We start from the raw sequence: 57671 nt of genomic DNA, 5'->3' as shown, positions 1-57671 counted from the left end.
AAGCGACATTGAACAGCTGCAGAACTTCTACCTGCGCTTGTTCGCTCCTCCTGTTGTATTTGCGTTGACAGTTGTGTTTGCCGTTGTCTTTATGAGCCTGCAGCATCCGGTATTGGGAATAGCTTTGCTTATATTATTGCTTTGCGCTGGACTTGGCTTGCCGTATGGCAGCTATCGGGTAAGCAAACAAAGTGGCGACCGTCTCGTTCGTGCAAGAACGAGGTTGTATGAAGAAACGCTAGATATGCTGCGCGGGCTCGCTACCCTGCAGCAATACGGAAAATTGAAGCATCAGCAGGCCGTGCTGGAGCAGGTGCAGCATCAGCTTAATCAGCATCAGCTGAAGGAGCATCGACGGCTTGCTATTAGCAGCGGGCTTATGACGCTCCTGACACAGCTTGGCATGTGGGTTTTGCTGCTACTCGCTATTCCGCTGGTGGCAAATGGCACCATCGCCCCGTATATGCTGCCTGCTATTTTACTAATTGCACTTGCCAGCTTTGAGGCGGCGGCGCCACTGCCACAAGCCTTTGCGATGAGCTCATCTGTTACAGCTTCTGCCAATCGTTTATTTCGCTTGGCAGAGGGGAATGAAGCAGTCAAAGGGCAGCAGCAGGCAACTGCTAGCTTGGACGTTCAAGCTCAAGCGCAAGCTAATTCAGTAGAAACAGCGAACATGAACGAGCAGGAGCAAGAGCAGCAAGCTTGGCACTGTGAGCTGCGGCAGGTTGATTTTCAATATGAATCATCTGAACCGCTAGCCCTGCAAAATATTAGTTTGTCGCTTGCAGCAGGCAAGCAAGTCGCGATAGTTGGCGAAAGCGGAGCAGGAAAAAGCAGCCTGCTGCATCTGCTGTTAAAGCTGCGCCCACAGCAAAGCGGAACGATTACGATCAATAGTCAAAGCTATGAAGCGCTTGATGAGGAGCTGGTTCGGAGCCATTTTGCAGTCGTTACACAGCAGGTTCAGCTGTTTAATGCGACGATTGCGGAAAATCTCCGGCTTGGCAATCGAGAAGCGAGCATTGAGCAGCTGCGTGAAGCAGCGCGTCTTGCCGAAATCGACGATTTTATTATGTCGCTGCCACAGGGCTACGACACGATGATAGGCGAATACGGAGCGAAGCTGTCAGGCGGAGAGCGCCAGCGGCTGGCGTTAGCCAGAGCGCTGCTCAAGCCCAGCTCTGCATTGCTATTCGACGAGCCTGCAACAGGACTGGATCAATTAACACAGAAAGCATTTCGCAGCAACCTGCAGCAAGCGCTGAAGGATCGCGCGCTGCTCTGGATTACACATCATCTTGCAGATACAGTTGAGATGGATGAAATTATTGTGCTGCATCAAGGGCGAATTGTGGAGCGAGGCAGGCATGAGGGGTTATTAGGGTTAGGGGGCTACTACTCTAAGCTCTGGGAGAGGAGGTTCAAAATGCAGGGCTTTGATGACGATGTGACTTCTCTGTAGCGTAGTCGACGGCGAATCTTGAACGCTAGCGAGAGTCTATGCTTCCGAAGTATGTTTCCTGCGGAAACATTTTAGGTGCTCACGTAGCTATTGCCTACGCTGCGCTCCTCGTTTTCTAGTATCGTGCCATCTTCTTGGCCCTGCACTCAAAAAAAAGACACCAGCGGAGGAGCAAAGCATCCGAAAAACGGAGTGAGTCGCCTTTAACATCGTAATGCAACCTTTAAAAATTAAATAGAGAAGCATTGCGATTTAAAAAGCGATTGTAGGATGCATTGCTCCGTAGCGTTGAAAGAACTTCGAGGTTTATTCGACATCGAAGCTTAACAATCAAGAAAAAACGCTACAGCGGAGGAGCAATGCATCCGAAAAACGAAGTGAGTCGCCTTTAGCATCGTAATGCACCCATAAGACTCCTCGCTCGGCGAGGTTACAGTGAAGGCTTTTAAAGAATCTAGGCAACGTTAAATGATCAGATGGAGTCGATAGGAAATCTAATGAATATGTATAACGTTACGGGCGGAAAACTGCTTCTATTACAATAAAAACCGCCTAATTAGACGCTCTATATTCATTAGAATGGAAAACAGTTTTATTTATAACAAATAACGTTACCCAGTTTCTTTAGCAACTAACGGAGGAACGCTTTGCTCCACGACGCAAGAAGGGATGCCAGAAAGGTCAGGTTTGGTCCTGACCTTCTGAGCATCCCTCTTAACCAACTAGCATTTTAACTGATAAAGCTCGCTGCTAAGCTTAATGTCCATGCGGTGCACGCTCATGCTGTGGCGCTTGAGCTTTTTTGGTTTGGCGAATGAACAGCGACAGAATAAGTGCCAATGCGCCAAACACGAGACCAAGCTGGAACGCAGACTGATAGCCGTCAATTTGGGCCGGCAGCAGCTGCAGTGGATCGGTTGGGTCTGCAAGCTTGCTTACATTTTCTTCAACCTTGTTGCTCATGCGCGAAATAAACAGCGATGTGCCGATTGCGCCTGCAACCTGCGACAGTGTACTGAAGATTGCAGTACCGTGCGGATATAGATCTGGCGTCAGCTGATTAAGGCCATGTGTTTGGGTTGGCATCATCGCCAAGGATACGCCGATCATAAGCAGCACATGATAGAAAATAATTTGACCTGTTGATGTCGTTGCATCAATTCCTGTAAACAGCCAAATGGCAAGTACGATAATGGCAATACCAGGCACGATTATAATGCGTGGCCCGAAGCGGTCGAACAGTCTGCCGGTAATTGGCGCCATAAAACCATTGAGAATCGAGGCTGGCAGCATAATAAGTCCTGATTTGAATGCAGTAACGAGCAGAACGGTTTGTAAAAATAGCGGCAGCAGCACCATCGTTGAAAACATCGACATCATGACAATGAACATAAGCACGATCATCAATGAAAACATAGGAAAACGGAACGCGCGCATATTAAGAATCGGATTTTTAACCTTTAACTGACGAATAACAAATAAAAGCAGCGAAATTGAGCCGGCAATCAAGCTGCCGTAAACAATCGGATTATTCCAGCCTACTTCTGACTCGCCCGATACGCTAAAGCCGTATACGATACCACCAAAGCCGATTGTTGACAATATAATCGACAAGAAATCAATTTTTGGCTTTGTTACGACGGTTACGTTTCTCATATAGATCGCGCCGCAAATAATTGAAATGATTGCTAGCGGAATAACCATAATAAACAGCCAGCGCCAATGCATATGATCGACAATAACGCCAGAAAGTGTAGGCCCGATTGCCGGAGCAAACATAATGACCAGACCCATTAGTCCCATTGCACCGCCGCGTTTTTCTGGCGGGAAGATAATAAGAATGGTATTCATCATTAGCGGCATTACTAAACCTGTTCCTAATGCTTGCACGATACGACCGATCAGCAGCAATGCAAAATTAGGTGAGGCAGCAGCGATAATCGTTCCTACTAAAAATGTAATCATGGCAATCAAAAACATTTGACGCGAGGTCCACCACTGCTGCAAAACTGCTGTAATCGGCACGAGAACACCAATGACGAGCAAATAAGCGGTTGTCAGCCACTGAATTTGCGCGTATGTAACATTCAAATCCTGCATAAGTACAGGCATAGCGTTACCGAGAAGCGTTTCGTTAAGAAAAGAAACGAATGCTCCGATTATAAGCGCAATGACAATAGGTACGACTTTAATGTTGCGAAGATCAGGCTGTTCCCCCTGATTGGTATGTGTTGTTGTTGCGTTCATATTCTTCTCCTTTTCTATCCAGATGTTCTTTTTTTCTACACTCATTACTATACTCAATGAACGCAAAAATAACTAGAAAAATTTTAGTTCTAAACGAAAAATTTAAAAAGCTCCTGCTTATATGAATAAGCAAGAGCTTGAATGAAATTTAAAGCTAGCAGCATGAAAGACTACTAAAAATAAACATGGGTAATTTCCAACGCCCGTTCTGTCGTCAAATCGATGAATTCTGAATTGATTTGCACAAGCGGACTAAAAAATTCAGTAGGATGCGTCATTATAATTGTACCAGTACGACCATCGCTCAATGTAACGCGCTTGCCAATAAAGTTTGGAATCATATGCGATATAAATGAGTGCGTAATAATTGGGTCAAGCTCTGTAAAGCTTAGTCGATAAAGCTCCTTCAGTACAAAAAGCAGGTCGCGCTCCTTCTGATAAACGCGCGAGGAAATCATTGCACTATAGATATCCGCCACCGCAATAATTCTGCCGTAAAGAGAAATATCTTCACCCCTTAGACCATGCGGATAGCCTGATCCGTTGATTCGCTCATGGTGATGAAGTGCTCCGAGCGCAATGTTTTGATCAGGAGTGGAATTCTTTATAATTTCATAGCCGTAAATCGTATGACGCTTCACTTCAGCGTACTCCTCGGCTGACAGCTTGCCAGGCTTATTTAAAATGTCCGGCTCGATTTTGCATTTGCCGATATCATGCAAAAATCCAGCATTGCCTACGCGAACCGACTCCTCGTTGGAAAGACCAATCCAGTTGGCAATATAGTAGGATAGCATGCCTACCTGTACGGAATGCTGGTACGTATAGCTGTCAGCATTGTTCAGCAGCAATAGAAGAGAGACAACATCGCGCTCCAGCAGCAGGTTTTGCATTAAAGGATCGAAGGCAGCTGTTGCTTGCTCGGTATCAATTTTGTTTTCCTTGCGAGCAGTATCGAACAGCCCCTTAATGTCTTGCACGACGGAATCATAGATTGGTTTCATATGCGGAACCCATTTCGGAGAGGCCGTTGATTCTAGTGTACGTTCTAATTGATCGAATTCTTCAACACTGTTATTAATGATGGTGCTGCGATCCAATATTTCTATATATTCGATAGAATGCTGAATCAGCTTGCTGATTTCCTTGCTGTGCAGAACAGTGTTCTTCGACAAAATATGTAATCCATAGCTATTAAATACATCACTTTTTAAAACGTCGCTTTCAATAACATCCGTAATATGAATACGCATATTCCACCTCGTTTGGAATGATATGACGGTCAGAAAGGCATAGAAAACACTTACATTCGACATAGACAATATTAGCAAAATTGTATAGTTCTATCAACCTAGCTTGCTAATAACTGCCAAACTTCTACTAAATTTGCACTAATTTATTGGCGATTATGCTCGCATAATGCAGATCCTCTGTGCCTTGAATCATAAGACGTTGGTCCGGGAAAAAGACAACGGTAATCTGTTCGGAATATTTCAGCTTTAACAGATAGCGATTCCGCTTGACTTCATAGGAAGCGGCATATCGTTCTGCAAGCTCGTCCAAAGAGTAGGGAAGCGGAGCAGCCAGTGTAAGCTGAATCGTTTGCCGTCCGCACAGGCTGGTGGTGGCGGCAGCTTCCTGCTGCTGCAGCCAGGTCAGCTCCAGCTTGCCGCAGCAAGGACATTGCTCATTGCGGGCATGGGCAATATCGAGCTTATACAGCTGCAGGCTCCAGCAATCGAGCTGCAGCAGCTTGCGGTTAAGTTGTTCGCTTTGCCCGCTTGCCAGCTTAATTGCCTCCGTCGCCTGTATCGAGGCAATCATCGTAACGATTGGGCCCAGCACGCCTGCCGTATCGCATGTATCAATAGCGCCGAGCTCAGGCGGCTCAGGGAAAAGGCAGCGAAAGCACGGTGTTTGCTGTGGGGTGAAGGTGGTGGTTGACCCGCTGGTGCCTGTTACTGCTCCATACACCCATGTTTTTCCATGCGCGACGCAATAATCATTGATCAAATAGCGAATTGTAAAATTATCGCTGCCATCAACGATGAAGTCGACTCCATCAAGCAGCTGTTCAATGTTTGCAGCCTGTACATCTGCAATGACGGCATCTATTGCAACATTAGAATTGATTCGTTTGAGCGCATTTGTCGCGGCAATAGCTTTAGGCATAAATTGCTCGGCATCCTGCTCCGTGTAGAGCGTCTGCCGATGCAGATTGCCCAGCTCGACAAAATCGCGATCAATAATGCGCAAATAGCCGATGCCAGCTCGGACAAGCTGCTCGGCTACTGCGGAGCCCAATGCTCCGGCACCAATGATTGCACAGGAGGCGTTAGCCAGCTGCTGCTGTCCCTGCGCGCCTATGGCATGCACTTTTATTTGCTTGGCATAGCGGTTTGTCCGCTCATCATTCTTGTTCACCATATGTACTACCTCGACTCTTGCTGTAATTTTTATAATAGCAGCCGCTTGCTAGCTTTCGCCCTATTCAGCAGGAGCAGTAGGGTCCCACGGGCCAAGCTGATGACCCTTCCATTCCGAGCCGTCCTCCCAAATTTCCTTTTTCCAGATGGGCACGATTTGCTTTAGTCGTTCTATTGCATATCTGCTCGCTTCATAGCAGTCTGCTCGACGTGCAGTTGCGACAGCAATGACCACACTAATTTCAGCCAAATCAACCTTGCCTACGCGATGCGTGATCGCAACCTCTGCATCCTGCCAGCGCTCAGCGATTTCGTCGCCGATTTGCTGCATCGTTTTGACCGCCATCGGCTCATAAGCTTCATAATGCAGAGAAACCGTACGCAAGCCCTCGGTAAACTCGCGCGTCGTCCCGACAAACAGCAGCGTTGCGCCACAGGCAGGTGTAATGACCTTATTCATTACAGCCTCAACGTTGATCGGCTGATCGGTTATTACAAATTTCGGCTCATGTGTCAGTGCAGCTGCAGGTTCATTAGATGTCTGCCCACCGGATACTGGTGGCAGCAGCGCCAGCTCATCCGCAGCGGCAATAAGCTGATCATCCTTGCAATAGGCTTGATTGGCAGCCACGTAGCAGCTTTTAAGCAGTAAAGCGTGCTCGGGATAACGTTCCTGCAACGCTTGCTTCAGCTCGCCGCAGGTCAACTGCTGCTCGTCGAGCTCTACCTTCAATTGTTCACTGTTAAAGCGCTGGGCAAGCCCAGCAAATAATTGCAGCTTCCATGTATATGTCATGTTATACCCACTTGCTTTCGTAATGTTAAAGTAGTATAAGCATACCATATTTAAATGAAAAATGTTATGCTATTGAGTAGCAAATCGCAGTTTGGCAGGGAGTTTGTGAGGTGAAAAGATGGAGCATAAGCAACATGAAAGCAGACAAAGCAAGCGCGAAGTGATTATATATCACAGCAATGATCTGCACAGCAAGCTGGAGCAGGCAGCCAAAATCGCAACTATTATAAAGGAAGGCCGTTCCAGCTTTGGCGATGAGCAGGTGATTGCAGTTGATCTTGGCGATCATATGGATCGGGCACGAATGGAAACAGAAGGAACAGACGGCTTCATTCATCGGGCACTTTTGGAGGCTACAGGCTATGATGTTGTTACGCTAGGCAACAATGAAGGGCTGACCTTTACAAGTGAGCAGCTTGATCATGTCTATAGCGGCGACCATGCTTTTCAAGTCATTTGCTGCAATATACAGAAGCTGGATGGACAATTGCCGAGCTGGCTTGCTCGCTCAACGATTATTGAACGGGCAGGCATTCGGATCGGATTCGTAGCCGCGACAGCTAATTTCGCGGCTTTTTACAAATTGATGGGCTGGGAAACATTAGAGCCTGTTGCGGAAATTCAGAAGGAAGTAGAGCATATTCGTGAACATTGTGATGTCATTGTGCTGCTGTCGCATCTTGGCATAAGGCTTGATGAGCGAATTGCAGATGAATGTCAGCATATTGATGTAATTCTTGGCGCGCATACACATCATTTATTTGATCCGCCACAGCTTCGCAACGGCGTGTTGCTATGTGCTGCTGAGAAGTTCGGCTCTTATGTTGGCAAGGTCGTTATACGCTACGATGAGAAACAGCGCAGGTATGTTGTTGCTGGCGAGGTCATCGCAACAGCCGCTTATTCGGAGGATCAAGCGATCCGCTCCATTATTGAGCAAGGAAAGCAGCAGGCGATGCAAAGGCTGTCGCGCGTTATTACTGTGCTGCAGGAGCCGCTGGAGGCAAGCGATTATTACGAATCTGCGCTGCCGAATTTGCTGGCGATTGGCTTAAAGGAATGGTGTCAGGCTGAAATTGGCATCGTCAATTCAGGACAGCTGCTAGGCGGTCTTGCAGTAGGTCCGGTAACAGCGGGAGAGCTGCATGCAATATGTCCGTCCCCGATCAACCCTTGCTTAATGCTGCTTAAGGGAGAGCAGCTGCTTGAGGCGCTGGAGCAGTCGCTGCTGCAGGAATTTCAGGAGTTCAAGCCGCGCGGCTTCGGATTTAGAGGAGAGCAGCTCGGCATGCTGGCAGTGGACGGTCTGCAGATTACATATTCGCTGGAGCAGCCGCCTATGCAAAGGATTACTGCAGTCCTTGTTAACGATGAGGCGTTAGACCTACAACGCAGCTACCGCGTCGCGAGCATTGACATGTTTACGTTTAATATTGGCTACAAAAGCTTGTCCAAATTTAGCGAGGTCAGCTTCTATCTTCCTGAGTTTATCCGCAATATTATTGAGGAAGAGCTGAAAAACAGGCTGCATATCGAGCAATGCAAAATTAACCGCTGGAAGCGAAGCGGAAATATATAAAAAGTTTTCATAAACCTGTTGCTAAATACCTACATTTACTTTAAGTTATTTAGTAGGGTTGTGACACCATTCGATCACAGAGTAAAATGTAGTTACAGTTAACAACAGAAGGGATCGGAAGTATGCGTCTGCTTACAATAAAGCAATGTAAGCCAGGAATGAGGCTGGCGAAAAAAATTTTCAGTGAAGATGGCATCGTACTTCTTGGCGAAAACATGGAGCTGACAGAGCGCTTGATTGCTAGACTTGAGGCCTGCAATGTGCAATACGTGTATATTTACGATCCTCGTACGGATGATATTAATAGCGATACCTTGATTAGCGAAGAAACATTCCTGTTCGCGGTTAAGGAAATTCGCAAAAATTTTTCTGTAATGATGGAGCCGGTGCAGAAGCAAAAAGGGGTAACCAGACCGTTTATCGCCAAGCCTTTGAAGGATATGATGGGGCTCATTATCGATGATTTGTCCAATCATAAGGATGCGATGATTATGCTGATGAATATGGGCATTGTCGACCATTATTTGTATCAGCATTCCTTGAATGTTTGTGTATACACTACGTTGCTTGGCATGAGCTATGGCTATTCTCGTGAGGAAACGATTAATTTGGGGCTGGGAGCGCTGCTTCATGATATTGGCAAAACGAAGGTTTCAGTCGATATTTTGAAAAAGCCTGATTCGTTAACGCAGGAAGAGTATGAGGAGATGAAGCTTCATACGGTTAGAGGCTTCGAAATTTTGAAAAATGAGCCGAATCTTCCTCTAACTGTTGCGCACTGCGCCTTGCAGCACCATGAGCGGCTGGATGGCAGCGGCTATCCGAGAGCGCTGAAGGGCCCTGAAATTATGGAGCACGCCAAATGGATCGGCATTGTCGATTCCTATGATGCGATGACAACGAGCCGGGTATATAGCTCGCCGATGCTGCCGCATTTGGCAATGGAGCGTCTATATGCTGGTTCGGATACGTTGTACGAGCAGTGGATGCTGGCGCATTTTCGAGACAAGGTTGTTATTTATCCAATCGGCATTACCGTAACATTGAGCACTGGCGAGACGGGAGTCGTGAAGGATTATAATCCGAGCTATCCGCATCGTCCGATCGTACGCGTGTTAATGAATGAACACGGTGAAAATATTCAGGTGCCGTATGAGATTGATATGTCTCAGGAGCTAAGCATAATGATTGTCAAAGTTAATGATACGAATAACTCATTAGCAAATTAGCCGCCTAGCAAGGCGGTTTTTCTTGCTTGTCAGTTTTTTGTTGAGATTCCTGTACGGTTTGCTTCTATTACGCATGACCTATACAATATATATGTAACAATAGAAAATAAGGTGCGATTATAATCATGACGAAAACTTTAATTCCTTTATCTCCAAGCAACGATCCTTGGGAAGCGATCCATTCGCTTAAGCAGTACGGAAGCCATCGCTTGACCAGCGTGGAAATGACGGTATCCAATCTATGCAATATGCGCTGCGAGCATTGCGCGGTCGGCGACACATTGGTGCTGAGGGAGCCGGACAAAATTCCACTGCAGCTGATGATCCAGCGTTTGGATGAGGTGGAAGAGCTGCAAACGATCAGTATTACGGGCGGCGAGCCTACCTTTATGCAAAAAACGGTTGATGAATATATCGTACCGCTGCTGCAATATGCTAGAAGCAGAGGACTAAGATCGCAAATCAATTCCAACGTTACGCTTCCTTATGAGCGCTATGAGAAAATTGCCAAATATCTTGATGTGATGCATATTTCCTTTAATTATACGGAAGCGAAGGATTTTCATGAGGTTGGCTTTGCCAAATCCGGTCATGCTGTGCCGTATGAGACGGCAGAAAAGCTCTATCACCGCATGATCGACAATGCGAAACGGTTAAGCGACGCGGGGGTGCTCGTATCCGCTGAATCGATGATCAACTATCGAACAAGCTCAAAAATCGCTCGCATTCACGAGCTGATCGTCGAAATGGGCTGCCAGCGCCATGAGGTTCATCCGATGTATCCAAGCTCATTTGCCAAGGATTTGCCTATGCTGTCCAAGGAAGAGATGCGCCAAGCGATTGAAACACTGCTGGATGCAAGAGATCAGAACGTTTGGATGCTGTTTGGCACGCTGCCGTTTTATCATTGCAGCAGCGACCCTGCTGAGCGCAAGCTGCTTGCTCGTCTTGGCAAGGAAAAAAATGTTACGGTGCGCAATGATCCTGATGGACGCAATCGCCTCAACGTTAATTTGTTTACGGGAGAGGTGTTTGTTACAGATTTCTCTGATGTGCCGTCGTTCGGAAGCATATATGAGTCCAGGCTGGATCATATTTTCCAGCAGTGGCTGCAGCACCCGCTCGCGCAAAGTGTAAACTGCCATTGTCCTGCTGTTTCGTGCTGCGGACCTAATTTGCTGGTGAAGGATATGTATTACAAGGACATAGATTTTCATACGCGAGAAGCAATAGTAGATTAATTTAGCGGGGAAGTGATGGTTTGTCTGTTCGCGCAATGCTCTCGATTGCTGTCGCATTAGGTCTGCTGTATTTGGCCTTTACTGCAGGTGCGCCATTTCTGCTGGCCATCGTCGTGGCAATCTTTTTAGAGCCATTAAATGTATTTTTTATGAAAAAGCTTCGCCTGAACCGACTTGTCTCAGCTATTATCTCCTGCACGTTGTTTACGATCGGACTGCTGGGGCTGATGGTTTTAATCGGCTTGAAGGTATTGAATGAGGTCGTTGCCTTCGTGGAAAAGCTGCCGCGGTATTTTACCGAGCTGAGCAATATCGCCAACATTTGGCTGGATCAGCTTCGCAAATCGTATGAAAATTTGCCTCCGGAGACAGTAGAGTCGATTGAGCAGTATACGATGACCTTTTTCGAGTGGCTAACCAAGCAAGCAATCGGACTGTCGAGCAAGCTTGGCGGTGCGATCTCCAGCGTACCCAGCATGTTTATCTTCTTTATCGTCTTTATCGTTGCGGTCTATATGTTCAGCTTCAGCTTGAATACGTTGAAAAACTCGGTGCTAGGCTTTTTCCACGAGGATTCGCGCGACAAAGTGAGCACCGTGCTGGACAGCTTGAAAAAATCCATCTTTGGCTTTTTGCGCTCGCAAATTATATTGAGTGCAATGACCTATGTCATTTCGCTTGTCGGCTTGCTGATTCTCGACGTTAAATATCCGCTGGCAATTGCGCTGCTCATTATTATTGTAGATATTTTGCCGATTTTGGGTACAGGCTCGGTGCTTGTGCCGTGGGCCGCATACTGTTTATTCGTCGGCGACTTCTTTACGGCGATCGGGTTAGTGCTGCTGTTTCTTGTCATTACGGTGTTTCGCAGAATTGTTGAGCCGAAGGTGCTTGGCGATTCGGTTGGAATCAGCGCGCTGTCAGTCTTGATCAGCCTTTATGTCGGGCTGCAGCTTGTCGGTGTAATCGGAGTGTTCATTGGACCGCTGGTCGTGATCATCTACACCGCCTGCAAGCAGGCCGGCATCATCCCAACCTCGATCAAATTGTAATATGTCATCAAAGTCCGGCATATTGACCTACATTCAATCAAGTTCAATCAAGTTCAATATGCTGGGCTTTCAGGACCAAGAAGATGGCACGATACTAGAAAGCGAGGAGCGCAGCGTAGAGCAGAGCTACGTGAGCACCGCAGCTTTCGGTAGCGTGCCATATTCGCCGTCGGATAGACTACAACGCACAACATCGTCATCAAAGTCCAGTATATTGAACTACCGAATACAATCAAGTTCAATATGTTGGGCTTTCAGGACCAAGAAGATGGCACGATACTAGAAAGCGAGGAGCGCAGCGTAGAGCAGAGCTACGTGAGTACCGCAGCTTTCGGTAGCGTGACATATTCGCTGTCGAATACACTTTGAAGCATCCACATCGTCATCAAAGTCCAGCATATTGAACGACCTTTTAGGCGTGGAAGTGTGGGGGTTATACCCCACCCCACGCCTTTTGTTATTCAAGAGCAAACGCAGGTGCAGAAAAATTTTTCCACGGACGAAGGATTGTTCATTCTTTTTTCAAATACATGTTATATTATTAAAAGGTTGCTCTAGTACATGTAAAAGGAGTTAATTGAATGAAAGAATCAATCGTATCATTCTTGTCTCATAAAATGACGAGGGCGCTGACAGCATCCTTGCTGCTGCTTGTGCTGCTGTTTACTGCATTTCCGGCATATGCAGAAGAGGGAGCGGCTGATCCTCATATTTCTATTATGATTCCGCTTTTTTCCACTGCCTTGTTTATTATGCTTGTCATGTATATTCATCAAGCCTGGTTTCGCGATCAGCAGCTTTATGCGCATAAGCTGGGTTCGCGTCAACCTTTGTTGCTTGGAGCAGCGCTGAGCATCGGGTTTTTACTCCGCTTGTACTTGGCTGCGACGAATGAAGGATATGTTAATGATCTTGCACTCTTTCATTATTGGGGAAATTATGCGCTTGACGAAGGCTTGCTTAATTTGTACCACGGCGATTTTTTCCTGGATTATCCACCTGCATATCTTTATGTGCTGTATGTAGTGGCCGCAATCCAAAAGCTGCTCGGCATATCGTACGGGGGAACGGGCTTTCTTATATTGTACAAGCTGCCAGCGCTAATAGCTGACTTGCTTGCTGCATATTACATATTCAAGCAGGCTAATAAAAAGCTTGTCTTTCCTATGGCCTTCGGCTTAATGCTGCTTTATTTGTTTAATCCGGTCGTACTGCTGGATGGGGCAGTATGGGGGCAGGTAGATTCTATTTTTACGCTGCTGATTGTGCTCAGCATCGGTTATTTTGCCAATGACAAAATTAGCGAAGGCTCGTTTGTGTTTGCTCTTGCCGCTTTGATGAAGCCGCAGGCATTTATTTTTATGCCGATTGTGCTGCTGGTGCTGCTCTATCAAAAGCGCTGGAAAACGGTTGCCATTAGCGCAGCCTGGGGCTTTGGCACGTTTCTGTTATTATCGCTTCCGTTATTTTTGAAAGGCGATGGCATTACTCAACTAATTGAGCTTTATCGCGGCACGTTATCCTCTTATGCCTATGCCACGCTCAACGCATTTAATACCTATATGCTGTTTGATTTGAACTGGGCGTCGACAGAGCTGATGTTTGCCGGCATATCATTGGCTGGCTTTGGCACGCTTGCGATTATCGCTGCTGTTATTTACGCAGGCTATATCGGGCTGTTCAGAAAAGGCAGCGAAAAGCCGCTTTTCTTTATTGGCGCATCGCTTATTATTATCGTCTTTATGTTTGTGACAAAAATGCATGAGCGCTATATGTTCCCTGCAATTTTACTATTAATGATGGCATTTATTCAAAGCGCTGATCGGCGTTTGCTGCATTTGAGCTATGGCTTTACGATTACGAATACGCTGAACATTTACTCGGTGCTGGCGTTCAGTAAAACAACGACGCTTGTGCCAAATGACGGCGTGGCATTTCTATGCTCGCTGGCAAATGTGGCGTTAACCTTGTACTTGCTTTATGTCGGGTATGATCTGTATGTGCGCGGAAATGTAAAGCAGCTGGCAGCCCGCGAGAAGCAGGAGCAGCTTGCTCATGCAGAGCAAATGGTAGCTAAAGCGAATGGCTCTGACTCTGAGAAAGAAGCGGGGGAGCAGCCGCGCAAATGGTATCAATTTGGCATGACGCGCAAGGATTGGGGGCTTGTCGCTGCTGTCACAGCTATTTACACCGTTGTTGCCCTGATTAATCTTGGCAGCACGGATGCGCCGAAAACGGTATGGCAGCCTGCCACGACAGAGGATTATATCGTACTGGATCTGGGCGAGAGCAAGCCGCTGCAGCGAATTATAAGCTTTGGCGGTGTTGGCAGTGGCGAGTATCGCTACTCCTTCTCCAACGATGGGGTGAGCTGGAGCGACGAGCAAATTGTTGCACATGATCATGTCGCCGTATTTGCCTGGAAGGAAACGAATGTTGCGGTTACGGCGCGCTATGTCAAGCTGCTTGCCAGCTCAACCGGCTTCAGCCTTCATGAGCTGGGCATATTCGAGCAAGGCTCGGAGACGCCGCTGCCTGTGCAGCTCGCTTCCAGCTACGTGCCGCAAGGCGCCGTTCGCGGCGAGCCGGGCAATGTTATTGATGAGCAAAGCATTGTGCCGTACCACCATACGTATATGGTAGGCAGCTATTTTGATGAAATCTATCATGCTCGCACGGCTTATGAGCATTTGGAAGGCTTGAAGGCTTATGAAAGCACACATCCTCCGCTAGGAAAGCTGCTGATTGCAATCGGGATACAGCTGTTTGGGCTGGGGCCGTTTGGCTGGCGGATCGTCGGCGCTTTGGCAGGCGCAGCGATGCTGCCGATTATTTATGTAATGGCGAAGGCGATTTTGCGCAGAACGAGCTATGCCGCCGGAGCGATGATTTTATTTGCTGTTGATTTTATGCATTTTACGCAAACGAGAATTGCTACGATTGATGTATATGGCGTGTTGTTTATTATGCTGATGTTCTTGTTCATGAATCAGTATGCGCGGATGAATTTTTATCGTGATCGTTTGCTGCATACGTTTATTCCGCTAGGGCTGGCAGGACTGTTTTTCGGTCTCGGCATCGCCTCCAAATGGATTGTGTTTTATGGCGGAGCGGGGCTGGCGATTATGCTGGCGATTACGTTGCTGCGACGTTACACCGAATATCGCAATGCAGGGCTGCTGCTGCAGGGGAACGATGGCAGCAAGCCAGCCAAGTCGTTAAAGGTTAAGGCTGAGCAGATTCGCAAAAAGTTTGTGCCGTACACGATTTCTACATTGGCGATATGCCTTCTATTCTATGTAGCGATTCCAGCGGCGATCTATGCGCTGGCAAATATTCCTGTGCTCAAGCCTGCAGAAGGCGGCTACACGCTTCAGGCGCTGATTGACTATCAGGTGAACATGTTCAACTATCATAGCAATCTTGTTTCCTCGCATCCGTTCTCCTCGACGTGGTGGGAGTGGCCGTTTATGAAGCGTCCGGTATGGTATTATCTTGATTCAGCGCCGCTTGAAGGCATGCGCTCGACGATTGTGGCGCTTGGCAACCCGCTTATTTGGTGGACGGGCTTGTTTACGATGCTGGCGACTACAGTTGTCAGCATACGCCGCAAGGATGGCATGGCGACGATGCTGGTGATCGCATATTTCTCGCAATACGTGCCGTGGATGCTTGTGCCGCGCGAAACCTTCCTGTATCATTATTTCGCGATGGTGCCGTTTATGATCGTAAGCATTATGTATATGTTCAAGCTGCTCGAGGAGCATTATAAGTGGAACAGCAAAATCAGATATGCGTTTGTTAGCTTGGCCGTGCTGCTGTTTATTATGTTTTATCCTGCGTTGTCAGGTATGATGGTATCGGAAAGCTATATTTTGAATGTGCTTCGCTGGTTCCCGTCATGGGTGTTTTAACGGGTGGCTATAAATAAAGGAGGACTACAATGTCTGGCTCATTATTTAGCGTAATCGTGCCAATGTACAACGAAGAAGAAGTAATTGGCACAACATTTGAGCGATTGAAGCAAGTTATGGACAGCTTGGGCGAGCGCTATGAGCTCATTTTCGTCAATGATGGCAGCAAGGACCGCTCGGCTGACATCATTAAGCAGCTTGCGGAGCAGCATCAAGAGGTGGTGCTGATCGATTTTTCCCGCAACTTTGGTCATCAGATTGCGATTACTGCAGGGATGGACTATGCGCGCGGCGATGCGATTATTATTATTGATGCTGATCTGCAGGACCCGCCTGAAGTAATCCTGCAAATGATCGACAAGTGGCGCGACGGCTATGAGGTAGTGTATGGCAAGCGGGTTAAGCGCAAGGGCGAGACCTGGTTCAAAAAAGCGACAGCCAAAATCTTCTACCGCACGCTGCGGGCGCTTACGAATGTAGATATTCCGGCAGATACAGGCGATTTTCGCTTGATTGACCGCAAGGTTTGCGATGTGCTGAAGGGCTTGAAGGAGAAAAACCGCTTTGTCCGCGGCTTGGTAAGCTGGATTGGCTTCAGGCAAACGAGTGTCGAATTTGTGCGTGAGGAGCGGTTTGCAGGCGTAACGAAGTACCCGCTAAAACGGATGCTGCGCTTTGCGCTTGACGCAATCACCTCGTTTTCCTATAAGCCGCTGAAAATTGCCAGCTACATCGGCTTTACGATTTCATTTTTCAGCTTTATTTATTTGGTTATCGTCGTTTATCAGCGCTTGTTTACGAATACGACAACGGCTGGCTGGGCCAGTATTGTGGCGATCAATTTGCTGTTTAATGGCATCATCCTCATTTTGCTTGGCGTCATTGGTGAGTATATAGGGCGCATTTATGATGAGACGAAAAATCGTCCGCTATACATTGTACGTGAGTGCATTGGTCAGCAGCAGGATGAGGAAGCGCCACGCCTGCAACGGCAAGAGGAGTAGACGATGGTGGAACGAGAGCAAGCGCAGGCGCAAGCAGCGCTTAAAAAAACAACGCTGCAGTTCGTTTTGTTCGGCTTGGTCGGCGTGCTTAATACAGCAGTTGATTTGTTCGTATATTGGGCACTGCTCCAGCTATCCGTTTATTATATTGCGGCCAATGTGCTGTCTTACGCTGCCGGGATGCTGAACAGCTATGTATGGAATAAGTACTTGACGTTTCGCAGCAAGGAAAAGAAGGAGAGTGGAAAGCGGGAGCGGGGCACGCTGCTGCGCTTTCTGCTCTGGAATAGCGTAACGCTGCTGCTGTCAACCGGCTTGATCGCGTTGCTCATTGAGCTCGCACACTGGTCGGAGCTGTGGAGTAAGCTCGTTGCTACAGTAGTTATTCTTGTCATACAGTTCACAGGCATGAAAAAATGGGTTTTTCGCCAATAAATACCATACGCCTATTTTTCCAGTATAGGTAACAAACATCTTACCTGAGACATATGATATCTTGACTGTATCCCTTGACCTTGGTATACCATAAAACCCTGGCAAGGAGGGCTGAAACACATTGAGGGACAACGACCATAAAAGCAAGTTTCTTTTAACTCATCGCGAGCGCGAAGTATTCGAGCTCCTCGTGCAGGATAAAACGACAAGAGATATTGCCCAGCAGCTTTTCATTAGCGAGAAGACTGTACGGAACCATATCTCCAATGTCATGCAAAAATTGAATGTAAAAGGTCGTTCGCAAGCAGTTGTTGAGTTAATTAAAATGGGAGAGCTAAAAATCTAAGCCTTACCTTAATGCTTTCCAGCTAACTCATTACCATTTGCCGTGTGAATGCAGTGCTTGAGAGTTTACTAGTTCATTAATAGTATGTTCCAAATGCTCGGCTTTCAGGATTCGCTGCCGACTAAGCTTACGCTCGCATCGACATCAAGTCGGGCTTTCGAACATCTCTAACTGGGAGCTATGCAGGCTCTCATTTTTTTGACAACAAACGGGGAACAGAGCAGTCGTTAATCCTAGCCTCTAATGGCGCGCATAGAGGAATCGATACGAAATTCGGAAGGATGAAGCTAAACTGCTGCATGAAAAAATGGGACTGCAATAGGTCACAGTCCCATTTTTTTGCTTTGTGTACGATTTCGGTACTTGCTTGCTGTTAATTGCTATTCGCTTGACTATTTAGAAGCAGCTCTGTTTGAATGTCAAGCTGCTTGCTTAAGGATATGAGGTCGCCTGCTGAGAACTGATTAATGTCCAGCACAAAGATTCGATTGTTTTTGTAAGCAGGAAGCGATGTCCACAGACTGCTGCTCATAATTTCTTCGGCACGCTCGTCGCCTCCGTCAGCTCCATAAACGGTAACAAACATATAGTCGGCCGCCATTTCAGGGAGAGCTTCCAAGGACATGTCCAGCCCCGCTCCTCCGTTGGCAACATGCTCTTTCAGCTTGGCTGGCGGTTCAAATCCGAGGCCAGAGTACAAATTGCGTGTGCCGCGGCCAAAGCTTTCGCCTACTGCCCAGAAGTTTTTCGCCCAAATTTCATATACGCCAACTGTTTCTCCTTCTTTCACGACCCCATTAAGTTTTTCCTTTGCTTCTGCTATTTTGCTTTCATATTCCTCGATCGCTTGTTCGGCTTCATTTTCTTTGCCCAAGAAACGCCCAAACTCGCGCAGCTCTGTATATAGGTCCATCTGGCCCCACGGAATGACGATCGTTGGCGCAATTTTAGAGAACTGATCGTAGTTTTTGTCAGAAGGGCGAATGATGAGATCTGGCTTCAACTCGATAATTTTCTCGAGTGCAACGGAGTCATCGCCAATATCTACAATGCCATCTATATGATCCTGCAAAAAGTACTGATTCAAGCTGGCAGTTCCAGCTCCGACTGGTTTAACGCCAAGTGTAAGCAAGTGTCCTACATATTGTGTCGCTACGATCCGCTTGGGCTCGACGGGAATCTCGATTTCACCCATTACGCTTTCATACTTTTGCGTAAGCACCTCTTGCTCGGTCTCTGCTGGTGGTGAAGCCGAATCCGCATTTGAGCCATTATTGTTCGTTGGTGATGCCCCGCATGCGCTAAGAACGATAACGAGAGTTAATGCTGCCAAACTAGTAAGCCAATTACGAAATGTCATGAATAAAGCCTCCATTTAATTGATAATAAATATCATTATCATCATAGCAATCGTTTTTATGCACGTCTATTTCGTAAAATGGGGTTTTTTATGGACTTTTGTAAGAAGCTCTATTTGCACCTGCAGCTGCTGCTCAAGCGCGATTGGATCATTGTATTTGAAAAGCTGCAAATCTATCGGATAAACATGACCATTTTTTACAGCAGGCAGTGAGTTCCAATGCTCGCTGGACATGACCTGCTGCGCATGGGCAAGCCCGCCATTTTCTTTCCATACCGACACGAATAACAGATCAGGAGCGTATGGTGCCAAATGATTCGCGGAGAGCTCCAGGCCAATTCCAGAGCCCGTCACATATGGAATCAACGACTCAGGAGGGCGAAAGGAAAGACTTCTATACAAATTTCTTAAGCCTCTGCCGTAGCCGCTATTTACTGCCCAAATTTTATCGGACCAAAATTCAAATACCGCTGCGGTAGCGCCAGGCTTTACGACGGCATGAACCTGCTCGGCGGCCTGCTTCTCTTTCACCTGAAACGCTTCAATCCAGGCTTTGGCTTCATTGATCCGATTCAGGCTTTTGCCAAGACGCAGCAATTCATCCAAGCAATCCTCGCGTCCCCACGGAATGGACAAGGTGGTGGCCAGCTTCGTCCAAGGCTCCGGATTAGGCCACGCTGTAATAATGAGATCGGGCTGAAGCTCAGCAATGCCTCTGAGCGATTGGAAATCACCGACATCTGCCACATGATCAAGCCTATTGCGATACGGCAAAGCATGCAGAAGCTTGGTTGTTGTTCCGACAGGCATTAAGCCTAAAGCAAGCAAATGGCCTAAATACTGCAAAGCAATTATTTTTTTCGGCTTCTGGATATAATCGCGAGGCGCCATGCCAGTTTGCTGCTTAAACTTGCGGCTAAGGTATAGTCCGTCACGATAGCCGATCTCGCGTGCGATTTTATTAAGGTTTCGATCTGCTCCAAGCAGCTTTTCCTTCGCTTTGTCGATGCGCAGCTTGGTGAGATATTCGGAAAAGCCGATGCCCATTACTTTTTTGAATGAAACGGAGAAATGCTCGGGCGTTAATCCTACTCGCTTGGCCAGCTCGCTGCGAGTGATGGAGCTTGCAAAATTATCGTTCATATATTCGGCTGCTTGCTGGATGCGCAGCTTCCACTCCTCATCACTGCTGCGATTCTGTCCAGCATAGAACAAGCTATGGATCACCAATTTAAAGGTTGCGTCCAACAAAAGCCGCTGGCGTTGGCTGCTGTTGTTGGGCAGCGTATGCTGCGAGTCCGGCCATATTTCTTCAAGCGCTCTAAGCTTAGTCATTGCTTCTTCATTTACAGCAAATGAAAGCTGCTGCTCCTGATCAATATGTGCTGCTGTGCTTTTGTTGTACAGGATACGCTCGCCGTCATATTCGGCGGCTGTCCAGATTTCATATTGCAGCTCGTAGAGCTCAAGCTCTGTAAAGGCATCACCGACTCGCACATCCATTAGCGCGCCTGGCGGGCAATAATAGGCTTCTTTAGCCTTTAGCCTATATTTCCGTTCATTCAAATAGAGATAGCCAAACCCTTGCAGGATGACGAGCAGCGTATGATGCTCCAAAAACGTGCCGCGGCTGGCAGTTGGCAGATCCAGAACAAGTCTGCGAATGCTTTGCAAATTATATTGTTCTTCCAGCATCGTTGTGCTCCTCCTTGACATCGTCTGCCTGTGCGATTAGCTTACTCCTTTGCATGTCCAGACTTGCAAGAAAGGCTTGTTTAAGCGAGCGTGGATGGACATTCAGCACATACGGCGCAAATTGATGGAGATAATGGAGCAGGAAGTCTGTTTCTGATGGATTGATCCAGCCAGTAATGGCAAAGCCAGCTTCAGATTCCTCCAGCTCCATATTGGGATAATGATGTCTATTATATATTTCTTTGCCTTCCAGCGAAATTTCAAGCCTATAAGCAATCGTATCGCTGCCCTTATGCACGAGCTGGAGGCGATTATACAAATCAACCTGTTCGATTAAATGAAAAGGCTCCTTCTCTAGCAGCGCAAGCTCCTTGATTCGGTCGCAGCGGAATAGTCTGTATTCCTTTTTGTCCAAATCAAAGGCAGGGCAATACCAGCTCCCATGCTCGGCAAATATGCCAATCGGTTGAATGTTGCGTACGGTTGTTGAGCCTGCAGCCTTTGGAGCCTGATAGACAATGCGCAGCACAGAAGGCTGGGTAACAGCCAGCAAAATCGCTTCGAGCTGTGGGCAATCATTCATTGCCTTGAAGCTGCCGAAGGAAATACGATCCTTTAGCTGCTCAAGCGTCGCTTTTATTTTAGGCGCGACAGAGTCCAGAAACTTTTGCTGGATGGCTGCATATTCCGCTTGAAATGGCATCGAGCCCATCTGCTCCATCGCTTTAAGCGAAAAAAAGAGTGCGTACGTTTCCTGCGGGGTAAAGGTGAGCGGCGGTATTTTATACGTATCCAAAATCGTATAGCCGCCATACCGCCCCAACTCCGAATAGAGCGGCACCCCGATATCCTCAAGCGCTTTTATATAACGCAGCGCGGTGCTTTTGGAGATGTTGAATTCGCTCATTAGCTCCTGCAGCGTAAAGCGGTCCTTTTTGTACACATAATGCATGATCTTATAAACATTCTCGTATTTTTTCATAATCTCCACCAATGGTATCCGTTTTTGAAACCTTTAATGCTTATAGTATACAGTGTTGAGACAAAATTCAATCATTTACAAGGAGGAACAAAAATGAGCTACGAGGTTGTAACGTTTCTATCAATGAATGGACAAACAGCGGAAGCGATTTCGTTTTACGAGAAGCATTTGCAAGCGAGCGTTTTGATGAAGGTTACGTATGAGGACTTGAAAATCATGGATCCAACCTTTGAAGTAGAGCAAGGAAAGGAGCAATGGATTACGCATTCCGTGCTTCAGGTTGGCATGCACAAAATGATGCTGGCAGAGGAAACGATGGTTCCGGAGCTGGACTATATTGTAGGCAACAATATTTCGCTTTGCATTCAGTCTGCTGATCGTGAGAAAATCGAGCGGATGTATGCTTCATTGCTGCAGGACCCGCGTACAGAAGTGATTAGACCGCTAGGCAAACTCGTTTTTAGCGAGGCTTACGGGATTGTGAAAGATCCGTTCGGCGTATTGATTCAGTTGAATCATGACGCGCGATTGGCTGAGTAGGTTGCGAAATGGAATAGCATTAGAAAGGGGTGTCCAAAAAAGCTCTTGAGGGTTACAGTGAAGGATTAAGGAATCTGGATGACATTATATGTTCTGATTGCTAGAAATTTGTTAGAACTGAGACCGAATTCGTTTGTCTCAAATAGCGTTATCCAGTTTCCTTAGCCACTGTTTCGCTTACGTCGGACACCCCTTTAATGGGCAAAGGTAATTTCCAATGCATTAAAGTCAACTTTGCATTTCGTTTTGATCATAAAATCTATCCCTAATATTCCATCAAAGCCGTAAGACTCTTGTATGGAACCGAGCTGAATTGGGAGCTTATCTAAAGCAATGTGTTCAATTTGAAGCTCTGGGATTAGCTGCTCATAACAAGTTTCACTTGTACCGCCTACTCCGTACATACGTTTAGCTTTCCCGTTTATAAAATCAATGTAAACTTCGATTTCAGCAAGTGCTTCCGTATCAAATACCGTTGCAGCACATCCAGTATCAAATAGAACATTTGGTAAAGTAACCGAGTGATTGTTGTGGGTTAAGCTCAAAGAGACAATTGGCAGACCATGTTTGAGTTGTATCTTCATATGAGCTGCCGTGCCCCCGAGAAGAATTCTTCTACCAATTCTACATCTTTACGACTTGTGTGAAATACATACAGTTCTCGCGTTGGGTGCAGTTTGTGTAAACTCTTGTAACCATCCCATGCTTCTTGTGGAGTTTCATATTCTTGAATAACAGCAATGTCTTCTAATTGACGAATACGGTTGCTGGAGCTAGCTTTAATCGCCTCTACTAATACAAAGCGGCTTGGATGCAGCTGCGTAATCTCTTCCCATTTCATCGGCTTCACCTCACTTATAATTTATTTCATTGTAGCATAAACAAGGACAAGGTCGTATAATTTATCAACTAAAAATGAAAGATAGTGATATGTAAAAAGAAATAAAAAGCATGAAACCGAGAGGCTAATGTTTACGTATCATATTCCTAACAAAACATTGAAGGGAGTGGGGACAAGCGCGAGTCTAAGCATGCTTCATAAACTATTGTTCGTTGTCGATGTGCTGGTTTATAAAAAACGGAGGTGAATCCCTAGTACAGGGAAAAATTTGGATTATATATTAATCATTAATTTATTCATTTTAGTTGTTTTAATTTTGCTTACTGCTTTTTTCGTGGCGTCCGAGTTTGCGGTAGTTAAGCTCAGGATGTCCAGAATTGATCAACTGATTGATGAAGGGAATAAAAAAGCAGTAATTGCGAAAAAGGTAGCGAGTGATTTGGATTATTACCTTTCTGCCTGCCAGCTCGGCATTACGGTTACTGCCCTTGGCCTGGGAGCCATCGGCAAGCCTGCTGTAGAACGTGTGATGTACCCTGTATTTGATTTGCTCAAGATGTCAGATACAAGCTCTTCTATTGCCTCTTATGCGATCGCTTTTATATTGGTAACGTTTCTTCATGTCGTAATCGGGGAAATGGCGCCTAAAACATTAGCGATTCAATTCTCGGAAAAAGTTACGTTAATGCTTTCGGGACCTCTATATTGGTTTGGAAAAGTAATGAAGCCTCTTATTTGGTCATTGAATGGAACCTCTCGCTTGCTGCTTCAATGGTTTGGAGTAAGCTCTAAAGCGCATAAAGATATTTATTCAGAAGATGAGTTAAGAATTATTATGACGCAAAGTCATCAAGGCGGAGAACTCGATGAATCCAAGTTAACCTATATGGAAAATGTGTTTACATTTGACGAGCGCATGGCCAAGGATGTTATGACGCCACGCAAATCGATCGTATGTCTGGACAAAAATATGAACTACGATGAAATTATTAGCATTTTGCAAGAAAACAATTATACACGCTATCCAGTTACTATAGACAATAATAAAGACCAAATTATCGGGATCGTCAATGTAAAAAAAATGCTTCCGCATATTATTGCCAAGAGGGAGCGCAAGGTTGAACAATTTGTAACAGAGATGCCGACGGTATTGGAGATTACCCCGATCAAGCAAGCGATGCTGAAGATGCAGCAGGAGCGTGTCCATATGGCGCTTGTTATTGACGAGTACGGCGGCACAGCCGGTATTATTACAATGGAAGATATTTTGGAAGAAATCGTTGGAGAAATTCGCGACGAATTTGATACAGATGAGGTTGCAGAAATTCAAAAAGTGAAGGAAAACGAATACCATATCAATGCCAGAGTACTATTGGATGATATAGAAAGAGAACTAAATCTTGTGTTTGAGGACAAGGCGGATATGGACACACTGGGCGGTTGGTTTCAGCATCATAAAGGAACGCTTGTCGAGCAGGGCGATCAGCTAAGCGTTGGAAAATATGTATGGACGATTGCAGAAACAGAACATTATCAAATCAAGCGAATCATTCTTGTCATTCATGAGAATGAGCAGTAAACGATAATTTTTTTCGGAGGAGCACCCTCCAAGGAGGAAAAGAATTGGACGGAATAATCGTTCTAAACTTATTTTTGGTCGCGGTATTTATAGGGCTAACGGCCTTTTTCGTAGGCGCCGAATTTGCCATACTGAAGGTTAGACTGTCTCGATTAGATGAGCTTATTGCGGAGGGCTCCAAGAAAGCCGTCATTGCCAAGAAGGTTGCGAATGATCTCGACTACTACTTATCGGCATGTCAATTAGGAATTACGATAACAGCTCTCGTGCTTGGCGCATTAGGGGAGCCGACTGTTGAGAAGATGCTTCATCCGGTATTTGAGCAATTCGCAGTTCCGGAAGCAATCGCAACCGTTCTTTCCTATGTTATTGCCTTGTCGATAATTACATTTCTGCATGTCGTTATTGGCGAGCTGGCTCCTAAAACACTAGCGATTCAATATGCTGAAAAGATGACCTTGCTGCTTGCGCCATCTCTTTACTGGTTTGGCAAAGTAATGAGTCCATTTATTAAAGTGCTTAATGGGGCTGCGCGATCCTTCCTTAAACTCTTTGGCGTAAAACCGGCAGGACATGAAACCGTGCATTCTGAAGAGGAATTAAAATGGATCGTGAATGAAAGCTTTGAAGGTGGAGAAATCAACAAAACAGAGCTTGAATACTTGAAAAATATTTTTGAGTTCGATCAACGCCTGCTGGAAGAAGTTATGCTGCCAATTGATCGAGTCGTTCATATTCATAAGGATATGTCTATCGAAGCCATTATCGAGAAGCTTGAGGAGCACAGCTTTACTCGATATCCCGTTTTCGATGAGCAATTGAATCGTTTTGTGGGGATTGTCAATACGAAGGAAATTCTTACTGCCATAGCGTCTGACCAGTCATGTCAGCTGGCAGACTTCATCCATGACATTCCAAGATTCAACGCAGCTTCACGAATCAGTGATGTGCTCGTTAAAATGCAGCAGAATCGCGTTCATATGGCAATCGTCCATGATGCTAATGAAAGCATGATTGGAATTGTGACGATGGAGGATCTGCTTGAGGAAATTGTCGGAGATATGAAGGACGAATCGATCAACTTCGAGCCTGTTCCTATTAGATAATCGTAAATGGAGAGCTTGTTAGCCCACTCGTGTGAGCTTAGCAAGCTCTTTTTTATGTCCAAGGGAGTTAGTCCTGCGCTGTTTCGATTTTACGCTCAACATGTGGTAAAATTGGGATGAAAATATACTGCTAGATTAATAGATACAATATGAACAAGTTGGAGTGATTAAGTGAATATTAAATTGCTTGCGAGCACACTAGCTTTAATGCTGACATTAACAGCATGCAGTGCAGCGCCTGATGCTGCACAGACTAATGATCCAGCTAACGATCCAGCTTCCGCTGAAGCTTTTGACGGAACGACTGGACAAACCAAACGTTGGACCAATGAGGAGCTTGGCCTTTCGCTTGAAGGAACAATGGGGGAGGACGGACTGCTTCAGCTTGTTTCTGTGCAGTGGAGCAGCCATCAATTAAACTCGATTAATTGGCGAAATAGCGGCATTCGCGACCCATATGTATATACGGCGGATATAACAGGGGATCAAGCAGATGAGCTTATTGTTGTCAATATTGTGGATCATGGTACTGGAATTATCGTCTCTGAATGCCATGTACTGAACTCGCAAACTGGTGAGGAAGTTCCTGTCGAATCGCTAGAGGATATTATTGCAGAGCATGTCTCGTTTGTAACGGAAGCTGCTAAAACGACCATCGTTCTGGAAGGAGATCAGTCCCTGTATTCAGACGAGGCGGCAAACGGGTCGATTGAAGCGAAATTCGCTGATTGGCTCAACTATACGGTTGCAGACGGCAAGCTGATCGGCTCAGTTCAGGTTAGTGACGGAACATCAGCCGGTATTCGCGGGTATTTAAATGTAACGTATACGTATAAGGATGGGAAGCTGATTAAAGATACTATAGAGTTCAGCGAGGATGATCCGGCAGAGGGAGAATCAATTGCGCTTACGGCCGTCACTGGCTAAAGTGAGGCTTAAAGAATCCGGGTAACGTTAAATGATGAGGTGGAGTCAATGGGAACTCTAAGGAATATGTAGAACGTTAAGGGGCGGAAAGCTGCCTCATGTACAGTGAGTTCCGCCCAATAAAACGTTGTGTATTCATTAGAACGAAGAAAGGCTGCATCTATCACTCATAACGTTATCCAGCTTCCATAGCGACTAACAATCCCGTATCCAGCCTTTCTGCTGTTCACTTTTCGGTCTGCTCTTTTGGCTGTAAAGCATGCTACTGCTGATCTGCCTCGAGATAGTTTTTAAGCGCAGCCAGCTTATCATCCCAATAGTTTTCAAAAAAGGCGAGCCATTGCTTAAGCTCAGCGAGTGGACTGAGCTCAGCCTTGAATAACGTTTCACGTCCAGCCTTTCTGCTGCTGACAAGACCAGCCCCCTGAAGCACATTTAAATGCTTGTTGACGGCGGTACGGCTAATCGGGAAATGCTCCTTGATTGCGGCAATCGACATTTCCTTGTCGGCCTCGGTTAATAATTTCAACAAATGGCGTCTTGTCGGATCGGCAACCGCTTGAAACACATCATATTGCGATTCGCTGTTTGCTTGCTTACTGCTCGACGACTGCAGGGAATTTTTCTTTGACAATTTTCTCCCACCCGCCGTCCATAATATTGCGAACTACTGAGTGCGGCTGTCCAAACTCTGTCACCTTGTTCACATCCCAGCCAGCATGAATTAATGTAAACTCGGTTTTATTATCTCCGAGCTCCTTCAGCTCGAAGGTGAGATGCCAATCCTTGCCCCAGTTAAAGCCGACTTTTTTATACGGTTCAAGCTCTGTCACTTTACAAGGGGAGTCGCCGAAATGGCCTGCATGCAGTATAAATTCTTTCCCGACAACAGGCTCAAATGTATTCGGCATCCACCATGAGGCGATGCCTTCTGATGTTGCTACTGCGTGCCATGCTTTTTCAAGCGGCGCGTTTATAATAATCGTTTTTCGAATTTCTGTTAAAGCTTCTGGCTTTTGCATGATGTTTACCTCCAAATTTGTAACACAATTAGGTGTTATTTCCTTTATTGTAACACCTTCAGGTGTTATTTCCTTTATTGTAACACCTTCAGGTGTTATGTCAAGCGCAGGGCAAATGATGGCGAGTGGAAATTTGTAATCTATTGTTCATACTGCGTTCATAATTTCGGTATAGATTGAAGTTAGCTGGCGATGCTTGATTCACGTAACGTGAAGGATGTTTACCGGTACATTCGCGCTCCAGCCACATATTTTTTTTGCAACATCGTTGATAATGATTATCATTATCCTTGTATTCAACATAATGCTGTGGCTTGCCAGTAAACAATTTTAGCTGTTTAAGGAGGGGATGCTTGCAGCAACAGCTTAGTTGTATTTTCGACTTGTCGAGCAACGATGCGTTCATTGACAACATAGATGAACAGCAGGCTTTATACAAAATCCAATTTATAAGGAGTGCTTGAATTATGGTGAAATCTATCAAAAAAACGACGACTGTATTGATGCTTGCTTTGGTGCTTATGTTGGCAATGGCAGTTCCTGCATTTGCAAATCCGTATAACGACTATAACTATTATTTTGAGTATGATGGGGCTTATCATGCTCACTCCAGCAGCTACATTGCAGCTAATGCTACTGTTTCTGGCGGTAATGTAACGATCACGCTAAGCGGTAATTATTTCCCTGAGGTTGAGGTTGGTGGAGTAACCTATTCAGGCGTTTATGATTCTGGAACGAATACAACGAAGCTTACTTTCCCAGGCAGCAGTTCTGCGCCTATTGACTTGTCCTTACACGTAGTCGTAGCGCCTTGGCATAATACATGGTATCCTCTTACTCTTGTTTGGGGCTAAACCTAATGTGAAGCAGGTAAAAGAGCGCTCTGCGTTGGCAGGACGCTCTTTTACCTGCTAAATCCTAATCAACTTTTAAACAAGCAGCAAAAATTCATTTTACGTAAAAGGGAGTTTTTATTTTGAAAAGGTTCGTACAAAAAATAAACGTTTTTCTTTTAACTATAGCATTGCTTGTTGGGGCAGCATTACCCTATTCGGTATCCGCTAATGTTGAACCCGGAGCCGTTATTCCTGATGGTGAATATTCGGTTTCCTACCGTTATGTAAAGGATGGTACGACTGAAACATCGGCAGCTGACGCGTTTATGAAAAAAGATAGTGGCAAGCTGATTGTTTCTGACGGGAAAGCGGTGTTTGAGCATGAGGTTAGCAAATCGAATTATGCTACATTTGCATATTTGGCAGCGCGTAAGTCTGGCGCAGCTAAAGCAGTGATTACAAAGGTAGACAATGAAGAAACTGCAATAGGACAAGAAGGGTATGAGGTAGCAGCTGTGCGCGACGCTGAAAATCCCGATCACGTTATTGTGCAGCTTGCAATTGAAGATATATGGAAAAAACAAGATATTTTAATGCATATCAATGATAAAGAAAACTACTTTAATCTCCCTACCCCTTACAATCATTGGTATAATGTTCAGCTGGAAATTGCTGTATCCGATATTGTGCTTCCAGAAACTCCGGGCAGCGGTGGTGAAGAGCCGCAAGCTCCAGAGGTAGATAAATCACGTCTAATCCAGTGGATCGAGACAGCAGCCGCATGGGTTCAGGGCAAAGCGGATGCGGGTGAACGTGAAGCAGGCAAGCCAGCGGCTATTAACACTACTCCTGTGTCTGATGGAGAATACTTGCCTATCACTTATTTTGGTCCTGCTGTTGGCTATAAAGGTCCCGTTACCAACGTAAAAGAGAAAATCGCTCAAGTTCAGCTTATGCTGGATAATGAGCAAGCAACGCAAGAAGAAGTAAATAGTATGTTCAATGAGGCCAATGCTGTCGGCGCATGGGAGCTGTTCGACAAGCAGCGTCTTGTAGCTCAAGATATCGAAATTTTAGTGCTGGATTCTTTAGAAAAGGATGCCAAAATTTCGCCATATGCAGCAGATATTAGCCCAAATGCTGTTATGCTGCAGCAGGCTGGTCCTGACTATTATCAGGCTTTTGCCAATTTTGCGTTTTTTGACGCTAATAATGAACTAACCGATTCGTCAATTCGAACAGTTTCAGCATCGGCTGCAGATGGCTTTTTCTCAAGATGGGCAGCTAATCCGGCACGTTCGGTCAAAAATGATGATTTAACCAATACCCCTGCTTTTCGTGACTTATTATCAGGAGAGCAAAGTGAAACGATTAAAGTATACCAGGCCGACGTTAGAAGCGGGAACGCAACTTATAAGCAAACGGATGAGCTATGGCAAGGGCTGTGGAAGCTTGAATATCCAATGGAGCTGCCAGAGGCTGAGCGTAAAACGGTATTTATAAGCTTTAATAAAGCATATTTGGACGCATTGCAGAAATTGGTTGACGAAGCGCTATTGCTCGTTAAAAATGCGGAGGAAGGAACGGAAGTTGGGCAGCATTCAGCTTATTATATCGAACAGTTGGAGGCAGCAGTTACGGCTGCGCAGGAAAGAGCGGACCAGTTAGCCTCCCCGAGACCAGAAATATTGAAAGCAACAGCAGCATTGCAAGGTGCAATCGATGCTTTTAAAGCTGCTGAAACGAAGCAAGTCTATTTTACTGCAGCCCATGGCAGCGAGGCCGCATTTTCACGAATGAACAGCTATTTTGAAAAGCCAGCGCTTGTTGCTACAGATGATGAAGGCCGTCTGCATGTTACATTGACGCTAACTGGCAGCAGCAATGTGCAGGAGTTTAAAGTGAAGGCAGGAGAGGACTTCGTAGAAGCTGAAACGGTTTCGACAGACGAGGCAGCTGATTCGCGCGTCGTTGCCTTTGAAGCTAGCAGCTTGTCTGCATTATTGGAGGCGCAGGTTCGAATCGTTGTACCTGAGCAAAATTATGATCAGGTGCACAGCATTCGCTTGAATTTTAACGATGTAGACAATCAAAAGCTTTATGAATTGCTGCAAACGGCAGCAGCTGCTTACGATGAAGTGGAGAATCGGGAACAGTCAGGCGAATATGATGAAGTAGCACTCGCAGCATTAGCTAAGGCGCTTGCGACTGCTAATGAAGAAGCGGTGCGCAATCCTGCTCAGCAAGCTGCAACAGATGATGCTTATGCTCGTCTAAACAGTGCGCTGGAAACATTTAAAAACACAGCTGGTGGCGGCGACCCAGGCACAGGACCAAATCCGGGTACACCTGGAGCAAGCAATCCGGTATATCCTGCCGATGGAAGCTACTATATGCCATTTACTATTTACAAGCATGGAACAACGCAAGCGTCGGTAGCAAACGGATATGTCGTGCCTAGTGCGCTGGTGAACGTTTCTGGGGGCACAAAGACAGTATCGTTTACCGTTCTGCAGAGTAAGGAAATAACTGGATTAACGATAAACGGCAGCAGCGGCAGTGTAACTCATACCGACTCGGCCTTGAACCAGCGAATCGTTAGCTTTGCACTGAGTGATCTATCTCAAACGCTGGAAGGATGGGTAAAGGTCGATTGGCCAGAGGTAAGTTATCATCATGACTATGCGATTCAGTTTAAATTCCATGAAGCGAAAGCGGTATATGCAGGCACAGCTCCACAGGTTCCAGGAACAACGCAGCAGCCTGGCGTGCCAAATCTTCCGAATCCAGGAAGCGGCACTGAAACAGGAAATGACGGAGAAGAAAAACCTAGCGGTGAAAACACAGGTACGCCAACTGGAGAAAATTCGAACGGATCAGAAGCAGCTACAGAGGTGGAGGCTCCATCGATCACGTTCTCAGATGTGGCAAACCACTGGGCGCGTACCAGCATAGAGAAGGCAGTCAAGCTTGGTATTGTAAATGGATTTTCCGACGGCAGCTTCCGTCCAAATGGCACTGTAACACGTGCAGAATTTGCAGTTATGATCAGCCGTGCGCTGCAGCTGGAAGGCAATGCAGACGGCTCCTCCTTCAAGGACTATAGCAGCATTCCGGGCTGGGCACAGCCGCATGTTGCAAGAGTAGCAGATGCTGGGCTCATTAGCGGCTACTCGGATGAAACATTCCGTGCCAATGATCAGCTGACGCGTGCTCAATTAGCGGTCATCATTGCCCGTGCTGCCAAGCTTGAGCTGGACACAGCGACAGCGCTTGATTTTAGCGATGCAGCACAAATTCCAGGCTGGGCGCAGAAGGAAGTTTCGGCAGCAGTGAAAGCCGGATTAATACTAGGTAAGGAGAAAGACCGCTTTGATCCCAATGGTACAGCTACTCGCGCTGAAGCATTAACGCTAATCATTCGTTTGCTGGAGCTGTAATCTTTTGTTCATATTGCGTTCATAATTCGAGTTTACATTAATGATAATGATTATCATTTTCTTGTCGTAAATGATAATTGCAGCATTATGCGAAAGATAGAAAGGGAGGAGAAGACAATCGTTAGATACTTTTCAAAAGTAATATGCGGCGGCTTGCTGCTGTTTGCTCTGCTAATTGCTTTTAATGGGGGAGGATCGTCTGTTTACGCGGCTGAATTGTCCGACGGTACATATACAATCGACTACATGATTAAAAAGCCGGACGATGAATCGGTTTCCATGGCTAATGATTATTGGGAAAAGCCAGCTACCGTAATTGTAAGCGGTGGAGCAATTTCGGTGCGAATGACGATCAATCATAGCGAATGGGTTACGCAGTTCAAAACGCCGAGCGGCAGCAGCTATGCTGACGCGAAAGTAATCAGTGAGGATGCTGAGAAAAACACAAGACTTGTTCAGTTTTCGCTGGATAGCCTGGATAAGCCGATGCTTTCCAAAATTCATGTGACGGTTCCGGAAATAGATTATGACCATGATTATACGATACGTTTTGTATACGATACAGACACACTGAAGCTGATTAGCGAGCCTAAGGCCAGCACAACACCACAGGCTAGCGCAACACTACATGTTAGCACAACACCACAAGCAAGTGCGAAGCCGCAGGCAGGTGCGACACCACAAGCAAGTGTGAAGCCGCAGGCAGGTGCTACAACACAAGCAAGTGCGAAGCCGCAGGCAAGCGCGACACCGCAGCAAAGTACAAGTACGACGCAGCCAAGCGCGGCAGCAAAAGGTGATGAGAAAGCTGCTGAGGGCTCGTCTGCACAGTCGAAAACAGGCACGACAGAAAGTGCAGCTTCTGCTGACGATACGTCCAGTAAAGACGATGATGCATCCAGCACTGGTGATAACGACAAGGAAACGGACGAAAATAAGGCTTTATTAGAGCAGACCGAAGACAATAACGAGGGAGCGGAGCAAAGTAATAACTCTAGTAATGCCAATTCTGCAAATACGAAGCAAGGTAATGCAGCAGCCGATGATCAGAAGGCGGTTGAGCTAACAGCGGCGCTGGACGGTGCTGTGGAAGAGAACAGCGATACAATCGTTGCAGCAAGCGTGGAGCAGGCTCCAAGCAAAAAGAATGGCGTTCTTACGATCGTTTTTCTGGCGGTGCTGCTTGTCGCTTCTATTATTGTGATTGCAGTATATCGCAAGCGAAAATCGAAAGCAGCCTAAAATGAGCTAAAAAGAGGCCTAAAAGGAGTTTAAAAGAGTCTAAGGAGTGTGTCGCGTGAATTGGTTCATGCATGCTGAAAAAAATAAGCTGCTGCTGTTCGGAATGGTCGCAGCTTTCATGCTTTTCTCATTTGCCAGCTTCGGACAGTCGCTACAAGCAGCTGAAGGAGTCTCCGAATTGGGCTCTGCCAGCTCATCTACCGATGCAAGCAAGCTGGCAGATGGCACTTACTATATCGATTATACGATTTTGTACGCTAAGGAAGATAAAACGTCAATGTCTGCACAATATTTGGTCAGTCCAGCACTGTTAAAGGTGAAAGATGGCAAGAAAACAGTATCCTTTACGGTGCTGCAAAGCAAGGAAATTGTCGGACTCAAGCTGAACGGCAGCGAGGGCATTGTGTCCAATGAGGAGCCCGAGCAAAACAGACGGGTTGTTACTTTCGAGCTTGATGATTTGTCTGCAATCCATCCTGCCTGGATAAGCATCAATTGGGTTATCGAGGCGATTAACTTCAAGTACATTAACGAATATGATATTCGATTTCAATTTCTTCCTGAAACGATTGAAGCTGTAGATGCTGCTGCCGCTGTCCCTACCAAGGCTGGCAATGTCGGCTTCCCTAGCGGATATGATGACGATAATGGCGCGGCTGAAGAAGAAGCAGCAGGCGAGGAGCCCGGTGAAGAGCAGACTGCAGCTGGCAGCTTTGCCGATGTTGAAGGCCATTGGGCGAAGTCGGCAATCTCACGTGCAGTAGAGCAAGGCATAGCCAGCGGCTATCATGATGGAACGTTCAAGCCGAATGCTGTCATCAGCCGAGCAGAATTTGCAGTATTGATAAGCAGAGCATTAGAGCTGCCGCAAGCCCAGTCTTCAAGCAGCTTTGCAGATCAAGCGTCCATTCCGGATTGGGCGAGCGAGCATATTAAGCGCGCAGCAGCAGCGAAGCTAATAAGCGGCTATAGCGATGGAACATTCCGCGCAAGCAGCAATATTTCTCGGGCTGAGCTGGCGGTAGTGATTGCGCGTGCAGCCGGGCTGCAGCTAAACGAAGCTGATGCATTAAGCTTTGCGGACAAACAGCTAATTCCGCAATGGGCGCAGCAGGAGGTTGCAGCGGCAGTGAAAGCGGGGCTAATTAGCGGAACGAGCGATAACAAATTTGAGCCTGCTGCATCAGCTACGAGAGCAGAGGCACTGACGCTTATTATGCGCCTGCTTGATGCGAAGCTCTAAGCGCAATTAAGAAGGTCAGATCGGTCTGATTTGTAAATAGAAGCTACGATGGGGACAGAGAGCTGTCCCCATTTAGCGCATTATAGGGGAGGTAATATAATGAAAAGACATTCATATATTGTGGCAAGTCTTCTGTTGCTGCTGTTTATATTGACAGGCTGTGCACAGAATCAAGGGAATGAACAGGCAGCCAATGCTCAGCAGGCTTCTGCTGAAACATTGCCACAGAGCATCTCGACTGCGGAGCAGAATAGCGCCAACGCCAATGAAAGCCCTCGTATTGTCTCAACTACCGTGGCGATTACGCAAATGCTGGACGCATTGGAGCTCGATGTAATAGGCGTACCCACCAGTGTCAAGGAGCTGCCACAACGCTATGATGACGCAACACGAGTTGGCAATCCGATGAGCCCGGATATGGAGCTGGTCAAGTCGCTTAAGCCAAGTGAGGTGCTTTCCGTTACAACCCTGGAGTATGATTTGAAGCCGGTATTTGAGGAAGCGGGCATTGAGGCGACCTTTCTTAATCTAACGAGTGTTGCGTCGATGAATCAATCGATGCTTGACCTCGGTGAAAAATATGATCGCAGTGCACAAGCTGCGGAGCTGGTCGGCAAATTTGAGCAAAAGGTCAGCGATATTAAGGAGCTGACTGCAAGCTATGAAAATCCAACGGTACTCATTCTGATGGGAATACCGGGAAGCTATTTGGTGGCGACTGAGCATTCATATATCGGAGATTTGGTCAGACTTGCTGGCGGGATTAACGTTGTGCAGGGGGAGGAGGTCGAATATTTGGCATCCAATACAGAATACCTGTTCCAATCCAATCCTGATGTTATTTTGCGTGCGGCGCACGGTATGCCGGATGAGGTTGTGAAAATGTTCGACGAAGAGTTTAAGACCAACGATATATGGAAGCATTTTAATGCCGTACAAAATGAGCGCGTCTATGACCTGGAGGAGAGACTGTTCGGTACAACAGGAAATCTGCTGGCAATTGAAGCAATTGATGCACTATTGCCGATGCTCTATCCCGAACTTGCGCAAAAGTAGAGGTTTACAATTAATATGATATTGATTATCATTATCATATTATATACAAATATTAGCAGCTAAATACCTGGAGGTGGAAATTGCTGTGAAGCATCTTTTAATTGCCGATGATGATGCCAACAATCGAGCATTGCTTAATCATTACATGACAAGAGAAGGCTTTAGAGTAATTGAAGCTTGCAATGGTGAGGAAGCGATACTTCAGATGAAGCAGCATAAAATCGACTTGGCAATCATTGATGTGAAGATGCCGGGCCTGAACGGTCTCTATGTTTGTGAATATATTAGAAGCAATTACGACATTCCGATTATTTTGCTGACAGCCTGCCAGCAGCTGGAGGACAAGGAGCAGGGCTACTTGAGCGGAACGGATGACTACGTAACGAAGCCATTTGAAATTGTCGAGCTTCTATATAGAGTTAAAGCGCTGTTCCGGCGCTATTCCCTGGCATCGAGCGACAAAATCAGGCTGAATCAATTGCTCATTGATCGCAAAAACCATGAAATTGTAGACGGCGAGGCTGTGCTGCTGCTGCCGCTTAAGGAATTCGAGCTGCTCGCTCAGCTGGCACAGTATCCGGGCAGATTGTTTGCCAGAGAAGAGCTGATCCGCCTCATCTGGGGAGCGGACTACGCTGGTGATGAGCGTACTGTTGATGTACATATTAAGCGGCTTCGCAAACGCTTCTTGAACTATAAGGACAGCTTTGCCATACGTACGATTAGAGGAATTGGCTACAAGCTTGAGGTGTCTGGCCAATGAGCGTCGCCATGCAGCTCCAGCATCCAGCTCTGGAGCAAGAAGTTGAGCTTCAGCTGCTGCGCACTGCGGCTGTGCTGCTGCTGCTCGCTGTCGCAGCACTATTGTGCCTGCTTGGCAAAATGCGCCGCCATCATGCCGACAAGGAGCATCAGATTACGCAATTGCAGCTGAAGCAGCGTGAGCTGCAATTAAATGAACAAGTAGGCAAGGAATTCGTCGCCAACGTTTCCCATGAGGTGCACGCCTCGCTCGCCTCAATTCAAAGCTATGCGCAGCTGCTGCTGGAGGAAGAGCTCGATTCGGAGCAGCGTGCTCGTTATGCACAAACGATTAGTGAGGCGGCAGGACAGCTGTCGGCCTTAACCCGTCAACTGCTGCTGTTATCGCGCCTGGAGAACGAAAGCAGAGCCATTGCGAAGCGGCATTATTTGCTCAAGCAGCAGCTGCGTCAAGTGCTGCAGCTTTATGAATGGCAGCTGGCAAATAAGCATATTATGAGCGCGTTAATAGCAAATGATCAAAGCTCCATATATGGCGATCAAGTGCTGCTGCAGCAGGTATGGAGCAATTTATTATCCAATGCAATCAAGCATACGCCGCCGGGAGGCGCCATCACCATAGAAGCGGTTTGCACGGTAGAAGCATGCATCGTTCATCTATCAGATACAGGGGAAGGCATAGCAGATGAGCTAATGCCGCATATCTTTGACCGCTATTACTTTAAAGACAATCAGGAACATAAAGAAGATAGCGGAAGTACAGGATTAGGGCTTTCCATTGCGCAAAAAATCGTTCAGCTGCATGGCGGAACCATTCATATTTCAAGCGAGCAGAACGTCGGTACGAAGGCAGTCGTAGCTTTGCCCTTGCCCTTACGGCGTCCTTAAGGCATTGCGCCGCGCTTATTGATCTAGCAGTCAGCACCTTCTCGTTTGAACCGGAAGTTTTTCGAGTCAGCCATCAGGCTGGCTTTTTTTGTACTCCAAATCCAGATAAAAATATCATAAAAAGATATAATAGAACATAAGTTTAATTATATTGAAATATTTTACATCGTATGTGTTTTTGTTTGGTTGCTTGTTGAAGCAGCAATATGAAAAAGCAGCGGAATTTGTTGAATATGCATGAGAAATGTGATGTGTAGAACAAGTTTGTATGGTACAATTTGGTTGAAAAGAACAAATTCAACAGTCATGTAAAAATGTTTGGTGAAGCTGTCAACATTTTTTGTCCTGCAACGACAATTCACACAGACGCTATTAACATTTTATGATAATATGGATTAGTTGTTTATTTTTATTTGTTTCAATATAGAAGGAGTCGCGATGCGGAGAAACATATGGTTAATCGCAATTAGTAGTATCGTATTGCTCGTCATTATTAACAATGTTGTATTTTTCTACATAACACGCTACCTGCTGCAGCACGAGCTTGAACAGCAGCTCATTTCGCTAGGCGTCCAAATCAGGCATGCAGCAGAGCAAAAACGAATAGGTCTCGATTTGTTTGAAGAGCAAATTAGCCGCGAGCTGCGGGCAGCATCGATAGCGATTAAATATGCATTGGATGATGATATCGAGAAAATAACCCCGGACCAGCTGAAGGAATTGGCGCATGAGCTGGATTTATCTCATATAACACTATTAAAAAAGCTGCATGACGGAGATATTGTCCTGTATCAATCGTCTGATCCGAAGCAAACGAACAAAAGCACATCCACATGGGATCCATGGAACCGCATCTTCCATGAGCTGTTCGCAGGCAAGGAGATCGACGAGGAATGGTTGGGAACTTCGTTACCGAATTTCTGGTCGGGTCCGTATGAGGTGTCGTCTACAGACTATACCAATATTTATAAATGGGGTTATTTTTACGATGGCACGAAAAATTATATGATCGACCCTTATGTCGATTATACAGCTGTTAATGAATACAACGAGGCAACCGGGCTTGATCGATTATTTGAAGATCTTATATCCTCCGATGAATCCCTGCTGGAAATTAGCATCGTCAATCCGTTAACCTTCCCTAACGATAAAATAACGATAGAGCAAGACGGCAGTGAGCGCAAGCATATTGTGCAACGGCCAGTATTGTACGGCAGCTATCAATATAAATCCAGGCATGATGAAGCAGATGTGCGCGAGGCGTTTCAGACAGGAGAGCGAGTAATTCGTACAGAGCACATAGAGGATGTTCATACCTACAAAATGTTTATTCCCGTATTTGTCGAGGATGAGCGGCTAGTGATGGTTGATGAAGAAGGCCGCCCAATGAAGGGCTACGTGCTTGTCATTACCTCCAATTACGATTACATTTCGCAAGACCTGAAGACTAGCGTGATCAAGGTTGCGCTTATTACGCTAATCATCATGTCGATTATGGTGCCGGCCGTTATATTAATTATGAACTATTTCAAAAATTTACGCGAGGAAGCGGTTCAGGTTGCTCAGGATACATATATTGAGGAAATTAACGCTTTGTTTCAATCGATACGCTCGCAGCGGCATGATTTCATCAATCAGGTGCAGACGATTCATTCCTTGGCAAAGCTCAAGCAATACGAGGAGCTTGAGAAATTTACCGCTGAAATAGCTGGCGAAATTCATATGATCAATGATTACATTAATATCGGACATCCAGCGGTAGCCGCACTTATTCGCTCCAAGCTGTCTCAGGCGGAGGCCTATCATATCCGCTTTACGCATGATGTTAAAGCGGTAAAGCTCAAGGCATTGGCAGGACAAGCGCTTGACATTAATCGCATTCTTGGAAATTTGATTGATAACGCATTTGACGAGGTGCTGCATTATGAGGAAAGCTTGCGTGCCGTTTCCTTATACGGCAGAGAAGAGAAGCACGCCTTGCATATTACGATAAGCAATTACTGCGAGGATGCAGAGCAGCGAGCAGCAAGCCCGCTGTTTCAGAGCGGCTTTAGCACCAAAAGCGGCGAGCATCAAGGGCTTGGCTTGTCGATCATTGCCAGCATTGTAAAGCAGTATAAAGGCGAATTGAAGGTCAAGGCGCTTGATGCAACGACGATTTCCTTCGATGTTCGCATTCCGCTATAGCCTGCTGCTGCATAGAATAGAGATAAGCATGTGAAAAGATCAGTGATTCGCTAATCTATTTCACATGCTTTATTTATTTGCCCGTGCATTTATTTTTATAATGGTCTGCATCAAATGTATGATAGAAGCCTTATTTTTTTGATATAATAGATAGAATGGAGAGAAGTGAAATGAGGTGACTAAATAAGCATGCACATCTATAATCAACTGCTGGCTGCGTTTGCTGAGCTATGCCAGGCTGGCTCGTATACTTCGATTGTAAAGCGGGCATGGCAGCTGTATCAGGCAGAAGCCGTGCAAAAGATAAACGTATACGCCGGTCATATGATTAATGGAATTGTGAAAGATATAGAGCTACATGCAGTAGTCATTGATTCGGAGCATATTCGATACAGCAGCTGCACCTGTCAGCAACCGCAATTTTGTGAGCATATCGGGGCACTGTTTCTTCAATATTGCAAGACGCTTGAAAATGGCAAGGTACTCGCAGAGCAAGCCTATTTTCAAATGCTGGGCGTTGTCAAAGCTTCGCTGCCCAAGCAGCCGGGCGAGTCGGAGCAGCCGGCGATCAATCAGCAGACCGATGCAGCTGAGCTGTTTCGCAAATTAAATGAGCAGTACGGGGACGACTGGAAGAAGTGCAAGCATTCCTTCCACCCGCTGTCTCAAACGTTAACCTCTATGAAAAGCATGGCCAAATCTAGCGAGTATGAGCTGCAGCGTCTGCATTGGTGCGCTTCCATCGTATTTGTGCTGTATCTTGGAGAGCGTGCCCTGCAGGCCGCCGACAGCTTTAGCCGCTACTATCATGAAATGAGCTTCAAGCGGATTGCCGAGCCGTGGACAGTCCAGCTGTACGAGTGGCTTGAGCAGCTGCAGGCTAAGCCGCTGCAGCAATTTGAACAGCGCTGGATCAGACAGCTTCTAAGCTTCGTGTACGCTCGTGTGGAAATGTATGAAAAGCCGCTGCTGGAATGGGATTATATTTATTATCGCATTTTATCAATTGTTGCAGGTCACCACGCGCTGCAAAGCGAGATGAAGCAGGAGCTGGAATTCAGGCTTGCCCATGAGCATAAGCCGCATATTGTTCATGTCATTTATGGCTCTTTGGCTGTGCTGGCGTTTCAAGCCGGGGAGGATGAGCAGGCGCTCGCTTATTTGGAAAATTGCCAGTTTGAGAAAATACAGCGATTAATGTACCCGATGGTAGAAAGCAGAATGCAGTCGCAGCATTGGGATAAGGTTGAAATGTGGATGGACCGGCTGCAGCAGCAGTTCGCTTCCGGCAGCCAGCTTCGTTCTGTTGGGCCATTTTTGGCGCTTTGCCGGAAAGCGAGCGCGCTTCAGCCTGAGCAAAGCCGCTGGCTGGAGGCTATGCTGGCGCTACTGCCGCATTCCTATCAAGCATTAACGGAGCATTATTATGCGCATGGCCGCTTTGAGGCATGGGCAGATTTGCAAATGTATATGGGACGCAGACCGGAGGAGCTGAAGGGCTCTGATCTGCAAAAAATAGAGCGGCAAGCGCCAGCCGCGCTGCTGCCCATCTATCATCAAGCGATTGAGTTTGCGATTCATACCCGCAATCGTCAAGGCTACCGCACAGCAGCCAAGCATATGAAAAAGCTGCAGGCGCTTTATGAGCAGCTGGAGCAGCCGCATGTATGGCAAAGCTATTTTGAGCGAATGCAGGACAGATACAACCGACTTCGCGCATTTCAAGAAGAGCTTTCGAAAGGAAAACTGGTGGAATGAACAGGATTTGTGGCATACAGCCTATCGCTATTGACGGCATATGGAATAAGAATGAACAATCGGGATATAGCATCGTGCTGCGTGTAGACGGCTGGAAGGAAGGGCCTTTTGGCCAGCTGAGAAGCCTGCTCTTTGGCTGGGATGCTCGCTCATGGTATGGAACGGATATTGAGGAAAGCAAATTGAACGGCCGCACCATTTTAACGCTCACTCCGCGTCAGGCGCTTGAGTTTTTAACTGCCCCGGCCGCGCTTCATCTGCTGCAGCTTAACTACAGTGAACGGCTTCATCTGTTGCGGCAAATAGCTGAGCAGCTGCTTGACTGTCTTGCACAGGGAGAGTTTGAGCCTGACGCAGCGGCTTGGAGCGCGGAGCAGGCAAGCTGGAGAATGGTGCTTGATCAGGAGCGGCAGCAGCACTGGGAGCATTGCATGCAGCAAGCGCAGCAATACGGCTTTGAAGCGCTCCATCTATGGCCTGCGCTTGTCATTAACGAATTGCTGGAAGAGGATGCGAATGTACGCGCCTGCTGGCAGGAGCTGCTGCATAAAACTGGCGAAAGCCTGCTGATGACTAAGGTGATCGATGAAGAGGAATGGTTGACAGCGATCGGCTTCAAGGAGGATACGCTGCCCTACAAGCTGGCTGTCGCCTTGCATGAGCCAGCGGGCCGAGGCGCAAGCTGGATGCTGCGCACCTCGATTTACAATACGCTTGATGAGCAATGGTACAGTCTGGCATTCGATTCTCAGTTTGAGCGCTGGTACATGGAGGATGCGGACGGCAGCAGGCTGTCCGTTCCAGAGGCCTGGGCGCGAACACTGCCAGAGAAGCTTCTGCGCGAGAGACAGCGCTATATTCAAGTGCTTGAGCAGGAGCCGCAGACTGATGCCCATTATATTATGCAGCAAGCGATGAGCGAGCAGGAGGCGTGGCATTTTCTTGAATATACTAGTCAGCAGCTGCTGGCTGCTGGCTGCAAGGTGATTCTGCCAGGCTGGTGGGAAAACGTAAAGAGCCGCAGGTTGAAAGTTAAAGGCAAGGTGCGCGGCGCGCTTGGCTCACCAGCCGAGCCGATGTTTGGCCTTAATCAGATCGTGCAGTTTGATTGGCGTTTTGCGCTAGGTGACAGCGAAATTAGCGAGCAGCAGTTTCTGGAAATTGCCGCAAGCAATCGACGGCTGATCAAGCTGGATGAGCATTGGGTCTATCTTAGCGCAGACGATATTGCGCGCGTGAAAAAATGGCTTAAGCATGTTCATCGCAAGAAGGGCCTTTCCTTCAGCGATGTTTTGCAAATGCATTTGCGAGGTGAGCATGCCGACTGGCTTGAAGATGAGCTTGAGGAAGAGCTGGAAACTGAAATTGAATTCAATGAGCATTTGGCTAAATGGCTGGCTCAGCTTCACAATATTGGAGAAATTCCGATTGCTAAACCGCCTGCGCTGTTTTTGGGCGAGCTGCGCCCTTATCAGCAGCAGGGCCTGTCATGGCTGCTATTTCTGCGCCGCTTCGGCATGGGAGCTGTACTTGCAGATGATATGGGGCTGGGCAAGACGATTCAATATATGGCGTACCTGGCAGCAGTAAAGGAAGCGGCGCAGGAGCAAAAACTGCCGCCATCGCTGCTTATTTGCCCAACATCTGTAATCGGCAACTGGGAACGGGAGCTGCAGCGCTTTGCGCCTCATTTGAAGGCCGTGCTGCATTATGGCACGAAGCGCGCGAAGGGAGAGAAGTTTGCTGCTGCAGTAGAAGGGGCAGACCTGGTCATTACCTCTTATGCGCTGGCGCAAATCGATAGCGAGGAATTGCAGCAAATTAGCTGGGATTCACTGTGTCTCGATGAAGCGCAAAACATTAAAAACGCGTATACGAAGCAGGCAGTGGCGATCCGCAAGCTGCTCGCAACTCACCGCATAGCGCTGACAGGCACGCCGATGGAAAATCGCTTGACGGAGCTGTGGTCAATCTATGACTTTATTAATCCTGGCTATTTGGGCAGCCTGTACCAGTTCCGCCGGTCAATGATTGTGCCGATTGAGCGTGAAAAGGACAGCGGCAAAATCGAAGCGCTGCAGCGCTGGGTTAAGCCATTTATGCTGAGAAGGGTGAAAAAGGACCCTAGCATCTCGCTTTCCTTGCCTGAAAAGCAGGAGAGCAAAAGCTTTATTCCACTAACGGCGGAGCAGGTTTCATTATATGAGGGAATTGTTAGCGATTTGCTGCAAAAGCTTGATAAGGAAGCGCCAATGCAGCGGCGCGGGTTAATCCTTGGCTCGCTGACCAAGCTAAAGCAATTATGCGATCATCCAGCACTATTGCTGCAGCAGCAAACGAAAAAGCATTGGGCCATTACCCGCTCAAGCAAGCTGGAGCGCTTGGTAGAAATTGTTGACCATATCGCTGAGCTGGGCGAGCGCTGTTTAATTTTTACGCAATATATAGAAATGGGCACACAAATTCAGCAGCTGCTGTCTCAACGCTATGAGCTTGACGTACCGTATTTGCACGGTGCGGTGCCCAAGCAAAAGCGCGATGAGATGATCCAGGCGTTCCAAAATGAGGAGCTTCCGCATGTTGCATTTGTGCTTAGCTTGAAGGCGGGCGGCACAGGGCTTAACTTGACTGCAGCCAATCATGTAATCCATTTTGATCGCTGGTGGAACCCGGCGGTGGAAAATCAAGCAACAGACCGGGCGTTCCGGATCGGGCAAACGAGACAGGTTCAGGTGCATAAATTTATAACCATCGGCACGCTTGAAGAAAAAATCGATCAAATGATCGACGGCAAGCAAATGCTGAACGATCAAATTGTACAGCAATCCGACCAATGGATTACCGAGCTCAGTACGGATGAGCTTAGAGAGCTATTTACGCTAAGAAACAGTTGGCTTAAGGAGTGAAGCAAGCTTGAACAAGCAAGAGCAGCTAGACCAAACAAAAGAGCAGCATGAGACAACCAAAGAGAATAGGCAGGCTGCAACAGCGGCAGCACAAGCTAAGCCTGGCACCAAGCCGCTGCATTCGACTGCTGAGCCAGGCTCGATTGTTGAGCCAGGTTCGATTGCTGAGACAGGGGTGACTGCTGAGCCAGGTTCGATTGCTAAGCCAGGCTCGACTGTTGAGCCAGGTTCGATTGTTGAGCCAGGCTCGATTGTTGAGCCAGGTTCGATTGTTGAGCCAGGCTCGACTGTTGGTCCAGCAGAGCAGCAGGAGGGGCATGCCGACGAGCAGTCACCGCTAAGCGAGCAGACGCCTCCCACTCCGCCAGCCACGGGGAGTGGGGAGTGGAAGGAGTTATACAAAGCCATCGCCACTTATGCTAAGGAGGTTCAAAAAGCTCGACTTTGATGACGATGCGATGCTTCGTAGCTTAGTCGACGGCGAATATGTCACGCTACCGAAGGCTGCGGTGCTCACGTAGCTTATGCCTACGCTGCGCTCCTCGCTTTCTAGTATCGTGCCATCTTCTTGGTCCTGAAAGCCGAGCTTTTTGAACTTTCATTGGAAGGGGAAATTCAAAAAGCTCGACTTTGATGACGATGTGACTTCTCTGTAGCGGATTCGGCGGCGAATCTTGAACGCTAGCGAAAATTCCGGTGCTCACGTAGCTTTTTGCCTACGCTGCGCTCCTCATTTTCTACTAGCGTCCAAGCTTCTTGGTCCTGAAAGCCGAGCTTTTTGAACTCTTATTGGAAGGGGAAATTCAAAAAGCTCGACTTTGATGACGATGGGTTTCGTTGTAGCTTGGTCGACGGCGAATCTTGAACGCTAGCGAAAACATTTTGAGGTGCTCACGTAGCTTATTGCCTACGCTGCGCTCCTCTTTTTTACTAGCGTCAAAGCTTCTTGGTCTTGCCCTCAAAAAAAAAGACACCAGCGGAGGAGCAAAGCATCCGGAAAACGAAGAGGGTCGCCTTTAACATCATAATGCAACCTTAAAAAAATTCAAATAAGAGCATTGCGATTTAAAAAGCGACTGTAGGATGCTTTGCACCGGAGCGCTGAAAGAACCTTGGGTTTTATTCGACATCGAAGCTCAACAAACAATAAAAAAGCTACAGCGGAGGAGCAAAGCACCCGGAAAACGCAGAGGGTCGCCTTTAACATCGTAATGCAACCTTAAAAAAATCAAATAAGAGCATTGCGATTTAAAAAGCGACTGTAGGATGCATTGCACCGGAGCGCTGAAAGAACCTTGGGGTTTATTCGACATCGAAGCTCAACAAACAATAAAAAAGCTACAGCGGAGGAGCAAAGCATCCGGAAAACGAAGAGGGTCGCCTTTAACATCGTAATGCAACCATAAAAATTCAAATAAGAGCATTACGATTTAAAAAGCGACTGAAGGATGCTTAGCTCCGGAGCGCTGAAAAACGAAGAGGGTCGCCTTTAACATCGTAATGCAACCATAAAAAATCAAATAAGAGCATTACGATTTAAAAAGCGACTGAAGGATGCATTGCTCCGGAGCGCTGAGCTACCGCATTACATGATCAAAGGTCAAATCATGCAAAATATATGCGAGGAAGAAGATGACCGATGGATTTTCATAGCGATGCTGGATATTGGTCAGCTGCTGCTCATATTTTGAGGCGTAATGCGGGTTATTGCGGATTTCAAGATTGCTTTTTATTAACGCGTCAATTTTATCGGCGATATCGACTAGCTGGCCTTCATAGCTGTCATCCTTGGCGTACACTAAAAAGTCCATCATATCCTCAACCATAAAGCTCGGCAGCTCATTGACCATGTCGCGCGCCACTTGCGCCTCAAATTGTGCGAATGCCTCCTTGATTTCAGACGATGAATGCTTGATTGGAGAAGCGACATCGCCGCTCACCCCTTCTACGACATCATGCATAATGGCTTTGCCCAGCAGGCTGTATAAGTTGATATGCTCCATATGGTATTTTTCTTTTTCCAAATGCGCATGAAATAAGGCGATCGCCGCGACGCGGAAGCTGTGTGTCGCATCATTGTCGGGAATAAGGTTAAAGCTGCCGCCCCAGCGCTCAATCAGGTCGAGGTTTAAAATATAATGCAAAAACTGTGCGACTCCTTGATCCTGCTCCAATGCATGCAGCAGCCAGCGAATGGAGTCGTAGCGGCTTGCCAGCAGCTGGGTGCGAAGCTCAGTATAGCGAGCAGTAAAGTAGCCGCCCTCCTGGAGCTCACTTTCGCGTTTGCAGAACAGCATCGCGTCAAAGGAGTCGATGTCGCGCACTAAACCGCCGCTATAGCTATTATCCTCTGCGCGGACAATATATTCAGAGAAGGAAAACTGCAGCGATTTGGAGAGCTTGCCGACAAGCTGCCGATTCACCTCATCCTCAAGACGCTGGATATGAGAAGCGAGCGTTTTTTCTTTTTTTGTTACATATTTAATAGAGCCGGTTACCGTTTCATTCAAATCATGCAGCAGCGCTTTGCCAATTAGCTCGGAGGGAGAAATCGGGTTACTCAGCAGACGCTGCTCAATAATGCTGATCAACACTGCGATTGCGGCGCAGCGAAAGCTGTGGCTGGCAGCGTTGTCAATATATCGCGGGGAAATTTCCTGCCAGCGGCGTACATATTGCATTTGGATAATGGATTTGAAATAATGGCTATTGTTCATAGCTACACCTCATTCGGTTATAGTGGCGTCCGTTTTGTTCTCTTATGCTATTATACAAATAATAAATGGAATGAACTAGAGCAATGACTTGTGACATCGTGCTCAGCAATTCAGCATAGCCGCACTAAGCGCAACGATATTGATTTACAAAAAATTAATAAAGCGACAGCTAGCCAAAGCGAGCAGACAAGGGTACGATGAAAGTAATTTAAATGAAAGGCAGGCTGCCGTATACCTTTGCAGCATTATGCCTGGGAAGCTATTAAAGCTTATACTATGATAAAAATTGGGAGTGACGCATGTTGTTGAGCTTTCGCGCTAGATTGACAACGATAATTATTTCGATGGTTGCGCTCTCGGTTATCGCATCCGGATTGCTGATGCTGAAAACATTTGAAGAGAACCATATTAATGTTTTGGAGGATACGCTTGAGCGTGAAATGCGATTGATTGCCGCGCAAATGGATTGGGTAGCAGGCAGCAACGAGGAGCTGATCGACTACTACACGGAGCGTGCAATCAAGCTGCAGGAGCTGACCGATACCCGCGTTACGATTATTAAATCGGACGGCACGGTGCTTGCAGATTCCAATTACAACCCGCGCGAAATGGACAACCATGGTCATCGTGAGGAAATTATTGGCGCCCTCGAACAAGGGCTCGGCAAATCAACGCGTTCCAGCGATACGCTGCATCAAAATATGCTGTATGTGGCAATTCCGGTCACGAATACTGCAAGCGACGAAACCTATGTTTTGCGTCTTGCGATCAGTCTTGCAGAGGTGGAGCAGTCAATTAGCAGCCTAACCGTAGTGCTTGTGGTTGGCCTGCTCATATTGTTCGTTGTGGCAGCATTAATCAGCTATCGGATTGCGTTAGGGCTTACAAAACCGCTTGAGAAAATTACCCAGGTTGCCAAGCGGATTAAAAACATGGATTACCGTGCGCGGGTCGAGGTTAAAAAGAATGATGAGATTGGCGAATTGGGCAATGCTATCAATGCAATGGCAGACAGTCTACAAATTCAAATGACGCGCATTCGAGAAAATGAAAACCATTTGCAAAGCGTATTGAGCAATATGATTAACGGCGTTGTGATGATGGACAGCCAAGGCTCGATTCTAATTATGAACGATCGTGCGGAGCAAATATTGGGCATTTCCGCATCCAAGCTGATTGGCAGACACTACCGCGAAATTAAGCAGCAGTACGAGCTGTCGCAGCTTATTATGGAGGGCTTCGAAACAAGGAAGCATATTCATGAGGAGATTACGTTCTACTACCCGGAGGAGCGCTTGCTTGAGCTGAATCTCGTGCCGATTTATCAAACGCATGGCACAGAATTTAGCGGGATTTTGCTTGTACTGCAGGACGTTTCGGCGATTCGTCGTTTGGAGCGGATGCGTAGCGAATTTGTAGCTAATGTGTCGCATGAGCTGAAAACGCCAATTGCTGCCGTTAAAGGCTTTGCAGAAACGCTGCTTGGTGGAGCGGTGAAGGATGAAGAAACGGCAAAGGCATTTTTGGAAATTATATATGATGAAAGCGAACGGCTTAATCGCTTGATTGGCGATATTTTAGAGCTTTCGAAAATTGAATCGCGTCGTGTACCGCTTATATTGTCGCCGGTCAACATCGCCCAATTTATGGTTAATACGATTGCGATTTTAGAGGTTAGTGCTCATCGCAAGCATATCAATGTCAATTTGAGCGCACCAGAGGAGCTGTATATGGAAGCGGACGAGGATCGTTTGCGCCAAATTTTCGTAAATTTGCTCAGCAACGCGATTTCCTATACGCCTGAAGGTGGAAAAGTTGAGGTGCGTATTTCGCTAACAGAGCAGGAGCAGGTACGGATTGAAATCTCTGATACAGGCATAGGTATCCCTGAAAAGGATTTGCCGCGAATTTTCGAGCGCTTCTATAGAGTGGACAAGGCTCGTTCAAGAAGCTCTGGCGGAACAGGACTAGGGCTATCGATCGTCAAGCATTTGGTCGAGCTGCATAAAGGCACGATTACAGTGCAAAGTGTGGTGGGGAAGGGGACAACGTTTATCCTAGAGCTTCCAATAATGCACTGAGAGGTAGGTTCAAAAACTGGACTTTGATGACGATGAGTTTGCGTTGTAGTGGATTCGACGGCGAATATGTCACGCTACCGAAAACTGCGGTGCTCACGTAGCAGTGCTCTACGCTGCGCTCCTCGTTTTCTAGTATCGTGCCATCTTCTTGGTCCTGAAAGCCCAATTTTTGAACCTCGATTGGAAGAGGATGGTTCAAAAACTGGACTTTGATGACGATGCTGTTTCATTGGGGATTACTCGGCGGCGAATCTTGAACTCAGCCGAAATTTACGGTGCTCACGTAGCAGTGTTCTACGCTGCGCTCCTCGTTTTCTAGTATCGTGCCATCTTCTTGGTCCTGAAAGCCCAATTTTTGAACCTCGATTGGAAGTGGATGATTCAAAAAGTCCGAAGTTGATGGCGAAGCATGTCAAGGTGCTTATTCGGCATCGAATATGTCACGCTACCGAAAACTGCGGTGCTCACGTAGCAGTGCTCTACGCTGCGCTCCTCATTTTCTAGTATCGTGCCATCTTCTCGGCCCTGAACTCCGAACTTTTTGAGCTCTTATTGGAAGAGGTGGGTTCAAAAACTGGACTTTGATGACGATGTGATGCGTTGCAGCGTATTCGGCGGCGAATCTTGAACGCTAGCGAGAACTGCGGTGCTCACGTAGCAACGCTCTACTCTGCGCTCCGTAATTTCTAGCTTCGTCCACGGCTTTCTTGGTCCTACAACCCTAGATAAGTCTACAGCGAAGGAGCAAAGCATCCGAAAAACGAAGAGGGTCGCCTTTAACATCGTAATGCAACCATAAAAAATTCCAATAAGAAAGCATTACGATTTAAAAAGCGACTGGAGGATGCTTTGCTCCGGAGCGCTGAAAAACGGAGAGGGTCGCCTTTAACATCGTAATGCAACCATAAAAAATTCCAATAAGAAAGCATTACGATTTAAAAAGCGACTGGAGGATGCTTAGCTCCGCAGCGTTGATGACGCTACACTCGCTTCGTAGCGTATTCAACAACAAAAAAGCTACAGCGGAGGAGCAAAGCATCCGAAAAACGGAGAGGGTCGCCTTTAACATCGTAATGCAACCATAAAAAATTCCAATAAGAAAGCATTACGATTTAAAAAGCGACTGGAGGATGCTTAGCTCCGGAGCACTGAAAAACGAAGAGTGTCGCCTTTAACATCGTAATGCAACCATAAAAAATTCCAATAAAGAAAGCATTACGATTTAAAAAGCGACTGAAGGATGCTTAGCTCCGGAGCGCTGAAATATTAATTTTGTTTTACATGGAATTGACAAAAGTGTTACACTAACGTTAAAAGCATTACTTATGTATTTAAAGTATGGAGGTCAAGCAATGTCAAATAGAATTTTGGTCATTGAGGACGAGCCTACGCTTTCCAGGCTGCTGTCGTACAATTTGACACAAGAGGGATATGACACAACCGTTGTAGAGCATGGCAGTGAAGGGCTTCAAACCGCATTGCAGGACAAATTCGATCTGATCATTCTCGATATTATGCTTCCTGGAATGAACGGCTTTGAAATCTTGAACCGGCTGCATCAAAATGGTGTTCGTACGCCCGTTATTATTTTGACAGCTCGTAATGCAGAAGAGGAAGTTGTACAGGGCTTGAAGCATGGCGCTGATGATTATATTACGAAGCCATTTGGTGTCGCAGAGCTGCTAGCTCGAGTTTCTGCTGTACTTAGGAGAACACAAAATGAAGCTCCAAAGCCAAACCTTTCCAGTGAAAAGGTTATACAAGCAGGAGAACTGTCGATATACCCTGAAAAATACGAGGTAAGTGTTAAGGGGCAACCGATTTCCTTGCGTCCGAAGGAGTTTGAGGTGCTGCTCTATCTCGTTCAGCGTCCTGGCATGGTTATTAGCCGCGACGATTTGATGAATGTGGTATGGGGATTTGATTATATTGGCGGTCAGCGTACGGTTGATGTTCACGTAAGCTCGCTTCGCAAGAAGCTGGAGCTAGAGCAGCAATCGGTACGAATTGAATCGATCCGCGGTGTTGGCTACAAGCTCGTCATGCCGAAAAAACTCGTAAGCCCTAACGGATAGGACTTGCGAGTTTTTTGTTTGCCGATTTATTCATTAACGATGCTCTTGCATACGTCAACCCAGCCTGCCGATGCTGAATAGGTCTCTAATTCATTTAAGGATAGTTTAACCGCACTATTGGCGCTTCCTCCGGCCGGATAAACGGTATCAAAGCGTTGAAGCGATAGATCAAGATAGACCGTCACGTTTTCGTTCGTGCCAAAGGGGCACACGCCACCTGGAGCGTGGCCGATATAAGCTTCCACTTGATCATAGGGAATCATTTTTGCCTTTTCATGAAAATGCTCTTTAAATTTCTTATTGTCAATCTTTACATCTCCAGCTGTTACGATCAGAATAGGCTGTTCCTTCAGCAAAAATGACATCGTTTTTGCAATGACCTCCGGTGCACAGCCAATAGCCATCGCTGCCTGCTCCACTGTTGCGCTCGATTGCTCCAGTTCTATTACGCGATGCGCAAGGTCAAACTGCTCAAAATAACGAACTACTTTTTCCAAAGCCATAATACGGTTCTCCTCATATACTATCTGGTCCTGAAATGCCGAGCTTTTTGAATACGTATTTTTAGTGCTCATGCGATTTCCATTGCAGCATTTTTTTCTGATATTGCTTGGGCGAGCAATCATTGTATTTTTTGAACATTTTATAAAAATGCGCCATGTTCGGCATACCGATTTTTTCGCCAATTTCCGTAATGCTTAAATCCTTAGTCAGCAGCAATCGCTCCGCGCGCTTTACTTTGCGATAATTTACATATTCTGTGAAAGATAAGCCGATTGATTTCTTAAAAAACTTAACAAAATAATAGTAGCTCATATTAGCAATTTGACAAACCTCTTCCACCGCAATTCGATCGGTCAGATGCTGCTCCACATAGTCGAGCACAGGCTTAAGCCTGATTTTGTCAAATGGGTCCTGCTCAGACAGCACCTTGCGACTGTCGTTGCGCAGCAGCAGCAGCAAAATCTGCTTGATCAAAATGCTGACGGCAATTTCGTAGCCGGGCTCCTTTTTGTCCGCTTCTCGCAGCATTGTACGGATGCAGCCTGACACCTCGTCCTGAATATGCGGACGATCCTTAAAAATATAGTTTGTCCGGCTTAGCGGCTCATGCGTTTCTGAAAAGTAACGCATATATGAAATCGAGCTTTGATCGAAGAAATGCTCCAGATCAAACTGAACAACGATATATTCCAAAGCAGTTGAGCAATAGTCGCGGTGCAGCTCGTATGCGCCCAAAATTGCAACATCATTTTTTACAAGCGAAATCATGTCAGCTTCCATATATAAATCAAGCTGTCCGTTTAGTACGAGCAGCAGCTCTAATTGCTTATGATAATGCCACTCCGTTCGCGTATTCGGCCCGCGGTGAGATTGGAAAATGCGTATGCTGAGCAAAGGATTGTCATACGGAACGATTTCATGAGTCGCCTCCATAAGCTTCCCTCCTGTAACGATATAAACCTCGTTAAATTTTAAAGCTTCTTAATCATTATATAACCAGCCGATCGATAAGCAAAATCATTTAATTTTTTACATAGTGTTAACATTTCAAACATACAAAATTAACAAACTATGATTACTATTATCTAGTAAGTCAATCCATAGCTATTGTACGAGATCATCATTAAGTTATAAACGTTCGCTTCATGATTTCAAATAAATTGACAAATGGCATTGCCTAAAAATGAGCATGCTATGATTAAACAGATTAATTGATTGCATACCGGCAGTTTTAATCCGCGAATCAATGGGATCTAGCATACTGATCATTGGATTTGGAGGAATTCGCATGACTACTATAATTGAAGCAAAGGATTTGAACCTTTTTTATTCGGAATTTCATGCCTTGAAGGGCGTTAATCTTACGATCCCGGAAAAGGCTGTTACAGCTTTTATTGGACCGTCCGGCTGCGGCAAATCAACGCTGCTGCGCACCTTGAATCGAATGAATGACATGATTGTAGGAACTCGCATTGAGGGCAAGCTAATAATTAATGATACAGATATTTATTCACAGGAAGTCGATGTGGAAACATTGCGCAAAAAGGTAGGCATGGTATTCCAACAGCCGAATCCGTTCCCTAAATCAATTTATGATAATGTTGCTTACGGGCCGCGCCTTCATGGCATTAAAAATAAGCAAAAGCTTGATGAGATTGTAGAAACAAGCCTTAAATCAGCAGCGCTTTGGGATGAGGTAAAGGATCATCTGAAGCGTTCAGCACTGTCGATTTCCGGCGGTCAGCAGCAGCGTCTATGCATTGCGCGTGCGCTTGCCGTAAACCCTGATATTTTGCTGATGGACGAGGCTACGTCTGCGCTCGATCCAATTTCTACCTTGAAAATTGAAGAGCTGGTGCAGGATTTGCGTGACAGATATACGATTGTTATGGTTACGCACAATATGCATCAAGCAGCACGCGTATCCAATCAAACAGTTTTTTTCCTAAATGGCGAAGTGGTGGAATATGATGATACCGAAAAGCTGTTTTCCAACCCGAGCGACAAGCGTACCGAAGATTATATAAGCGGTCGTTTCGGCTAAGAAATTAGTAGTTTGCACGCAGCATCAATAGGTAATGGCTGTAACATGAAAAGTTTGAGGAGGATGGCTAAACGATGACGCTTCGTAAAGATTTTGATCAAGGTCTTGAGCAACTGAACAAATGGCTGGTGGAAATGGGCGAGATGGTGGAGGTCGCAGTTGAAAAAGCGATCAACTCACTTAAGGAAAATAATCCAGAGCTTGCTGATGAAGTAATTGCTGATGATGTTCATGTTAATGATATGGAAGAGAAAATTTTGGAGCTAGGCTTGAAGCTGATTGCTACACAGCAGCCAGTTGCCAAAGACTTGCGCAGAATTATTGCTGCGTTCCGCATTGCCAATGATTTGGAGCGCATGGGTGATCTGGCGCTGGATATTGCGAAGGCCGTACACAGATTGCAGGGCGAGCCGTTGATTAAGCCTATTATCGACATTCCGCGCATGGGTGAAATTATCCGCAATATGACCTATGAGGCGATCCAAGCTTACGTCAACGAAAATGTTGATCTTGCCTACAAAATGGCAAAGGACGATGATCAGGTCGATGCCTTGTATGGTCAAATTACGCGCGAGCTGGTGCTGCTTATGATGGAAAATCCGCGCAACATAGCTCAAGCTCAAATATTAAGCTTTGTAGGTCGCTACATTGAGCGCTTTGGCGATCATGCAACTAATATTGGGGAGAGTGTTGTTTATCTGGTGACAGGCAAACGACCTGACCTAAACGCTTAAAGCGGATGTTCAAAAAAAATTTCTCATAAAGGACTTTCCCTGCTCCAGTATGATTAGGGAAGGTCCTTTTTGTGGTATCATAGAAGAGAGTAACAAGTTAATAGAATGAGGTGCAGCTTCATATGAAAAAATGGATGTTGATTGACGGGAATAGTATTACATATCGTGCGTTTTTTGCTATGCCGCCTCTGACGAATTCTTCAGGTATGCAGACGAATGCGATCTATGGATTTACGACGATGCTGTTGAAGCTGCTTGAAGAGCATAAGCCGACGCATATTATGGTTGCCTTTGATGCAGGAAAAACGAATTTTAGACATGAGCAATTTGAAGAATATAAGGCTGGCCGCCAGAAGACGCCGCCAGAGCTGTCTCAGCAATTTCCGTTGCTGAAGGATTTGATCTCGGCTTTCGGCATTGCCCAATATGAAATCGCCGGCTATGAAGCAGATGACATTATCGGAACCTTGACTGCCAAGGCCGATCAACAGGAAATTGAGACGCTCGTTATTTCAGGTGATAAGGATATGCTGCAGCTTGCCTCTTCCAACGTAACGATTGCCGTAACGCGCAAAGGCGTTAGCGAGGTAGAGCTGTATTCGCCTGCAACGATTGAAGAAAAATACGGACTAACGCCGCAGCAAATTATAGATTTGAAAGGTTTAATGGGAGATACCTCTGATAATATTCCGGGCGTGCCTGGTGTTGGAGAGAAAACAGCGCTTAAGCTGCTTCATCAGTTTCCTTCAGTTGAAGAGGTTATTGCCAACCTCGACGCACAAAAAGGCAAGCTGAAGGAGAATTTGACCAATCATCAGCAGTCTGCCTTAATGAGCAAGCAGCTTGCTACGATTTTCCGCGAGGTGCCGCTGGAGCTTACAGAGGAGGATATCGTCTACAACGGGTATGAGCCTGCCAAGCTAGCTGAGCAGCTCGCCAAGCTTGAATTTAAATCGCTGCTCGAGCGCCTTGACGTTACTGCGTCCAGTGGCTCAAGTGAAGCTGACGCCAAGCAGGCGCTTTCTGAGCTGACCATTCATCATCTGTCTGAGCAATCGCTTGATATATCCAAGCTAATGAGCGCTTTGGCTGAGGAAGATGCGAAGCACGGGCTATATATCGAAGCAATTGGAGAAAATCCTCACCATGCTTCATTGGAAGGAATTGCGATTGCAGTTGGCGATCAAGTGTATGTGATGCAGCACCACCTACTCGACACAGAAGAGCTTGCACCATTCAAGCAATGGCTGGCTGATGAATCTATACCAAAATACGGCTATGATCTGCATAAAGCTGAGCTTGTGCTGCATTGGCACGGCATTAAGCTGGGCGGCAGCTACTTCGATGTGCAGCTGGCTGCTTATTTGCTGGACCCTACCGACGGCAACCAACTGCTTCATACAATTGCTGAACGACACAGCTTGTATGGCTTGCCCTCGGATGATGAGGTGTATGGCAAAGGTGCAAAGCTGAAGCTGCCTGAGCAAAGCAAGCTGTTTGAGCATCTTGCTGTTAAAGCAAATATCGTGCGTCAGCTTGCGCCAAAGCTGGATGAAGAGCTGGAAAAAACGTCAATGCGTTCGCTTTATTACGATTTGGAAGGACCTCTGTCTCGCATCCTGGCTCGTATGGAGCAGCAGGGCATTAAGGTTGAGCGCGCTGAGCTTGAGCAGCAAGGTGTTGAGCTTGAAGCAGCGCTTAAGCACATTACTTCGGAAATTTATGAGCTTGCAGGCACAGAGTTCAAAATAAGCTCTCCCAAGCAGCTTGGCGAGGTGCTGTTTGAAAAGCTGGGGCTGCCAGCCAAGAAAAAGACGAAAACAGGATATTCGACTGATGCGGAGGTGCTGGAGGAGCTTGCTCCTTATCATCCGATCGTGCCTCATATTTTAAATTTCCGCCAGCTTGCCAAGCTGCAATCTACGTATATTGAAGGCTTGCTGAAGGAGGTTCGTGAGGAAACAGGGCATATTCATACCTATTATCGGCAAACGATCGCGGCAACAGGGCGCTTAAGCTCACAGTTTCCTAATCTGCAAAACATTCCGATTCGCTTGGAGGAAGGCCGCAAAATCCGCAAAGCATTTATTCCTTCTGAGCCGGGCTGGAGCATTTTGTCTGCCGACTACTCGCAAATTGAGCTGCGTGTGCTTGCCCATATTTCGGGTGATGAGCGCTTGAAGGATGCGTTTATTCATAACCATGACATCCATACGAAAACAGCAATGGACGTATTTGGCGTAACAGCCGATCAGGTAGACAGCAATATGCGCCGATCTGCAAAGGCTGTAAACTTCGGCATTGTATATGGTATAAGCGATTTTGGCTTGTCGCAAAACCTGGGCATTACGCGCAAGGAAGCTGCGCAGTTTATTGAGCAGTACTTCAGCGTGTTTCAAGGTGTTCGCAAATATATGGATGATATCATTGCTGAAGCGAAGGAAAAAGGCTATATTGTAACGCTGCTTGACCGTCGCCGCTATGTTCCGGATATTCATTCCTCGAACTATAATATACGCTCGTTTGCTGAACGAATCGCCATGAACACGCCAATTCAAGGCTCGGCAGCAGATATTATCAAGCTGGCGATGGTTCGCATGAATGATGAGCTGCAAAAGCGTGAGCTGTCAAGCCGCATGCTGCTGCAGGTTCATGACGAGCTCGTATTCGAGGTTCCGCCGCATGAGCTGGAGACGATGAAGCAGCTTGTGCCACAGGTGATGGCTGAGGCGATCAAGCTTGACGTGCCGCTTGTCGCTGATGTAAGCTATGGCGATAGCTGGTATGAAGCGAAGTAGCCGGCTAAGTAAGCAGGTTGAGGTGACAAAACATTGCCAGAATTACCAGAGGTAGAAACCGTAACTAGAACGCTAAGAGAGCTTGTCAAAGGAAAAACAATTCACGAGGTTCAGGTTCATCTTCCTAGAATTATTCAGCGTCCAGCAGAGATCGAGCAATTTTGCGCCGCGCTCGCTGGACATACGATTATAGATGTACTGCGTAGAGGCAAATTTATCCGCATTGTGCTGGACGGGCTGGTGCTCGTATCTCATTTGCGGATGGAAGGACGCTATGGCGTTTTTCGTCAGGATGAGCCAGTTGAAAAGCATACCCATGTCATCTTTTCATTTACAGACGGCACACAGCTTCGCTATAAGGATGTTCGCCAGTTCGGCACGATGCATTTGTTCAAGGAAGGCGAAGAGCTGAATGAGCTGCCTTTGAAAAAGCTTGGCGTCGAGCCGCTGTCCGAGCAATTTACAGCCGAGCTGCTGCGCAGCAAGCTGCAAAAGCGAAGCTCTAAAATAAAGCCGCTGCTGCTGAATCAAGAATTAATTGTAGGACTTGGGAATATTTATGTAGATGAAGCGCTGCATGTCGCTAAAATCCACCCTGAGCGCACGCCTGATTC

General features: G+C 46.5%; 45 protein-coding genes (2 of these 45 cut by a window edge). 31 read left to right on the top strand and 14 right to left on the bottom strand.

Going from position 1 to position 57671, the window contains the following annotated elements; all coding sequences use genetic code 11:
* Positions 1-1465, top strand: partial view of a thiol reductant ABC exporter subunit CydD gene (gene cydD, locus KJS52_RS05745; RefSeq protein WP_213513710.1) — the end only. It extends 2375 nt beyond the left edge of the window; the window shows 1465 of its 3840 coding nt (coding positions 2376-3840); its start codon lies beyond the left edge, outside the window; the stop codon is at positions 1463-1465.
* A gap of 756 nt (positions 1466-2221) precedes the next feature.
* Here cydD and KJS52_RS05740 read toward each other — a convergent pair.
* The 4 genes from KJS52_RS05740 to KJS52_RS27650 form a co-directional block, all read right to left on the bottom strand.
* Complete coding sequence (locus KJS52_RS05740; protein WP_213513709.1) at positions 2222-3712, bottom strand: DHA2 family efflux MFS transporter permease subunit; 1491 nt, start codon at positions 3710-3712, stop codon at positions 2222-2224.
* Positions 3713-3885: 173 nt separating this feature from the next.
* Positions 3886-4965 (bottom strand): HD-GYP domain-containing protein, encoded by a 1080-nt coding sequence (locus tag KJS52_RS05735; protein ID WP_213513708.1) that lies wholly within the window; start codon positions 4963-4965, stop codon positions 3886-3888.
* Between the two features lie 127 nt (positions 4966-5092).
* Entirely contained in the window at positions 5093-6139 is a 1047-nt protein-coding gene (locus tag KJS52_RS05730; protein WP_213513707.1) for a ThiF family adenylyltransferase, read from the bottom strand.
* A 60-nt stretch (positions 6140-6199) separates the two neighbouring features.
* Positions 6200-6934 (bottom strand): molybdenum cofactor biosynthesis protein, encoded by a 735-nt coding sequence (locus KJS52_RS27650; protein ID WP_213513706.1) that lies wholly within the window; start codon positions 6932-6934, stop codon positions 6200-6202.
* A gap of 118 nt (positions 6935-7052) precedes the next feature.
* On the opposite strand from KJS52_RS27650, the gene KJS52_RS05720 reads away from it, so the two are divergent.
* The 8 genes from KJS52_RS05720 to KJS52_RS05685 all read left to right on the top strand — a co-directional run bounded on the left by KJS52_RS05720 (position 7053) and on the right by KJS52_RS05685 (position 17734).
* The gene (locus KJS52_RS05720; protein ID WP_213513705.1) at positions 7053-8513 is read left to right on the top strand and encodes a bifunctional metallophosphatase/5'-nucleotidase; all 1461 of its coding nucleotides are present in this window, start codon (positions 7053-7055) and stop codon (positions 8511-8513) included.
* Positions 8514-8671: 158 nt separating this feature from the next.
* Positions 8672-9742: an HD-GYP domain-containing protein gene (locus KJS52_RS05715; RefSeq protein ID WP_306433569.1), complete on the top strand. Its 1071-nt coding sequence runs from the start codon at positions 8672-8674 to the stop codon at positions 9740-9742.
* 125 nt (positions 9743-9867) lie between these two features.
* Positions 9868-10983 carry a radical SAM/CxCxxxxC motif protein YfkAB gene (gene yfkAB / locus KJS52_RS05710; RefSeq protein ID WP_213513703.1) on the top strand — a complete coding sequence of 372 codons (1116 nt, stop codon included), beginning with the start codon at positions 9868-9870 and terminating at the stop codon, positions 10981-10983.
* A gap of 20 nt (positions 10984-11003) precedes the next feature.
* The gene (gene ytvI / locus KJS52_RS05705) at positions 11004-12035 is read left to right on the top strand and encodes a sporulation integral membrane protein YtvI (protein ID WP_213513702.1); all 1032 of its coding nucleotides are present in this window, start codon (positions 11004-11006) and stop codon (positions 12033-12035) included.
* A gap of 581 nt (positions 12036-12616) precedes the next feature.
* Entirely contained in the window at positions 12617-15949 is a 3333-nt protein-coding gene (locus tag KJS52_RS05700; protein ID WP_213513701.1) for a phospholipid carrier-dependent glycosyltransferase, read from the top strand.
* Positions 15950-15978: 29 nt separating this feature from the next.
* A complete protein-coding gene (locus KJS52_RS05695) occupies positions 15979-16953 on the top strand; it encodes a glycosyltransferase family 2 protein (protein ID WP_213513700.1) in 975 nt (324 codons plus the stop codon).
* A 6-nt stretch (positions 16954-16959) separates the two neighbouring features.
* Positions 16960-17388 carry a GtrA family protein gene (locus tag KJS52_RS05690; protein WP_213513699.1) on the top strand — a complete coding sequence of 143 codons (429 nt, stop codon included), beginning with the start codon at positions 16960-16962 and terminating at the stop codon, positions 17386-17388.
* 121 nt (positions 17389-17509) lie between these two features.
* Positions 17510-17734 carry a helix-turn-helix domain-containing protein gene (locus KJS52_RS05685; RefSeq protein WP_213513698.1) on the top strand — a complete coding sequence of 75 codons (225 nt, stop codon included), beginning with the start codon at positions 17510-17512 and terminating at the stop codon, positions 17732-17734.
* Positions 17735-18107: 373 nt separating this feature from the next.
* On the opposite strand, the gene KJS52_RS05680 is transcribed toward KJS52_RS05685, so the two are convergent.
* The 3 genes from KJS52_RS05680 to KJS52_RS05670 all read right to left on the bottom strand — a co-directional run bounded on the left by KJS52_RS05680 (position 18108) and on the right by KJS52_RS05670 (position 21771).
* The gene (locus KJS52_RS05680) at positions 18108-19094 is read right to left on the bottom strand and encodes an ABC transporter substrate-binding protein (RefSeq protein ID WP_213513697.1); all 987 of its coding nucleotides are present in this window, start codon (positions 19092-19094) and stop codon (positions 18108-18110) included.
* 66 nt (positions 19095-19160) lie between these two features.
* The gene (locus KJS52_RS05675; RefSeq protein WP_213513696.1) at positions 19161-20789 is read right to left on the bottom strand and encodes a helix-turn-helix domain-containing protein; all 1629 of its coding nucleotides are present in this window, start codon (positions 20787-20789) and stop codon (positions 19161-19163) included.
* Positions 20770-21771, bottom strand: a complete 1002-nt coding sequence (locus KJS52_RS05670) for a helix-turn-helix transcriptional regulator (protein ID WP_213513695.1) — start codon at positions 21769-21771, stop codon at positions 20770-20772. Before KJS52_RS05670 ends, KJS52_RS05675 begins: the two co-directional genes overlap by 20 nt.
* A 93-nt stretch (positions 21772-21864) precedes the next feature.
* On the opposite strand from KJS52_RS05670, the gene KJS52_RS05665 reads away from it, so the two are divergent.
* Positions 21865-22311: a VOC family protein gene (locus KJS52_RS05665; protein WP_213513694.1), complete on the top strand. Its 447-nt coding sequence runs from the start codon at positions 21865-21867 to the stop codon at positions 22309-22311.
* A 194-nt stretch (positions 22312-22505) separates the two neighbouring features.
* Here the strand turns inward: KJS52_RS05665 and KJS52_RS05660 are convergent, their stop codons facing one another.
* Together KJS52_RS05660 and KJS52_RS05655 are read right to left on the bottom strand one after the other, a co-directional pair.
* Entirely contained in the window at positions 22506-22895 is a 390-nt protein-coding gene (locus KJS52_RS05660; protein ID WP_213513693.1) for an aspartyl protease family protein, read from the bottom strand.
* The gene (locus tag KJS52_RS05655; RefSeq protein WP_213513692.1) at positions 22892-23152 is read right to left on the bottom strand and encodes a hypothetical protein; all 261 of its coding nucleotides are present in this window, start codon (positions 23150-23152) and stop codon (positions 22892-22894) included. Before KJS52_RS05655 ends, KJS52_RS05660 begins: the two co-directional genes overlap by 4 nt.
* A gap of 268 nt (positions 23153-23420) precedes the next feature.
* Between KJS52_RS05655 and KJS52_RS05650 the strand changes: the two genes are divergently transcribed.
* The 3 genes from KJS52_RS05650 to KJS52_RS05640 all read left to right on the top strand — a co-directional run bounded on the left by KJS52_RS05650 (position 23421) and on the right by KJS52_RS05640 (position 26764).
* On the top strand, positions 23421-24731 hold the full coding sequence (locus KJS52_RS05650; protein WP_213513691.1) for a hemolysin family protein: 1311 nt from the start codon (positions 23421-23423) through the stop codon (positions 24729-24731).
* Positions 24732-24775: 44 nt separating this feature from the next.
* Entirely contained in the window at positions 24776-25837 is a 1062-nt protein-coding gene (locus KJS52_RS05645; protein ID WP_213513690.1) for a hemolysin family protein, read from the top strand.
* 171 nt (positions 25838-26008) lie between these two features.
* The gene (locus KJS52_RS05640; RefSeq protein ID WP_213513689.1) at positions 26009-26764 is read left to right on the top strand and encodes a hypothetical protein; all 756 of its coding nucleotides are present in this window, start codon (positions 26009-26011) and stop codon (positions 26762-26764) included.
* A gap of 262 nt (positions 26765-27026) precedes the next feature.
* Here KJS52_RS05640 and KJS52_RS05635 read toward each other — a convergent pair whose 3' ends face one another.
* The gene (locus KJS52_RS05635; RefSeq protein WP_246563154.1) at positions 27027-27398 is read right to left on the bottom strand and encodes an ArsR/SmtB family transcription factor; all 372 of its coding nucleotides are present in this window, start codon (positions 27396-27398) and stop codon (positions 27027-27029) included.
* Complete coding sequence (locus KJS52_RS05630; RefSeq protein ID WP_213513688.1) at positions 27361-27786, bottom strand: SRPBCC family protein; 426 nt, start codon at positions 27784-27786, stop codon at positions 27361-27363. Before KJS52_RS05630 ends, KJS52_RS05635 begins: the two co-directional genes overlap by 38 nt.
* Position 27787: 1 nt before the next feature.
* Between KJS52_RS05630 and KJS52_RS05625 the strand changes: the two genes are divergently transcribed.
* From KJS52_RS05625 to KJS52_RS27300, 12 genes are all read left to right on the top strand, one after another.
* Positions 27788-27925, top strand: a complete 138-nt coding sequence (locus KJS52_RS05625) for a hypothetical protein (protein ID WP_213513687.1) — start codon at positions 27788-27790, stop codon at positions 27923-27925.
* Positions 27926-28253: 328 nt separating this feature from the next.
* A complete protein-coding gene (locus KJS52_RS05620; protein WP_213513686.1) occupies positions 28254-28640 on the top strand; it encodes a hypothetical protein in 387 nt (128 codons plus the stop codon).
* A 122-nt stretch (positions 28641-28762) separates the two neighbouring features.
* On the top strand, positions 28763-32062 hold the full coding sequence (locus tag KJS52_RS05615; protein ID WP_213513685.1) for an NEAT domain-containing protein: 3300 nt from the start codon (positions 28763-28765) through the stop codon (positions 32060-32062).
* Positions 32063-32149: 87 nt separating this feature from the next.
* On the top strand, positions 32150-33304 hold the full coding sequence (locus tag KJS52_RS05610) for an NEAT domain-containing protein (RefSeq protein WP_213513684.1): 1155 nt from the start codon (positions 32150-32152) through the stop codon (positions 33302-33304).
* Between the two features lie 55 nt (positions 33305-33359).
* Positions 33360-34547 (top strand): S-layer homology domain-containing protein, encoded by a 1188-nt coding sequence (locus KJS52_RS05605; protein ID WP_213513683.1) that lies wholly within the window; start codon positions 33360-33362, stop codon positions 34545-34547.
* A 48-nt stretch (positions 34548-34595) separates the two neighbouring features.
* A complete protein-coding gene (gene isdE / locus KJS52_RS05600; protein WP_306433568.1) occupies positions 34596-35603 on the top strand; it encodes a heme ABC transporter substrate-binding protein IsdE in 1008 nt (335 codons plus the stop codon).
* An 85-nt stretch (positions 35604-35688) separates the two neighbouring features.
* Positions 35689-36366 (top strand): response regulator transcription factor, encoded by a 678-nt coding sequence (locus KJS52_RS05595; protein WP_213513681.1) that lies wholly within the window; start codon positions 35689-35691, stop codon positions 36364-36366.
* A complete protein-coding gene (locus KJS52_RS05590; RefSeq protein WP_213513680.1) occupies positions 36363-37253 on the top strand; it encodes a sensor histidine kinase in 891 nt (296 codons plus the stop codon). Before KJS52_RS05595 ends, KJS52_RS05590 begins: the two co-directional genes overlap by 4 nt.
* Positions 37254-37691: 438 nt before the next feature.
* Entirely contained in the window at positions 37692-39440 is a 1749-nt protein-coding gene (locus tag KJS52_RS05585) for a sensor histidine kinase (protein WP_213513679.1), read from the top strand.
* A gap of 189 nt (positions 39441-39629) precedes the next feature.
* Positions 39630-41198, top strand: coding sequence for a hypothetical protein (locus KJS52_RS05580; protein ID WP_213513678.1), 1569 nt, complete (start codon positions 39630-39632; stop codon positions 41196-41198).
* Positions 41195-44104: a DEAD/DEAH box helicase gene (locus tag KJS52_RS05575; RefSeq protein ID WP_213513677.1), complete on the top strand. Its 2910-nt coding sequence runs from the start codon at positions 41195-41197 to the stop codon at positions 44102-44104. Before KJS52_RS05580 ends, KJS52_RS05575 begins: the two co-directional genes overlap by 4 nt.
* Positions 44105-44111: 7 nt before the next feature.
* Positions 44112-44552, top strand: a complete 441-nt coding sequence (locus KJS52_RS27300) for an LbetaH domain-containing protein (protein ID WP_246563151.1) — start codon at positions 44112-44114, stop codon at positions 44550-44552.
* A 1129-nt stretch (positions 44553-45681) separates the two neighbouring features.
* Here the strand turns inward: KJS52_RS27300 and KJS52_RS05565 are convergent.
* Positions 45682-46821 carry a YfbR-like 5'-deoxynucleotidase gene (locus tag KJS52_RS05565; protein ID WP_213513675.1) on the bottom strand — a complete coding sequence of 380 codons (1140 nt, stop codon included), beginning with the start codon at positions 46819-46821 and terminating at the stop codon, positions 45682-45684.
* 302 nt (positions 46822-47123) lie between these two features.
* Between KJS52_RS05565 and pnpS the strand changes: the two genes are divergently transcribed.
* Complete coding sequence (pnpS, locus tag KJS52_RS05560) at positions 47124-48902, top strand: two-component system histidine kinase PnpS (protein WP_213513839.1); 1779 nt, start codon at positions 47124-47126, stop codon at positions 48900-48902.
* Between the two features lie 1352 nt (positions 48903-50254).
* Complete coding sequence (locus KJS52_RS05555; RefSeq protein WP_213513674.1) at positions 50255-50977, top strand: response regulator transcription factor; 723 nt, start codon at positions 50255-50257, stop codon at positions 50975-50977.
* A 26-nt stretch (positions 50978-51003) separates the two neighbouring features.
* Here the strand turns inward: KJS52_RS05555 and KJS52_RS05550 are convergent, their stop codons facing one another.
* Together KJS52_RS05550 and KJS52_RS05545 are read right to left on the bottom strand one after the other, a co-directional pair.
* A complete protein-coding gene (locus KJS52_RS05550; protein WP_213513673.1) occupies positions 51004-51480 on the bottom strand; it encodes a YbaK/EbsC family protein in 477 nt (158 codons plus the stop codon).
* 61 nt (positions 51481-51541) lie between these two features.
* A complete protein-coding gene (locus KJS52_RS05545) occupies positions 51542-52414 on the bottom strand; it encodes a helix-turn-helix transcriptional regulator (RefSeq protein WP_213513672.1) in 873 nt (290 codons plus the stop codon).
* Between the two features lie 355 nt (positions 52415-52769).
* Between KJS52_RS05545 and pstB the strand changes: the two genes are divergently transcribed.
* From pstB to mutM, 4 genes are all read left to right on the top strand, one after another.
* Positions 52770-53525, top strand: coding sequence for a phosphate ABC transporter ATP-binding protein PstB (gene pstB / locus KJS52_RS05540; protein WP_213513671.1), 756 nt, complete (start codon positions 52770-52772; stop codon positions 53523-53525).
* Positions 53526-53599: 74 nt separating this feature from the next.
* On the top strand, positions 53600-54259 hold the full coding sequence (phoU, locus tag KJS52_RS05535; RefSeq protein ID WP_213513670.1) for a phosphate signaling complex protein PhoU: 660 nt from the start codon (positions 53600-53602) through the stop codon (positions 54257-54259).
* Between the two features lie 122 nt (positions 54260-54381).
* Positions 54382-57057: a DNA polymerase I gene (gene polA / locus KJS52_RS05530; protein WP_213513669.1), complete on the top strand. Its 2676-nt coding sequence runs from the start codon at positions 54382-54384 to the stop codon at positions 57055-57057.
* A 33-nt stretch (positions 57058-57090) separates the two neighbouring features.
* Positions 57091-57671: the 5' portion of a DNA-formamidopyrimidine glycosylase gene (gene mutM, locus KJS52_RS05525; RefSeq protein ID WP_213513668.1), read on the top strand. Its footprint extends 250 nt past the window's final position; only the first 581 of its 831 coding nucleotides appear in the window; its start codon is at positions 57091-57093; the stop codon falls past the right edge of the window.

This window comes from Paenibacillus montaniterrae, from assembly GCF_018403185.1.
GTDB classification, from domain to species: Bacteria; Bacillota; Bacilli; order Paenibacillales; family Paenibacillaceae; genus Pristimantibacillus; species Pristimantibacillus montaniterrae.
This window is presented reverse-complemented; position numbering and strand designations above follow the sequence as displayed.

What these genes read in the sequence shown, in the direction of transcription:
- KJS52_RS05740 (WP_213513709.1), bottom strand. Translation starts at nt 3,712, where the DNA reads ATGAACGCAACAACAACACATACCAATCAGGGGGAACAGCCTGATCTT.
- KJS52_RS05735 (WP_213513708.1), bottom strand. Translation starts at nt 4,965, where the DNA reads ATGCGTATTCATATTACGGATGTTATTGAAAGCGACGTTTTAAAAAGT.
- KJS52_RS05730 (WP_213513707.1), bottom strand. Translation starts at nt 6,139, where the DNA reads ATGGTGAACAAGAATGATGAGCGGACAAACCGCTATGCCAAGCAAATA.
- KJS52_RS27650 (WP_213513706.1), bottom strand. Translation starts at nt 6,934, where the DNA reads ATGACATATACATGGAAGCTGCAATTATTTGCTGGGCTTGCCCAGCGC.
- KJS52_RS05720 (WP_213513705.1), top strand. Translation starts at nt 7,053, where the DNA reads ATGGAGCATAAGCAACATGAAAGCAGACAAAGCAAGCGCGAAGTGATT.
- KJS52_RS05715 (WP_306433569.1), top strand. Translation starts at nt 8,672, where the DNA reads ATGAGGCTGGCGAAAAAAATTTTCAGTGAAGATGGCATCGTACTTCTT.
- yfkAB (WP_213513703.1), top strand. Translation starts at nt 9,868, where the DNA reads ATGACGAAAACTTTAATTCCTTTATCTCCAAGCAACGATCCTTGGGAA.
- KJS52_RS05700 (WP_213513701.1), top strand. Translation starts at nt 12,617, where the DNA reads ATGAAAGAATCAATCGTATCATTCTTGTCTCATAAAATGACGAGGGCG.
- KJS52_RS05695 (WP_213513700.1), top strand. Translation starts at nt 15,979, where the DNA reads ATGTCTGGCTCATTATTTAGCGTAATCGTGCCAATGTACAACGAAGAA.
- KJS52_RS05680 (WP_213513697.1), bottom strand. Translation starts at nt 19,094, where the DNA reads ATGACATTTCGTAATTGGCTTACTAGTTTGGCAGCATTAACTCTCGTT.
- KJS52_RS05675 (WP_213513696.1), bottom strand. Translation starts at nt 20,789, where the DNA reads ATGCTGGAAGAACAATATAATTTGCAAAGCATTCGCAGACTTGTTCTG.
- KJS52_RS05670 (WP_213513695.1), bottom strand. Translation starts at nt 21,771, where the DNA reads ATGAAAAAATACGAGAATGTTTATAAGATCATGCATTATGTGTACAAA.
- KJS52_RS05665 (WP_213513694.1), top strand. Translation starts at nt 21,865, where the DNA reads ATGAGCTACGAGGTTGTAACGTTTCTATCAATGAATGGACAAACAGCG.
- KJS52_RS05660 (WP_213513693.1), bottom strand. Translation starts at nt 22,895, where the DNA reads ATGAAGATACAACTCAAACATGGTCTGCCAATTGTCTCTTTGAGCTTA.
- KJS52_RS05655 (WP_213513692.1), bottom strand. Translation starts at nt 23,152, where the DNA reads ATGAAATGGGAAGAGATTACGCAGCTGCATCCAAGCCGCTTTGTATTA.
- KJS52_RS05630 (WP_213513688.1), bottom strand. Translation starts at nt 27,786, where the DNA reads ATGCAAAAGCCAGAAGCTTTAACAGAAATTCGAAAAACGATTATTATA.
- KJS52_RS05625 (WP_213513687.1), top strand. Translation starts at nt 27,788, where the DNA reads ATGTTTACCTCCAAATTTGTAACACAATTAGGTGTTATTTCCTTTATT.
- KJS52_RS05620 (WP_213513686.1), top strand. Translation starts at nt 28,254, where the DNA reads ATGGTGAAATCTATCAAAAAAACGACGACTGTATTGATGCTTGCTTTG.
- KJS52_RS05610 (WP_213513684.1), top strand. Translation starts at nt 32,150, where the DNA reads ATGCGAAAGATAGAAAGGGAGGAGAAGACAATCGTTAGATACTTTTCA.
- isdE (WP_306433568.1), top strand. Translation starts at nt 34,596, where the DNA reads ATGGGGACAGAGAGCTGTCCCCATTTAGCGCATTATAGGGGAGGTAAT.
- KJS52_RS05590 (WP_213513680.1), top strand. Translation starts at nt 36,363, where the DNA reads ATGAGCGTCGCCATGCAGCTCCAGCATCCAGCTCTGGAGCAAGAAGTT.
- KJS52_RS05585 (WP_213513679.1), top strand. Translation starts at nt 37,692, where the DNA reads ATGCGGAGAAACATATGGTTAATCGCAATTAGTAGTATCGTATTGCTC.
- KJS52_RS05580 (WP_213513678.1), top strand. Translation starts at nt 39,630, where the DNA reads ATGCACATCTATAATCAACTGCTGGCTGCGTTTGCTGAGCTATGCCAG.
- KJS52_RS05575 (WP_213513677.1), top strand. Translation starts at nt 41,195, where the DNA reads ATGAACAGGATTTGTGGCATACAGCCTATCGCTATTGACGGCATATGG.
- KJS52_RS05565 (WP_213513675.1), bottom strand. Translation starts at nt 46,821, where the DNA reads ATGAACAATAGCCATTATTTCAAATCCATTATCCAAATGCAATATGTA.
- KJS52_RS05555 (WP_213513674.1), top strand. Translation starts at nt 50,255, where the DNA reads ATGTCAAATAGAATTTTGGTCATTGAGGACGAGCCTACGCTTTCCAGG.
- KJS52_RS05550 (WP_213513673.1), bottom strand. Translation starts at nt 51,480, where the DNA reads ATGGCTTTGGAAAAAGTAGTTCGTTATTTTGAGCAGTTTGACCTTGCG.
- KJS52_RS05545 (WP_213513672.1), bottom strand. Translation starts at nt 52,414, where the DNA reads ATGGAGGCGACTCATGAAATCGTTCCGTATGACAATCCTTTGCTCAGC.
- pstB (WP_213513671.1), top strand. Translation starts at nt 52,770, where the DNA reads ATGACTACTATAATTGAAGCAAAGGATTTGAACCTTTTTTATTCGGAA.
- phoU (WP_213513670.1), top strand. Translation starts at nt 53,600, where the DNA reads ATGACGCTTCGTAAAGATTTTGATCAAGGTCTTGAGCAACTGAACAAA.
- polA (WP_213513669.1), top strand. Translation starts at nt 54,382, where the DNA reads ATGAAAAAATGGATGTTGATTGACGGGAATAGTATTACATATCGTGCG.